General features: G+C 47.8%; 52 protein-coding genes, 1 tRNA gene and 1 other RNA gene (2 of these 54 running past the window's edge). 12 read left to right on the top strand and 42 right to left on the bottom strand.

Annotation, left to right across the window (positions count from 1 at the left end; genetic code table 11):
• The 19 genes from MET42_RS0107930 to ssrA form a co-directional block, all read right to left on the bottom strand.
• Positions 1-287, bottom strand: the 5' end (the start) of a protein-coding gene (locus MET42_RS0107930; RefSeq protein ID WP_019882354.1) for a hypothetical protein. Its footprint begins 532 nt before the window's first position; the window shows 287 of its 819 coding nt (coding positions 1-287); the start codon lies at positions 285-287; the stop codon falls past the left edge of the window.
• Between the two features lie 94 nt (positions 288-381).
• Positions 382-1,017, bottom strand: coding sequence for a hypothetical protein (locus MET42_RS0107925; protein WP_019882353.1), 636 nt, complete (start codon positions 1,015-1,017; stop codon positions 382-384).
• The gene (locus MET42_RS0107920; RefSeq protein WP_019882351.1) at positions 1,010-1,720 is read right to left on the bottom strand and encodes a hypothetical protein; all 711 of its coding nucleotides are present in this window, start codon (positions 1,718-1,720) and stop codon (positions 1,010-1,012) included. Before MET42_RS0107920 ends, MET42_RS0107925 begins: the two co-directional genes overlap by 8 nt.
• Before the next feature lie 25 nt (positions 1,721-1,745).
• On the bottom strand, positions 1,746-3,038 hold the full coding sequence (locus MET42_RS0107915; protein ID WP_029512370.1) for a Y-family DNA polymerase: 1,293 nt from the start codon (positions 3,036-3,038) through the stop codon (positions 1,746-1,748).
• On the bottom strand, positions 3,016-3,666 hold the full coding sequence (locus tag MET42_RS0107910) for a LexA family transcriptional regulator (RefSeq protein ID WP_019882349.1): 651 nt from the start codon (positions 3,664-3,666) through the stop codon (positions 3,016-3,018). Before MET42_RS0107910 ends, MET42_RS0107915 begins: the two co-directional genes overlap by 23 nt.
• A gap of 40 nt (positions 3,667-3,706) precedes the next feature.
• Positions 3,707-3,907 carry a hypothetical protein gene (locus MET42_RS0107905; RefSeq protein ID WP_019882348.1) on the bottom strand — a complete coding sequence of 67 codons (201 nt, stop codon included), beginning with the start codon at positions 3,905-3,907 and terminating at the stop codon, positions 3,707-3,709.
• Between the two features lie 18 nt (positions 3,908-3,925).
• Positions 3,926-4,387, bottom strand: coding sequence for a DUF4224 domain-containing protein (locus MET42_RS0107900; RefSeq protein ID WP_019882347.1), 462 nt, complete (start codon positions 4,385-4,387; stop codon positions 3,926-3,928).
• Between the two features lie 472 nt (positions 4,388-4,859).
• Entirely contained in the window at positions 4,860-7,664 is a 2,805-nt protein-coding gene (locus tag MET42_RS0107890) for a hypothetical protein (RefSeq protein WP_019882345.1), read from the bottom strand.
• Positions 7,664-8,494 (bottom strand): hypothetical protein, encoded by an 831-nt coding sequence (locus tag MET42_RS0107885; protein ID WP_019882344.1) that lies wholly within the window; start codon positions 8,492-8,494, stop codon positions 7,664-7,666. The genes MET42_RS0107890 and MET42_RS0107885 overlap by 1 nt, the downstream gene beginning before the upstream one ends.
• A complete protein-coding gene (locus tag MET42_RS0107880; protein WP_019882343.1) occupies positions 8,484-10,046 on the bottom strand; it encodes a hypothetical protein in 1,563 nt (520 codons plus the stop codon). Before MET42_RS0107880 ends, MET42_RS0107885 begins: the two co-directional genes overlap by 11 nt.
• Positions 10,047-10,501: 455 nt before the next feature.
• Positions 10,502-10,978, bottom strand: coding sequence for a hypothetical protein (locus MET42_RS0107870; RefSeq protein WP_019882340.1), 477 nt, complete (start codon positions 10,976-10,978; stop codon positions 10,502-10,504).
• A 5-nt stretch (positions 10,979-10,983) separates the two neighbouring features.
• Positions 10,984-11,286 carry a helix-turn-helix domain-containing protein gene (locus MET42_RS0107865; RefSeq protein ID WP_019882339.1) on the bottom strand — a complete coding sequence of 101 codons (303 nt, stop codon included), beginning with the start codon at positions 11,284-11,286 and terminating at the stop codon, positions 10,984-10,986.
• Positions 11,287-11,520: an excisionase family DNA-binding protein gene (locus MET42_RS15050; protein WP_019882337.1), complete on the bottom strand. Its 234-nt coding sequence runs from the start codon at positions 11,518-11,520 to the stop codon at positions 11,287-11,289. It abuts the gene before it with no gap.
• A 124-nt stretch (positions 11,521-11,644) separates the two neighbouring features.
• Entirely contained in the window at positions 11,645-12,505 is an 861-nt protein-coding gene (locus MET42_RS0107855) for a hypothetical protein (protein WP_019882336.1), read from the bottom strand.
• A 327-nt stretch (positions 12,506-12,832) separates the two neighbouring features.
• A complete protein-coding gene (locus tag MET42_RS0107850; RefSeq protein ID WP_019882335.1) occupies positions 12,833-13,027 on the bottom strand; it encodes a hypothetical protein in 195 nt (64 codons plus the stop codon).
• A 2-nt stretch (positions 13,028-13,029) separates the two neighbouring features.
• Positions 13,030-13,293, bottom strand: a complete 264-nt coding sequence (locus tag MET42_RS0107845) for a hypothetical protein (RefSeq protein ID WP_019882334.1) — start codon at positions 13,291-13,293, stop codon at positions 13,030-13,032.
• Positions 13,293-13,547, bottom strand: coding sequence for a hypothetical protein (locus MET42_RS0107840; RefSeq protein WP_019882333.1), 255 nt, complete (start codon positions 13,545-13,547; stop codon positions 13,293-13,295). Before MET42_RS0107840 ends, MET42_RS0107845 begins: the two co-directional genes overlap by 1 nt.
• 318 nt (positions 13,548-13,865) lie before the next feature.
• Positions 13,866-15,104 (bottom strand): integrase arm-type DNA-binding domain-containing protein, encoded by a 1,239-nt coding sequence (locus MET42_RS0107830; RefSeq protein WP_019882331.1) that lies wholly within the window; start codon positions 15,102-15,104, stop codon positions 13,866-13,868.
• Positions 15,105-15,270: 166 nt separating this feature from the next.
• Positions 15,271-15,635: a transfer-messenger RNA gene (gene ssrA, locus MET42_RS14595) on the bottom strand.
• An 81-nt stretch (positions 15,636-15,716) separates the two neighbouring features.
• Here ssrA and MET42_RS0107825 point away from each other — a divergent pair.
• The gene (locus MET42_RS0107825; protein WP_232411389.1) at positions 15,717-16,586 is read left to right on the top strand and encodes a prephenate dehydrogenase/arogenate dehydrogenase family protein; all 870 of its coding nucleotides are present in this window, start codon (positions 15,717-15,719) and stop codon (positions 16,584-16,586) included.
• Positions 16,587-16,598: 12 nt separating this feature from the next.
• A complete protein-coding gene (gene aroA / locus MET42_RS0107820) occupies positions 16,599-17,879 on the top strand; it encodes a 3-phosphoshikimate 1-carboxyvinyltransferase (protein WP_019882328.1) in 1,281 nt (426 codons plus the stop codon).
• Positions 17,880-17,884: 5 nt separating this feature from the next.
• Here aroA and MET42_RS0107815 read toward each other — a convergent pair whose 3' ends face one another.
• Positions 17,885-18,109, bottom strand: coding sequence for a DUF2061 domain-containing protein (locus MET42_RS0107815; RefSeq protein ID WP_019882327.1), 225 nt, complete (start codon positions 18,107-18,109; stop codon positions 17,885-17,887).
• A gap of 91 nt (positions 18,110-18,200) precedes the next feature.
• Between MET42_RS0107815 and cmk the strand changes: the two genes are divergently transcribed.
• From cmk to MET42_RS0107785, 6 genes are all read left to right on the top strand, one after another.
• Positions 18,201-18,878 (top strand): (d)CMP kinase, encoded by a 678-nt coding sequence (gene cmk / locus MET42_RS0107810; RefSeq protein ID WP_019882326.1) that lies wholly within the window; start codon positions 18,201-18,203, stop codon positions 18,876-18,878.
• Between the two features lie 177 nt (positions 18,879-19,055).
• On the top strand, positions 19,056-20,552 hold the full coding sequence (gene rpsA, locus MET42_RS0107805) for a 30S ribosomal protein S1 (protein WP_024931252.1): 1,497 nt from the start codon (positions 19,056-19,058) through the stop codon (positions 20,550-20,552).
• Positions 20,553-20,566: 14 nt separating this feature from the next.
• Positions 20,567-20,854, top strand: a complete 288-nt coding sequence (locus MET42_RS0107800; protein WP_018985241.1) for an integration host factor subunit beta — start codon at positions 20,567-20,569, stop codon at positions 20,852-20,854.
• Positions 20,855-20,984: 130 nt separating this feature from the next.
• A complete protein-coding gene (gene lapB, locus MET42_RS0107795; protein ID WP_019882323.1) occupies positions 20,985-22,214 on the top strand; it encodes a lipopolysaccharide assembly protein LapB in 1,230 nt (409 codons plus the stop codon).
• Between the two features lie 30 nt (positions 22,215-22,244).
• Positions 22,245-22,940 carry an orotidine-5'-phosphate decarboxylase gene (gene pyrF / locus MET42_RS0107790; RefSeq protein WP_019882321.1) on the top strand — a complete coding sequence of 232 codons (696 nt, stop codon included), beginning with the start codon at positions 22,245-22,247 and terminating at the stop codon, positions 22,938-22,940.
• A 109-nt stretch (positions 22,941-23,049) separates the two neighbouring features.
• Complete coding sequence (locus MET42_RS0107785; protein ID WP_019882320.1) at positions 23,050-23,349, top strand: ComEA family DNA-binding protein; 300 nt, start codon at positions 23,050-23,052, stop codon at positions 23,347-23,349.
• Positions 23,350-23,407: 58 nt separating this feature from the next.
• Here the strand turns inward: MET42_RS0107785 and MET42_RS0107780 are convergent.
• Positions 23,408-23,497: transfer RNA gene (locus MET42_RS0107780), tRNA-Ser, on the bottom strand.
• Between the two features lie 323 nt (positions 23,498-23,820).
• On the opposite strand from MET42_RS0107780, the gene MET42_RS0107775 reads away from it, so the two are divergent.
• Both MET42_RS0107775 and MET42_RS0107770 read left to right on the top strand, forming a co-directional pair.
• Positions 23,821-25,341, top strand: a complete 1,521-nt coding sequence (locus MET42_RS0107775) for an aldehyde dehydrogenase family protein (protein ID WP_019882319.1) — start codon at positions 23,821-23,823, stop codon at positions 25,339-25,341.
• Between the two features lie 108 nt (positions 25,342-25,449).
• Positions 25,450-25,830, top strand: a complete 381-nt coding sequence (locus MET42_RS0107770; protein ID WP_019882318.1) for a DUF779 domain-containing protein — start codon at positions 25,450-25,452, stop codon at positions 25,828-25,830.
• 51 nt (positions 25,831-25,881) lie between these two features.
• Here MET42_RS0107770 and cheZ read toward each other — a convergent pair whose 3' ends face one another.
• From cheZ to flhD, 21 genes are all read right to left on the bottom strand, one after another.
• Complete coding sequence (gene cheZ, locus MET42_RS0107765; protein ID WP_019882317.1) at positions 25,882-26,562, bottom strand: protein phosphatase CheZ; 681 nt, start codon at positions 26,560-26,562, stop codon at positions 25,882-25,884.
• A 2-nt stretch (positions 26,563-26,564) separates the two neighbouring features.
• Entirely contained in the window at positions 26,565-26,963 is a 399-nt protein-coding gene (gene cheY / locus MET42_RS0107760; RefSeq protein WP_019882316.1) for a chemotaxis response regulator CheY, read from the bottom strand.
• A gap of 111 nt (positions 26,964-27,074) precedes the next feature.
• Complete coding sequence (locus MET42_RS0107755) at positions 27,075-28,145, bottom strand: chemotaxis response regulator protein-glutamate methylesterase (protein WP_019882315.1); 1,071 nt, start codon at positions 28,143-28,145, stop codon at positions 27,075-27,077.
• A 25-nt stretch (positions 28,146-28,170) separates the two neighbouring features.
• The gene (gene cheD / locus MET42_RS0107750; protein ID WP_019882314.1) at positions 28,171-28,779 is read right to left on the bottom strand and encodes a chemoreceptor glutamine deamidase CheD; all 609 of its coding nucleotides are present in this window, start codon (positions 28,777-28,779) and stop codon (positions 28,171-28,173) included.
• Positions 28,776-29,675, bottom strand: coding sequence for a CheR family methyltransferase (locus MET42_RS0107745; RefSeq protein WP_019882313.1), 900 nt, complete (start codon positions 29,673-29,675; stop codon positions 28,776-28,778). The genes cheD and MET42_RS0107745 overlap by 4 nt, the downstream gene beginning before the upstream one ends.
• 44 nt (positions 29,676-29,719) lie before the next feature.
• Positions 29,720-30,427 (bottom strand): formaldehyde-activating enzyme, encoded by a 708-nt coding sequence (gene fae, locus MET42_RS0107740; protein ID WP_019882312.1) that lies wholly within the window; start codon positions 30,425-30,427, stop codon positions 29,720-29,722.
• Between the two features lie 53 nt (positions 30,428-30,480).
• Positions 30,481-33,048, bottom strand: a complete 2,568-nt coding sequence (locus MET42_RS0107735) for a methyl-accepting chemotaxis protein (protein ID WP_019882311.1) — start codon at positions 33,046-33,048, stop codon at positions 30,481-30,483.
• Positions 33,049-33,380: 332 nt separating this feature from the next.
• Positions 33,381-36,077 (bottom strand): methyl-accepting chemotaxis protein, encoded by a 2,697-nt coding sequence (locus tag MET42_RS0107730; RefSeq protein ID WP_029512369.1) that lies wholly within the window; start codon positions 36,075-36,077, stop codon positions 33,381-33,383.
• Between the two features lie 212 nt (positions 36,078-36,289).
• The gene (locus MET42_RS0107725) at positions 36,290-36,514 is read right to left on the bottom strand and encodes a hypothetical protein (protein ID WP_019882307.1); all 225 of its coding nucleotides are present in this window, start codon (positions 36,512-36,514) and stop codon (positions 36,290-36,292) included.
• A gap of 168 nt (positions 36,515-36,682) precedes the next feature.
• The gene (locus MET42_RS0107720) at positions 36,683-39,715 is read right to left on the bottom strand and encodes a methyl-accepting chemotaxis protein (protein ID WP_019882306.1); all 3,033 of its coding nucleotides are present in this window, start codon (positions 39,713-39,715) and stop codon (positions 36,683-36,685) included.
• A gap of 183 nt (positions 39,716-39,898) precedes the next feature.
• Positions 39,899-42,988: a methyl-accepting chemotaxis protein gene (locus MET42_RS0107715; RefSeq protein ID WP_019882305.1), complete on the bottom strand. Its 3,090-nt coding sequence runs from the start codon at positions 42,986-42,988 to the stop codon at positions 39,899-39,901.
• A 606-nt stretch (positions 42,989-43,594) separates the two neighbouring features.
• Positions 43,595-46,213, bottom strand: coding sequence for a methyl-accepting chemotaxis protein (locus tag MET42_RS0107700; protein ID WP_019882303.1), 2,619 nt, complete (start codon positions 46,211-46,213; stop codon positions 43,595-43,597).
• Between the two features lie 80 nt (positions 46,214-46,293).
• A complete protein-coding gene (locus MET42_RS0107695) occupies positions 46,294-46,809 on the bottom strand; it encodes a chemotaxis protein CheW (protein ID WP_019882302.1) in 516 nt (171 codons plus the stop codon).
• A gap of 12 nt (positions 46,810-46,821) precedes the next feature.
• Positions 46,822-49,218 (bottom strand): chemotaxis protein CheW, encoded by a 2,397-nt coding sequence (locus MET42_RS0107690; protein ID WP_019882301.1) that lies wholly within the window; start codon positions 49,216-49,218, stop codon positions 46,822-46,824.
• A 30-nt stretch (positions 49,219-49,248) separates the two neighbouring features.
• A complete protein-coding gene (locus MET42_RS0107685) occupies positions 49,249-49,617 on the bottom strand; it encodes a response regulator (RefSeq protein ID WP_019882300.1) in 369 nt (122 codons plus the stop codon).
• Positions 49,618-49,660: 43 nt separating this feature from the next.
• Positions 49,661-50,203: a hypothetical protein gene (locus MET42_RS0107680; protein WP_019882299.1), complete on the bottom strand. Its 543-nt coding sequence runs from the start codon at positions 50,201-50,203 to the stop codon at positions 49,661-49,663.
• A gap of 118 nt (positions 50,204-50,321) precedes the next feature.
• Positions 50,322-51,266, bottom strand: a complete 945-nt coding sequence (gene motB / locus MET42_RS0107675) for a flagellar motor protein MotB (protein ID WP_019882298.1) — start codon at positions 51,264-51,266, stop codon at positions 50,322-50,324.
• Positions 51,267-51,296: 30 nt separating this feature from the next.
• Positions 51,297-52,157: a flagellar motor stator protein MotA gene (gene motA / locus MET42_RS0107670; protein ID WP_019882297.1), complete on the bottom strand. Its 861-nt coding sequence runs from the start codon at positions 52,155-52,157 to the stop codon at positions 51,297-51,299.
• Positions 52,158-52,350: 193 nt separating this feature from the next.
• Complete coding sequence (locus MET42_RS0107665; RefSeq protein ID WP_232411386.1) at positions 52,351-53,202, bottom strand: class I SAM-dependent methyltransferase; 852 nt, start codon at positions 53,200-53,202, stop codon at positions 52,351-52,353.
• A 49-nt stretch (positions 53,203-53,251) separates the two neighbouring features.
• A complete protein-coding gene (gene flhC, locus MET42_RS0107660) occupies positions 53,252-53,818 on the bottom strand; it encodes a flagellar transcriptional regulator FlhC (protein ID WP_019882295.1) in 567 nt (188 codons plus the stop codon).
• Between the two features lie 49 nt (positions 53,819-53,867).
• Positions 53,868-54,188, bottom strand: a complete 321-nt coding sequence (flhD, locus tag MET42_RS0107655; RefSeq protein WP_019882294.1) for a flagellar transcriptional regulator FlhD — start codon at positions 54,186-54,188, stop codon at positions 53,868-53,870.
• A gap of 612 nt (positions 54,189-54,800) precedes the next feature.
• On the opposite strand from flhD, the gene flhB reads away from it, so the two are divergent.
• Positions 54,801-55,973, top strand: coding sequence for a flagellar biosynthesis protein FlhB (flhB, locus tag MET42_RS0107650; RefSeq protein ID WP_019882293.1), 1,173 nt, complete (start codon positions 54,801-54,803; stop codon positions 55,971-55,973).
• Positions 55,974-55,994: 21 nt separating this feature from the next.
• On the top strand, positions 55,995-57,671 hold the 5' portion of the coding sequence (gene flhA / locus MET42_RS0107645) for a flagellar biosynthesis protein FlhA (protein ID WP_029512368.1). It continues 411 nt past the right edge of the window; only the first 1,677 of its 2,088 coding nucleotides appear in the window; the start codon lies at positions 55,995-55,997; the stop codon falls past the right edge of the window.

Below are 57,671 nucleotides of genomic sequence, written 5' to 3'. Positions count from 1 at the left end.
TAAGGCTCTCTATGTATTAAATTGGTTAATAGTGGAACAAGAGCTAGATAGGTATTTTGACCGACTAGAGTGCTTCCAGCAAAAGCATACCCATATGAATGATTAGAACAAATTTCACTAAAAAACCCTTCGGGGCCGGGTACCCGACAAGTCACTGGCAGCATAAATAGTTTTGCAGCATCTCCAATCAATGGCGCTGGTCCTCTAGAAACTAAGCTGTCAGCGACTGCCCACAAGGTCGGGTGGTCAGGATTTTCTGTATTTCGCCATATAGCGATCGCGGTCATAATTACACCCTAAATTTAGACGTCAGCTTATATTAACTGCAGTGGTAGTCGCGAATGGACTCGAACCAACGATCAATCAAACTCCCTTATACGTTTAACTGCTATGCCGATTTCTTTCGTCAAGCCAATCCCTACAAAACTCAATCACAAGGCCGGTTATATGTGTAATTGCGTTCACTGCTTGAACTCGAAACTCTTCCGGTATGTGGCTTTGTGTTGGCCCAATTATGATCTCAACTTGGTTCTCCTGTTTTTGATTCCCAAACATTCCGAAAATGTGTTTCTCGGATAAATGAATAAAACCAGATCCTGAGTCATAAACGGGCACAATCCATGGTGCAAGCGCAGAATATTTACCCACCAAATATGCGTCTGTCATCTTAAAACCATCACGATCTTTTATCTTTCGGATTGATTCGCCGTTAAGAATCCTCTTTGCCAATTCACTACGGTCATTAACCAGAGTAGTGGCAAATAACCGCAACAAGCTATCAAGTTGCATACGAACAAATGGAATAGCAGCAAAGTAATTATTGAGCTCGATGAGTGTAATGAAACCGTGAATGTTTAACTTAGACCTGTTTAACGCTGCAAAGATTAAAAAGTCCAGGGTGTACATGTTGCCGCCATCGGATTTCATAATCGCCATGGCTAATTTGGTCACCTCCTCGTCTACTAGGTTTAACTCAGCCATGCTGCTGATAAACGTTTTTTCATTTGGTTTAGACATCTTTAGCCTTCCTGCCTCTACCAGTTCTCGGCAGGAAAAATTCTCCGTCCTTTGTCACGACTGGATAGAGAAGATCGAAGTATCTATCAGCCAAAATTTTCACAGCTGCATTATTGTTCTTAACTTTTTCGCCCCACTCTCTTTGAGCCAACCAATATTGATCTTCAAGATGGTCAGCAAATTTTGCATCGTGCCTACTTAAAAGCGAGTAGGTGGACAACATATCGAGATCTTTGTCGGTATACCTTTGAGCATGTACATGTGCCCCCCTGGTTCGGTTAATTCCACTCAGGGGACTAAGAATATGTTCATTTACAATCGGCAGAATTTGGGGCTTTCTGTATAGCCTGCTCATACGCTTAGCATACGTATCTAAGCGTTGACCCAATATATACATCTCTTGAAAATATGCACCAACAAGAAACTTGAAATACTCGTCCGGCAAGATTGCTTTCGACCGTGGAGGTGCTACCCGAATCAATGTTTGGCAAAGCTTTAATGCATCAATCGTGCTCACTATCTCGGTGAATCCATAAAAAACGGTTGAGAACAGTGCATCGGTCGGACTTGCTGGAAGTTCGGTCTTATTCTTCCTCGCTTGCCATGCTGGCTCAAGGTACTCAGTTGAGAAATCCAGTATGGTTTCTTGATATCGTTGGAATCCCTTCGAGTCTTGCTTTGCTTGCTCCTGAGGCTTCGTCATTAGCCATACTCCCCTAGTTATTTATTCACTTTACCTTCAACAAATCAGCCCAGTCACCGGTGTAGTTTGGACTCTTAAAGCTTCGCCGCATCTGCCATGGCTTCTCCCCGCCTTCAGCTGCAGTCGTGATGGTGCCCTTCGCATACTTTTGATTAATTTTATCCATGACGGCCATTAATGCCTGAGACTTAGGGTCATTATCGGAAAAGCCGAACATATCATTTTGAAGCAGGCCGCCAGGGAGGGTATCTAGCAGCATCACGCCGCATTTCTGGTAGTAAATGCCGGGTCTGTAAATCTTCTTCAAAAGCCATAAGGCTGTCTGTGTGATCTTTGGTGTTGAATTAGTGGGCGCCGGAAAGCCTACCGAGATTTGACCAGGATAAAACTCTGCCTGGTCATGCGGACTATTTTGCGCAAATACATAGACGCCATTGGCAAATAGTCCTTTGCTTCTCATTCGTTCAGCTGCAATCCCAGCATGAAAGGCAACAGCCTGAGTAAGATCTTCTATCGTACTGGCACGAACGCCAAACGAACGAGAACTCATAACTTGTTTGGCTTCTGGCAACTCATCTTCCATCTCAATCCAGACTTCACCGTTAAGCTCTCTGACTGTGCGCTCAAGGAGCACGCCAAATTCATCACGAATTCGCTTTGGATCAGCATTCTTGAGCCTTAGCACTGTATGCACGCCAAGTTTATTTAATCGCGCCTCCAGTCTGCGCCCTACCCCCCAAACTTTCGATACTGGCAATTCAGCCATGATTGCATCAAGTTCAGGATCACTCAGGCTAGTCAGGTCACAAACACCATTCCAGTGAGTCTGTTTTTTGGCGCAGTGATTGGCCAGCTTTGCCAAAGTCTTGCTATAACCAAAGCCCACGCAAATAGGCAAGCCGGTGGAGTCTTTAACTGTCTGTTTGATTGTCTGACCGTATTTAGAAAATTTGACTTTGATGCCGGTCATTTCCAGAAAGGTTTCATCAATGGAGTACTTCTCCATACGCGGTGAGAACCTGGAAAGAATCGATGCAAACCGATTGCTCATATTTGCGTATAGCTCGTAGTTTGATGAAAAAACCACTGTCCCAAGCTTGCGTGCAGCGTCCTCTATTTCAAACCAGGGGCGAGCCATGAAAATATCTAAGCTCTCTTTGGCAAGCTTATTTTGTGCGATCACACACCCGTCATTATTGGATAAAACGACAACGGGCTTTCCTGCAATGTCTGGCCGGAATACCTCTTCGCATGATGCATACATGGAGTTGACGTCTGCAAGCGCAAAGCAACGTCTAGGAGAATGAGTTGATGCCATGCTGTACAACGCCCCAAATTACGAGCTCCTGGCCATCAGAAAATTCTATTGGTGGGTATGCCTTCGCTTTATTCTCGGAAAGCAGTCTAACTATGCTCCCGCGCTTGTACAGGCGCTTGATCATGTATTCCCCATTAACTATGGCTAAAACTATGTCTTTTGATTTGGCTTTAGGTGCCAGCGCCTTGTTCACAATGACCCAAGAGCCGGGCAATATCCCTGCATCGATCATAGAATCAGCATCTCGATCTAGCTGGACAATGAATGTTGCCGGTGGATCAGTAACGAGAAACTCATTAAGGTCCAAGTCTTTCATCTCGTAATCTTGGGCAGCAGACGCAAAGCGCGATTGCCCTGCGTTCACCTTTCCCTCAAAGATAGGAATGCGTGTGAGTGATGGATTTAAACTGATTGGAGTTGCAATAAAAGGCTGGGTAGTTGCCTCATTAGTGTCTGACTGGCCGAGGCGCTTTCTGTCTGCATAGGCAGCTATGAAGTCAACAATCAATGGCTTTTGACTGACAGGTACCCTTATGACAGTGGTTTCTTCCGAGTGCTGGCCAAATCCTGACTTTCGGCCTGCGCCAACTCGTTTACCACCATGTTTTTTTGTGACTTCATCATTCATCTTGAAATTGTAACACAATCAAAATAATGAATTTCAACAGCTAATTCTTATTAGAACTTAGGTCACCAACTACCCAATCGTTATAGCGCTCTTTGTTGAAATGAATGCGCCCATCAGGTGCTTTGATATAGTGGTAACCATATGCAAAGTTACCCCTGGCAATCTTCTCACGCAGTGCCTTTTCGGAATAACCGGTTTCATCAGCAAGCTTTTTTAAAGTGATCCAATTGATATCCGTCATAGCTTAAGAAAGCTTAAATTAACTATCTTTATTTTCTAGAAATTTATAAATTTCAGCGGCTGATACAAAGTTAATCGCGTTTAGTTTGATCTTTCCTTCCAAAATGTATTTTTTGAGGGTTGGATAAGATATTCCAAGCTTTTTAGCTGCATCTGTTAGGTTGTAATGCGGTGGTTGAGGTTGTGTATTTTGTACAAGCTTAATAATTTCATCGTAATCCAACCCTTGATCCTCTTGTTCGACTTTCTTCTTTGTCTTGGGTGGTATAAGTTGCGGCCGTGGTTCGGCGACTTTTTCATCCTTGGCAGTCAATACACCATATCTTTTGGCAACGATGGCATTGAAAACATCATGTGTAATGATTACACCAAGTGAGTCATACACTGCATCGACATCAAAATGACTTTTAAACCAGTCAGCCTGTGTTTTAGGCGTTTTCTTACCAGTGATATTTATCAACTCTTCAAGTGATATTCTCATGACCAACTTTCAGACGTTTTTTGCCATTTTAGACCCTTATATATAAAACGCGTGCGCGCGCGTATACACACACGCACAATTGAGCCTTTTTCGACGTTTTGTATTTACGTATTTGTTTAAAATTGTTGATGAGATATATTTACAGAATGAGCTCTAAGAAAATCAAAGCAACAATTGGATTTGCAGTATTTGCAGTGCTGCTGACTTTTGGTCACGTCAGCTTTCTATTGAATCCTTATGTGTTCGCGTCTCTGTATTTCATTTACTTCATAAGCTCGGAATCAGGCTTAAATGAGACAGACACAAAGTTCTATTTGAAAACCATAGTTATCTTTTTGTGCCTGCAGCTCATTTATTCAGCTTATGAATTGAGTCGAACCAAGCAAAGTATTGAAAGCTCTTGTGACCTCTACGAACGCCAGGATTCGAAAGCTGGTACCTTGTGTGCTGAGATTAGAGGCCACATCGGCATTTAAAATCCAATCTTCTCCTTGTAAGCATTTAATGCAGCGTCTTCAATGGAGATAACCTGCTCACCATTACTGAATGCGTCTTTTTGATCGCTCATTAATTCAAGCAACGCATCATGCCTAGCATCACTAAACGCCCTCCGGATGTACAAAGACTTCTCACCATCAGCGCCATCTGAAAGGCTGCTGTAGTCGCGGGAGTTCATCAAGTTACTAACGTATCGTTTTGCCAGTCTGCCTGATCGGACTTTGTAATCGTGATATAGCCAGCCTGTGGGGTCCAATAAATTCAAATCCACGCTTTGAGCCGTGCGTTTATTCAAAGGCACAGACACAATTGCACTAGGCTTGTTGACGTTAACCTGGTTGTTAAACACCTCTTCCGCTTCTTTATCCTCTTTCTGGCTGCTGATTGATACCGGTGAAAATGCGCCTGCCTCAGCAATGACTGGTTCTCCCCAAATATCGGTTTTTGGAGGTATCTCCATTGAAAGACCGGGCGTGCGGTTCTTCATCAGATCGATTGTCATTGCTAATGGATCAGTGCTCTTATTGGGCTGCCTAATCGTTTCATCTTGAGCTTGCCGCAGGAAGTTAAGCCAACCAGGCTCAAAACTAGCAGCCTGCCCTGACAACCATGCAGTAGCTTTCTTTTCGTTATCCGTATCACCAAGGACATCAAGCAGGCTTGCTAATGACTGCATGTAGGTTTTGCTAAGCATGTTATTCGCAAATCCCAATGCCACTGCAGCCGCCACATGCTCTGTCTCACTGTCTCCATCTGAGTATTTCAATATGTCGACAGCATCAGCAGCGCTACCAATCATTGAGCCGACTGGATCTAGCCGGTTATAAGCGTAGTATTTACCGTCAAGTAATATGCTGTAAGGCTGCCAGCCAGTAGCCTTCAGCACCTCTCTTGATTTTGGGTCTGATGGACCGCCGCCAGTAATTCGACCACTAGACGATTCAGCAGCTACAAGCGCGGAAACTGTACCGCCTAGCCCCATCTTAGCGATTGCCAAATCACGCTTTGCTCCACCAACTGCAATATCATCTCTAACGTTTTTCATGGTCAAAGCCAGTGGAGTTCGCTCCAAGGTGTATTCAGCAATCTTGGAAGGGGTGCGAATGAAGGGTAAAACAAACTTGCCTAGAGGGATATTTGATAGCTTTTGGCCTGCTTGGCCAACCGACTGAACCCAGTTTTCCCCGCGTAAGCTATCACTGAAAGTCACATATCTAGCATTGGTCTCCGCAGCATTGTGCATTTCCATGGTGGGCTCATTCACAAGATCGGCCATACGTTGATCGGCAGCCTCTCCCGTTAAGCCTTCTCTTTTAACTTGCCGGTAAGCCTGGGCTTGCAACTCTTGGCGATACCCAATGGCTTTGAATAACTCATCCTCTGCCAGCAGCATTCGCCCTGGTAAGCGTACGTAGTGCTCGCCTAGCAGGTCTAAAGCTTTGCCTGTTGGGCTAGATTCATCAATCCCGAAATTACTTGATGTAAACGCTTTCCTATTGCCTGTCTCAAGCTTTGTCATCATGTCAGTTGGTTCGCCAGTGCGTGCTGTCTGCGCAAAGGCTTTTAGACCGTCTCGCATACCCGCAAGCATTCCATAAACTTGTGCCCCGGCTTCCCCTAGTTCCACTCCTTCCCCACCAACCGCTGAGCGGATTAGACCTGCTGTAAGTCTTTCGGGTACCTGCATGAGACTGGTTAACGCATTGCTGGTGACATTGACAACATGGGTTTTAGGATTGGATAGCAACCCATTGATCCATACTTCGGTGACCGCATCTGTTGTACGTGCAAACAGTCCTTTACGGGTTACTCTTGCAAGTTTGAGTGGATCACCGCCAGCATCTAACACCATCTCTGCAAGCTTACGGGTAGCATCATCACCACCAAGCGAATCAAGTGATTCAAGCATTTGCTGACTGCGCAATCTGCCAGTCGGTGCCGATACGGTTTTCATAATGTTTAATGCGCGCCCCGCTTCTGCAACAGCCCCTTGCAATTGATTCTGAACAGCAGAGTGTTGAGCAAGCATTTGCCTAAACTGCAACATGTCCTCAACACTTGGATTACCATTCTTGATGTTATCGGCGGATTTAGAAATGCGAGAGCCCAGTTCAAGCAATATGTCGCGGCCGGCAGTTAGTTGAGCAGCGTTCCATGCCTCACTTGGTTTTCTGCCGATTAGCTCGTCCACACCGTATTTTTCAGACTCTGTCTTTGTTTGTTCATGGCTAACGACCCCGCGCCTGGACTCAATAAATCCTTTACTCTCATTGGCCACATCGTCAATCAGGCGAGTTACATCGTCAGAAGTTTGCAGCTTATCCATTCTGAAGTTACGCAAAGCCGTTCTACCTGCTTCAATCTCAGTACTCTCATCCGACATGGCCTTGAGGGTTTTGATAGCGGACTCCTGACTGTCAGCGGGTACTGATCGCTCGATAACCCCGTGCTTAATCTCTTGGGTAGTTTTTGCTTTTTTAGGTGCAAGCGTCTGTGTTTCAGGGGTCTCAGGTGGTAATGCATTACTGGCTGCCTTTGCGGGCTTCCTAGCCTTACTGATTGTTTCAGTTAAACCCTTAGCAAAGCCTTTCACCAAATTACCCAGCCCGGCAACCTGGACGGTATCTGCTTGGTTGAAAGTCGTTTGCTCACCAGTTTGTGTGATTTCAGGGTTTACAGTATCCAACTCTTCATTCAGCTTTGGTGGGTCATTGAGCACTTTCATAACATCCAAAAATGGATCAGCTTCTGTTTGGTTTGTGTTTGGGATTTGAGCCATTACTTCTCTCCTGAATTTGTTTGATTTGATTGCATCAGCATTGCTGCTCCGGCAGTCCCCTTAGCGAGCCTGCTTAGCTTGGCGCCGAGCGTTGCAAATGGAAGGATGTTTGCAAGATCGACCGACTCTGGCTTTAATGTGGTTTGGAGTCCTGATCCAGTTGTAGGGCTAAACCCATAACTCATATCCTCCACAACACTGCCGGCATCACCGAATAGGAATTTAAGCAACGGATTGTCCTCAGAGACATTCTGCAAAAGCGCTCCTGCGTCACCCAGCAATGTTTCAAGCTCATTCCTTGGGATATTGCCGATGGTGGGAACGTCTGTCTTTGTGCCTGTATTGAGTTCGGCCAATTTGACATGATCATCGCGGCCAACACTCTCCATCCAGCTTTGAATACTATTTCTCTCCTGCGGGCTCAACTCATCCCAGTCTATTTGTTGAGCATTGGCAAACACGTCCCCATTTTCTGTAGTGGCCTGGTTAGTGATTTTTCGCATGTTTGAGATATCGACACCGCCCAGGGTGACCGCGCCATTCTTGAAATATCGAGGTGGAAGCGGTAACCGTCCCTGACTATCAGCCTTTGGATAGACCCCATCGCGCAGCATTGAGGCGTAGTCGAACGATTTAGGGCTGGGAATGGCATCACCCATCCCGAGTGATTTAATCCAGCCATAGGCCTCATTTTCAAACTTTTCGTCACTTTCGATCTTCTGGCGCTGATCTTCCTGCTCCTGGTACTGCGAAAAGTCAGAACTAGCGTCACGCATTTGTTGGAAAGCTTGCGTAAAATCATTCGTAGAATCATCGTAATCAATTGTCATATTCACGCTCCAATCGCATAATTTCATCAAACTGTTTGTTGTACTTTTCCTTGCTTCCAGGCTTGCTGTCCGCCTTCATGCTCTTTAGGACGTTACGTTTTGCAGCATCAAAGTCTGGCTTTCCAGATGCCCCCATGGGAACGAATGAAGGCATTCTCTTTGTTTGCTTGAAAAGGTCCTGACGGTTCTTTTTGAAGTTGTCCCACCACTTCGTGGGGTCATCCTTGTGGCGTAATAAATCTTCGCGCAGTTGGAGCTCAGTTTTGGAGGCGTCTCTTTGTGCATCAGGGCCGATTCGAGAGTCTTTGTAGTCACTGATTACGCGGGTTAACAACTGCTCGACATCGCGATACTCACTTGCTGAGCGGCGCTTTTCTTCATTGCCGAGCAAGCGGACATCAGCATCGTTTTGCCGGCGTTCCGTACGCAATTCACGCTGATATCTTTCAATATCGTCCTTGAGTCTCATGCCTGTGTCTCTCGACAGCTTCGGCGGGCCATAAACACCAGTCTTAGGGTCATAACCAGTAGTGAGATCCACGACCCTTCCGCGTAATTTTTCCAGCTGCCCGGGGTTTCTGCTATTTATGAGCATGTCCCGTTCCAGCTGCTGCACCCAGTTTTCTTGATCTGATTCATTGATATCGCCTTGCAGGGAGTGGATTTGCGGCAAAGCAAGCAACCGCCGGTATTCAGTTGCTGGAATCTTGTGCTCAAACTGCTTAACCTTTTCAACGGTGAGCGTGCCATCTCTATAGTCAGAATCTAGTTGCTTAATGACGTTTTCTTGCTCAGTGTGCGCAGTTCTATCTGCCTCTTTATCGATGGAATCGATGCGATTTTGGGTTAGGCGCATCAAGGATTCATTGTCAGTTTTTGATAGCTTAGGGTTGTAAACGCCCAGCTTCCCCCTAATTTCAAACAATTGATCCTTGGTTTGAGCAGCATTGATGTTTGTGAACATGTTTCCATATTCAATGCTCGATTCAGCCTGTCCCTTCAATTCATAAGCTTTCTCTGTATTGATGGCACCGATTTGGACCATCACACCCAGTGTGTTTTCAACGCCGGGGAGATTTGCGGCTTGCATCTCTTTTTTGTAGTTATCAAATAGGCTGGTGTAATTCCAGTCTTTCTTCTGCTTGATGAAATGCTCGCCAAGGCTTTCGCGATCACTTTCAATAGTTTTTGCAAGCTGCTTGGCCACCATATTTCTGGCTAGACTCGATTTGGCTTCCCCAGTGTATTTCCTGAGAATCTTTGCTGAATCTGACTCAAACTCAGTCATGCCATTTTCGAATATGGGTTTGCCCTTTGAGTCCACTGCAGTTGTTTTGTATTTAGTGAGCAGGTCAGTCAGTTCGCGCCTGGCTCCGTAAAACGTAGTTGTTGCCTCGGTGAGCGCTGATTGCTCATTCAAATCAGCAGCAATCTGCATCATTTTGTTTCCAAACTGGACTAGCCCCTCGGTGCTATTTGATGGGGTCAACCGTGCAGCAGGCGAGCCCTGCGCAACATTGTTCCCAAAATTACCTACTGGAATCTTTGCCATACTATTTACCTATCCTTTCTAACAAGCTGATGAGGTCAGGGACCTTGCTTAAATCAACAGTTACGCCCTTACGACTACGAACGAAATCGACAGCATTACTAGGGATGAACCAGACCCTGATATCAAGCACTGGTCGAGATTGGAAATTTGTCGTCATGACTCTTACCTCAGCCACATCGTTTTTTGGAATTACTCCGATTAATTTGTCCATTCAGCACACCTTTCATTGGCTAAAATGCGCACTACAAAAACAACTAAAAAAAACAGGTTTGGGTCTCCAGAAAAACAGGTACAGATGGTTAATCTAGATAGGTGACCCGTGGGGGGACAATGAAATTATCAAAACAGCGGGGTTTGTTCCTTGAGGGGACAAAGTAGCCAATTTCAGGAATTTCAAATTTAGAGTTCGTCCCCCAAAGGTACAAAGTGCAGTGGCTTCTACGCATTTCGTCCCTTTATGGGTCATCTGAATTTAATTTTCTTGGCTGTCTCCATTTAGCTGGGCGGTCCGGTGTTGGAGGTGCTGCCAGTTTCACATTCGGCCCCATGAAGTCTGTTTGTTTGTATGTCTCTGAAGACACATCCAGTTTCTTCATATCGCAACTGAGTGGATAAAGAGTTATGGCAAAAAGACTGCAATCTAGGCGACTGCCTTGCCTTGTTTTTTCGATGAGGCCATAAGTCAAAAGCTCGTTCATTGCAGCATTTAGGCTGCTTCTGCTTGACCATCCTCGGATCGCCATTAGCTTTGGAGCTATGGAAATATCCCCATTTCTGTGTGAGTTGGGTCCTAGCGTAGCCAGCATGTCGATCAACAGCTTTAGTGCCAGTGGTGATAGCTCTGCACATGCCCTCGACTTCAGAAAGTCTGTGGGGAAAGGTTGATACGTACCAAGGCAAGCAACCCCATGTTTTTTCTTGGGTTTGGCCATACATGTCAAACCCCTTCTAGTGCTTGACGCTGCAGTACATAACAGCCAACACGGTGTTTATTGCCGTTTTCGTCTTCTATTATTTCCCAGGCGGTATCAATATGGTTACCTTGCCTGCGAAGCTGCATCATTCGAGCCGGGGGATGGTAAATGCTCAATCCCCTACTGGCTTCGTAAGTGTTTAAATTAAAAAGATTCAGCGCGGCTAATAATCGCAGGCATTGTTGTTTGGCTGCATTGCCCTTATACTTTTCACAGATATCTTTGAAAGCCGCCTCTTTATGGGGCGGTATTTTTTTATCTTTCATTTAGCCACCCACTTTCCCGGCCATGAAATCGCGTAGAGCGCCAACGCGAACCGAAGTCGTTCTTGAGGTGAACTTGTGAGTGGGTAGTTTTTTATCTTTTACGAGGCGCCAGAACGTACCCTCCGATACGCCAAGTAATTTGGCGCACTCTTTAGGACGTATGTAAGCATCATCTGATAAACGATCAAATCCTAGAATAGATGGATTTGAAACTAGGTCTGTCTTAATCCGCATGTTAGTTCCTTGCACTTGTTTGAATCAGGTGCAATCATCAGGGACTAACAATTTGAGAGATAGACTGTTTGCGTGTTGACGTTATACGTCTACTTTGCAAACGTATAACACTTGCTTGCAAACATTATATTTTTTTCGGAAGGCCCATTTCTTTCAGCCATTTAGCAATCGTGAGCGGGGCGTTGTCCTTACTAAAATACATATTTAACTCTTTGCTTTTTGCAACTATTGCAGGTGCAATGCTCATTGCAGCATTCCTTCTACTTGGATAGTTTTTTACAGTGACTAACTCTCTTACGAGTTCTTTTAGTGGATCATATGTCTTGGCTTTTCCAGCAGCGCCAGGTTTCCCGACAGGATTTTTTAAAGTAAAAAATAAATTCAATATTGATGCTCTCTCCTGCCATACAGTTGCTTTGAAAACATCATTAGAGTTCAGATATACAATTGCCTCATCAACTGACCACAAGCTGACTAGTGCATAAATGTCCAACCAAGAACTAGGCTTTTTATCTGCCCAATCAGTGCTATCCATCCAATCATCAGGTGCATATTCAAGGGGGAAAATTGGATCCGAATTGTTCATCCATGTTCTAAAAGACTTAGGGCCTTTATTTCCAGCTTGCGATCCAGTGTAAAAATCATCCTCTGTCTCATTTTCTTCTAGATAATAGTTAGTAAACTCCGTCCAATAATCCCATAGATAAGTTCTTATAACCGTTAAGCCATTGCGAATTTGATCTGGCCCCCATTTTTTTTCAGTTAGGTGTCTAAATGCGGATTGGTTTAACTCTTCTAACCTGCCCCGCATTAAATAATCAGGGTTTAACAGTTGTGGATTGGTTATTTCATCCGGGATTAATTCGCCAGCCTGATTAGTAGCGGTCTTTAAAACCTCAGTTATAAAGAGTCCAGTGATCGAAAGATGCTTATCGTCTACTTTATAATCGATTACCAACTTCCGATTAAATGGAAAATAATTCACAGCACGCCCCTTGCGTTTGCCCTATTGGGGAAACCACACCAGCCGGACTAGGGTTGCCCAGTTTTCGCATCAGTTAATTAGGCTGATGCTAGGTGTGGTTAAACGGTTAAATCACATTTAATTAATTAAAAAATAAAAGCAATTCTCACAAACGATTAGAAATAAATCAACGTCGCTAAAGCTGTCACGGACCTGTCACGCACTTGTCACAGCAACGAACGAAACACGATTCGTGCACCATAACGTGTGGCTGATAATGCATTTACCATGCGAACGCATTGCGCTCGCACTGACTTCGTATCATATTGAAGCTGGAAAACAGAGCAATTACGAGGTTTCAACTTCACGCCAGGCTTCCCTAGTTTCGTTGGCAAAGTCTGAGAGAGTTATTAGAAAGTTATGTTGCAACTCCCGGTTCATAGTTTCAAACGAATCAAACCCTTCACCAGTGATGGATATTAACAATGCTTGCATTTTGGCAAGGTTCATCGATATCTTATCTTTCTGATCAATGACATTCATGGTTAGCCCCTCGCCTTATTAGTTTGAGATTGCTTGAAATCATATTCATCAACCGCTGCAGCCATGTTTTCCAGATTACTTTGCACAATCCGCAATACACGGATTACAGGGTTGTTTGCATCTTCATCAATTTCGAAAGCTAAAGCCTTAGCTGCGTTTGCAAGTGCGGCAGTTTGGTATAGTTGATATTGGAGTCCTAATGTGAAGCCAGATAAATCAAGCCCAGGTTCCGAAGTGGTTACTACTGTTGAGTCATTCAAATTCATTATTTGACCTCCATCAACAGAGATTGAGCCTCATCAATTTGGCGCAGTGCCAAATCGAGCGATGAAGATAACGAACCTGCACCCAAACCTAATTCCATGCCTTTTTCAATATCTTGGCAGGCTAACGCATAAAGGCAATCCAATATGGCAGCCACATGCGCAAGCTTCATGTGGACTTTATCTGTGAAACTCTCTGATTGAATATCTAATATCTGATTTGTTTCAGACGTGGTGCTAGAATTGGCAGTAGCCATGATGTAATACTCCTAGTTAGTGTTACGTTTGGTTAGGCTGTTCTGGTGGTCCGCCAAGATAACCAGTTCAGCCGCTTTTCCCATGATCCGCATGAGTGACGGTTTTATACTATATATATGTATATGTTAATTGCCGGTATTATTATCTCTCTAATTGCTTATTATCTCGCTTTAAAATGGGGTGAACGATTGCTGGAAAACCACGACATCCAGCTACCAAGATTTACCCGATGGCTGGTGCTTAATACCTTCGCTTTTATCATTGCCAGTATTGTCGCCCTGCCTTTCCCCTCAATCATTTAACAAACCCCTCCGCTGTTAAGCCTGCTTAAATGGTAGGACTTTGGCCCCAGTTTTCAACTCGTCAAGATAATCAGCCCATGTTTGCATCATTTCTTTACGTTGATCTAAGAACTTCGTGCGGTTGTAGGCTTTCCCTAAAGCATCTGGTACTTTGTGCGCCAGCTGATGTTCAATAATTACAGGATCTATGCCCAGGCGTTCATGTAAAAGGGTTCGTGCCATTGCTCTAAAACCGTGACCGGTAATTTGTGTTTGCGTGTCGTATCCCATGCGCTGTAATGCTGCGTTAATTGCTGCCTCACTCATTGCTTTTTTAGGGTCATGGCCACCCATGAACACAAACTCGCCGTGACCGCTTAATGGATATAGCTGTTTGAGTATTTCAATTGCTTGTGTTGATAACGGTACGATGTGATCGGTCTTCGTTTTTGTTACGCGATAGGACCATTGCCCCGCATCTAGATCGATATCAACCCATTTTGCACGGCGCAGCTCGCTTGGGCGGGTAAATACTAAGGGAGCAAGGCGTAAGGCGCACTCAACGGTGAACGTTCCCTGAAAACCATCAATTGCACGTAATAATTCAGATACTTGCTGTGGCTCAACAAATGACGCCATGTGTTTAACTTCAGGCGTAGGTAGTGCTCCACGTAGATCAGAAGTAACGTCTCGCTCAGCCTTACCATTCTGCACGGCGTAACGCATAACCTGCCCAACTGCTTGCAATGCTCTATGTGCAGTTTCTAATTTGTTTTGATTCTGTGGGCGCTTGATTACCTGCAGAACTTCAGGAGCAGTAATGTCTGCTGTCGGTTTGTTACCTAGCCAAGGGAAAACATAAATCTCAAGGCGTCTGATAGTTTTTTCTTTATGCGAGGCTGACTTATTTTTGAAGTAACTTTCAGCCCATTCACGGGAAACAGCTTCAAAAGTATTCTCATGCTTTGCCTGGATAGCCTGCTTTTGTGACTTCTTCACTTCGCCAGGATCTACTGGTGGCTTTTGTGCCAGCAGCTTTCTAGCATCGTCACGCCTTGCCCGGGCATCTGCAAGGCTAACTTCCGGATATGTTCCCAAAGCTAATAACTTCTCTTTACCAGCAAAACGATATTTGAACCGCCACCATTTACCGCCATTCGCTGAAACTAAAACGAATAAACCTAATTCGTCGTATAGCTTATAAGGTGCAGTGCGCACTTTACCGCTTTCATCTTTGTGCGTTTTCGCCTTCAGAGTAATGTCAGAAAGTGCCATATTTGGGGTATCTCAGGTTTGAGTTTGTGTTGTTACCCCATAAGTTACCCCAGTTTATTGTGGTATGTCAATGAATCACCTGATAGGACCTGATAGGAATAAAAAAGAAGAAACCCGCGTTTAAGCGGGTTTATGAGAGGTTCTGGTATTTCATTGAATTGGTAATTGGTGGAGCTGGGGGGAATCGAACCCCCGTCCGCAAGCCCTCCACAGACAGTTCTACATACTTAGCTGTGTTGTTTAATTTAACCGTACACTCACCAACGAGCAAGCAACTGTAAAGCGAGTCACCTTGGATTTAATGATGTATTAAGTAACCCAATACACCACGATCTTCTCTAAATGACGCTGCTGCCGGTTACCCAGCCCGACCGAGAAGCTCTTCGGTGCAGCGTTCAGCCGGGATTAAGCGGCTAAAGCGTAAGTTTCGTCGTTTGCGACTATACTTGTTCAGATGGATTTACGAGGGAACCTGAATCCTCGGTATGCCCTGCACTGCTTTGCAACCCACGTCGAAACCGGGTCAGCCCCAATGCAATCTTGGGATTATACGCTTGAAAAGCTGGTGAACCAAACTTCGAGCGCATTTATATGACATGGTACAATTCGTTTATGTTCAAAAAAATTGTGATTTTCGGGGTAGGTTTGATCGGGGGCTCAGTGGCACTTGCGCTGAAAAAACAGCCCCACTCACCACAAATCACCGGCGTCGGTCGTTCTGGCCAGAGTTTACAAGAGGCGCTTCAACTTGGCTTGATTGACACGGTAGAAACCGATATCGGCAAGGCGTTACAAGGTGCCGACCTGGTATTGCTTGCAACGCCAGTTGCACAAACACCGCTTATTTTGCGTGCCATTTATCCACATTTAAGTGATACCACTGTCATTACAGATGCAGGCAGTACAAAATCCGACGTCATGGCTTATGCGAAGGCTGAGTTAGGCGATAAAGTCGGCCAGTTTGTCGGCGGCCACCCCATTGCCGGCGCTGAAAAGAGTGGCCCATCAGCCGCAATGGCAGATTTATATATCGGCAAAAACGTCATTCTGACACCCAATGCAGACACAGATGCTGACGCGCTCGCCAAAGTGACCACGCTGTGGCAACAATGTGGCGCCATCGTTTCGAGCATGACTGCGCAGGAACACGATAGTGTGTTTGCCGCAGTCAGCCATTTGCCGCATTTATTGGCGTTCGCCTTGGTAGAGGATCTGGCCAAACGCGATAACGCCGAATTACTGTTTAAATTTGCTGCCAGTGGTTTCCGTGACTTTACACGCATTGCGGGCAGTCATCCTGAAATGTGGCGCGATATTGCACTGGCCAACAAAGACGCATTATTACGCGAACTGAACGCTTACCAGCAAGCACTTAGCGAGATGACCAGCTTGCTGGAGCAAGGTAACGGCAATGCGCTACAAGCCCTGTTTGATCATGCTAGCCGTGCGCGCAACGACTGGGCCAAGTCTAAAACTCAATAATTAGTCTACATTATGGAACAACTGCATTTACCCGCTGCACACCAGGCACAAGGCGCGATTACGCTGCCAGGCTCCAAAAGCATCTCTAACCGCACCTTATTGCTGGCAGCACTTGCTGATGGCGTGACTGTCATTCGCGATTTATTGGCCTCAGACGACACGGCCAGGATGCTGGAAGCCTTAACGGCTTTAGGCGTTAAACTGGAAAACATTGGCGAAAATGCCTGGCAAGTCACCGGTTGTGGCGGCAATTTCCCCAACAAACAGGCAGATCTATTTTTAGGTAATGCTGGCACGGCGTTCAGGCCACTCACGGCTGCGCTGGCTTTTTCTGGCGGCGACTATCACTTGCACGGCATTGCGCGCATGCACGAACGCCCGATCGGCGATCTGGTCGATGCATTAAAGCAAGCCGGTGCCCAAGTGGCCTACTTGGCAAACGAGGGCTACCCTCCCCTGCAGATTTCCCCTGCCAAGCTGGATGTCAGCCAGGCGATCAAAATCCGCGGCGATGTATCCAGCCAATTTCTAACCGCGTTACTGATGGCACTGCCATTAACTGGTCAAGCGGCCAGCATTGAGGTCGTCGGCGAGCTGATTTCAAAACCTTATATTGAAATCACGCTTAACCTGATGCAGCGTTTTGGTGTCACCGTGCAACGTGATGGCTGGGAGCGTTTTCATATTCCGGCAGCGGCGCGTTATCAATCTCCGGGCGAGATTTATGTTGAAGGCGATGCTTCAAGCGCCTCTTACTTTATTGCAGCAGGCATTTTGGCTGGCGATGTCACCGTTAACGGCGTTGGCGAGCAGAGTATCCAGGGCGACATCCGCTTTGCAGAAGCCGCTAACCTGATGGGCGGCCGTATCAGCTACGGCGAAAACCATGTGCGCGCCGAAAAAACACCCTCATTAAAAGCGATTGACCTCGATTGTAACCATATCCCGGATGCTGCCATGACATTGGGTGTAATGGCGATGTTTGCCCAAGGTACAACTACTTTACGCAATATCGCCAGCTGGCGCGTCAAGGAAACAGACCGTATTGCTGCCATGGCCACAGAATTACGCAAAGTAGGCGCCACTGTCGTGGAAGGCGCTGATTACATTCAAGTCACGCCACCGGCACAACTGACGCCGAATGCAGTGATCGATACCTACGATGATCACCGCATGGCTATGTGTTTTTCACTGATCAGTCTGGCTGGTGTGCCGATTACCATTAATGATCCAAAGTGCGTGGGCAAGACGTTTCCAGAATACTTTAAAGTATTTGCCAGTATTGCGCGTTAAGCTGCTCAAGCCGCATACGCCCACTCATGCTCATCCGGCTCTGCCGGTGTAACATCATGGCCATGCTGGTGACGCTGCCAGGCACGCTCGTGAAAATAAAACACGACGGTATTACAAGCTGGCTCCACCAGTGCCATGAGCCCTCCCACTAGCATGCTGCCAGTCAGCAGATAGGCAACGGTAAAGGCAACGCTGAAATGCAGCATGGCGAATGAGGCGGTTTTAATCATGGTAGGCTCCTTGAATACAATGGTTACATGTTACAAAAGCGTAAAATCAAAATCCAATTCATTGTTTAAAAGCATTTGATAAGTAAAATTTATGACGAATATCTCTCTTCCTCCAGTCATCGCTATTGATGGCCCCTCCGCTTCTGGTAAAGGCAGCGTCGCCGAGCGCGTGGCCAAGCATTTTGGCTTCCACTACCTGGATTCCGGGGCCATTTACCGGCTGCTGGCTTATGCGGCCTATCAACACAACGTCGCCTGGTCTGATGCCAGTAAGCTGGCGGCGATTGCTGGCAAGTTGGATATCAGGTTCGAGAACGGTGAAGCCTATTTGAATGGCGAACAAGTCAGCGCCCATATCCGCACCGAGCAAATGGGCAAAGGCGCGTCTGAAGTGGCCGTGCATCCAGACGTACGCACCGCCCTGCTGCAAACACAGCGTAACTTCAGGCAAGCGCCGGGGCTGGTAGGCGATGGCCGCGACATTGGCTCGGTGATTTTCCCGGATGCCGGGTTGAAAATTTTCCTGACCGCGGCCGTCGAAACGCGCGCCAAACGCCGTTATGAGCAATTACTGCAACGCGGTGAAACTGCCGACTACGCACTTATTCTGGAAGATTTGCAACAGCGCGACTTACGCGATAGCCAGCGCGCTGCCGCCCCGTTGAAACAATTGCCAGATGCCATTTTGCTTGATACAACAGACAAGAATATCGAACAAGCCGTGAACATCATTATCGAAGCCTTTAAAAAAGCCAGCCAAACAGCATAAAAAACCGCATAAGTCATTGAACTCAATAATTTTTTTGTGTATAGTTTTGGATTCGGATTGCTCAAGTCATGCTTGGGCAATATTTTTTAACCTTTTCCATTGTTTGCGCACCTGCGTGACAGTGGCTCGCTGAAGGATGTCTGTCGTTCATGCGAGTAAAAATTGGACAATTTTTTAATGGCTTCTATTTCTAATACATCCTCTTCCATGGAATCTTTTGCAGCCCTCTTCGAAGAAAGCCTGGCTCGCCAGGAAATGCGCGCAGGTGAAGTGATCACCGCCGAAGTAGTTTCTGTAGACAATGATTTCGTTATCGTTAACGCTGGCCTGAAATCCGAGAGCGTGATCAACGCTAGCGAATTTAAAAATGCTCAAGGCGAGCTGGAAGTTGCCGTTGGCGACTTCGTTAAAGTAGCGATCGAAAAGCTGGAAGATGGTTTTGGTTCTACACAACTGTCTCGCGAAAAAGCGAAGAAAATGCAAGCATGGCTGGATCTGGAAGAAGCCATGAACGAAGGCCGCGTGGTCAAAGGTTTTGTCAGCAGCCGTGTTAAAGGCGGTCTGCGTGTTTCTGTCAGCGGCATCATGGCATTCTTGCCAGGTTCACTGGTAGACATTCGTCCAGTAAAAGATACTACTCCTTACGAAAACAAAGAGTGGGACTTCAAAGTCATCAAACTGGACCGTAAGCGTAACAACATCGTGGTTTCCCGCCGCGCAGTGATGGAAGACACCCTGGGTGCCGACCGTGAAGCACTGTTGGGCAGCCTGACTGAAGGCGCAGTGATCAAAGGTATCGTTAAAAACATCACCGACTACGGCGCGTTCGTGGATCTGGGTGGTATCGATGGCCTGTTGCACATCACTGACCTGGCATGGCGCCGTGTGAAGCACCCATCTGAAGTGCTGACCGTTGGTGAAGAAGTTGAAGCCAAGATCCTGAAATTCGACCAAGAGAAAAACCGTGTTTCTCTGGGCATCAAACAATTGGGCGACGATCCATGGGTGGCATTGAGCCGCCGTTACCCAGTAGGCACACGCCTGTTCGGTAAAGTATCTAACCTGACCGACTACGGCGCGTTTGTTGAAGTGGAACCAGGCATCGAAGGTTTGGTACACGTGTCTGAGATGGACTGGACTAACAAGAACATCCACCCGGGCAAAATCGCTCAATTGGGCGACGAAGTTGAAGTCATGATCCTGGAAATCGACGAAGACCGTCGTCGTTTGTCACTGGGTATGAAACAGTGCAAACCAAACCCATGGGATGATTTCGCTGCAACGCACGCTAAAGGCGACAAAGTATCTGGCCAAATCAAGTCTATTACTGACTTTGGCGTATTTATCGGTCTGCCAGGCGGCATCGATGGCTTGGTTCACTTGTCTGACCTGTCCTGGACACAGTCCGGTGAAGAAGCGATCCGCAACTTCAAAAAGGGTGACGAGCTGCAAGCAGTTATCCTGGGCATTGACGTTGAGAAAGAGCGTATCTCTCTGGGCGTGAAACAATTGACCGAAGATCCTAGCGGCAACAGCGCTCCGATTGGTGACGACAAATCTGGCAAACCAAAAGCCAAGAAAGCAAAAGCTGACGATGTAATGATCGACGAAGCTTCTGCTGGCACAACCAACTTGGGTGCTTTGTTGAAAGCCAAGCTGGACAGCAAAAAGTAAGAAGGTTTTAGATCATGACAAGATCTGAACTGATAGACTTGCTTGCCCAGCGCTTTCCGCAATTAGTGCTTAAAGATGCCGAGTTATCCGTCAAAACCATCCTCGATGCGATGACGGAAAACCTGGCGACGGGTGAGCGTATCGAAATACGCGGTTTTGGCAGCTTTAGCCTCAACTACCGCCCGCCTCGTCTGGGACGTAACCCGAAAACTGGTACAAAAGTACAAGTTCCGGCCAAGTACGTGCCGCACTTTAAAGCGGGTAAAGAGCTGCGTGACCGCGTAGACGCTATCGAATCTTAATTTTTTGATTAAGTAGTAAGCAAAAAACGGTATCTTCGGATACCGTTTTTTTTACCTGTGATCAACGCTATTCATAGCGCATCGACCACTGCTTGGGTAAAATAAAGCCTGACCTGAAAAGAGACTTCCTATGCTGGTTGAATTTGAATATTGGTGGCTATTGATTCTGCCGCTGTTTTTTACGCTGGGCTGGATTGCCGCCCGTGTCGATATCAAGCAATTGATTGCTGAGTCCACCTCACTGCCAGCCACCTATTTTAAAGGCCTCAATCTGTTGATTGCAGACCAGTATCACAAAGCGGTAGATGCGTTTAGTGAAGCGCTCTATCTCAACAAAGACTCCCTCGAACTGCACTTTGTGCTTGGTAGCCTGTTCCGCCGCACCGGTGAAACCGACCGCGCTATTCACCTGCATATGAATTTGCTCGAAAATTATGAGCTGACCGAGCAGCAATCGACCTCAATCAAGGTCGAGCTCGCACAGGATTACTTTAAAGCCGGTTTGTATGACCGCGCTGAAGAGATTTTCAAAACCTTGCGTCATACTCGCTATGAACAAGCCGCCTTGCGCCATTTGCTTGAAATCTATGTCAAAGAGCGCGAGTGGTCACAAGCCATTGCCATTGCTATAGAGTTGGAACGCTCTTCTGGCATTTCTTACCGCAAAGAGGTCGCACAATATTACTGTGAACTGGCTGCCAATGCCATGATTCGCCAGGATTGGGCACATGCCAAAACACAGCTGGAACAAGCGCTGGACGCTAATAAAAACTGTGTACGCGCCAATGTGTTGCTAGGTGACATCGCCGCGCAGCAAGGCCACCATACAGACGCCATCGCGCTCTGGAAGCGCATTGAAATGCAGGCACCGGAACACTTGGGCCTTGTGGCGCAAAAAATGCTCAAAAGCTACTCACTGCTTTATGGCGAAAGTGACGCTGAATCCAACAAGATAAGCAAAGGTCTCAGCGAAGGCCTGAACCAATTACATCAATACCTGGAAACCTATCAAATCAGCAGCATGATGTCCGTACTCTATGAAGCGACCCTGCAAGCAGAAGGCGCTGACAAAGCCGCCAAACTGGCGCGTAATGAGTTGATTCGCAAACCCAGCCTGAAATCACTGGACCAGCTATTGCAAGCGCGTGCCATGCTGGAGGACGAACAGCACGACTTGCAACTGATGCAACAGACCGTGCGCAATGCTATTGGTGACCGCGCCGCATACTATTGCGACCAGTGCGGTTTCCGCGCCAAGCAATATCACTGGCAATGCCCGGCCTGTAACGCCTGGGAATCACTGCCACCAGAGCCGACTGAGGCGACCATCAGAGATATCAAACTGCTCAAACGCAAGTAGCTTTCATTAACCGGAACACATTCACCACCTATGACTGATAGCAAAATTATTGTCGCCCTGGACTACGCAGATGCTGCGTCTGCCACCGCCCTCGTCGACCGCCTGGACCCAACACTCTGCAAACTCAAAGTCGGCAAAGAGTTATTTACGGCCGCCGGTCCGGCGTTTGTGGAGTCACTGGTCAAACGCGAATACGATGTTTTTCTGGATTTAAAATTCCACGATATTCCCAATACTGTCGCCAAAGCCTGTCAGGCAGCGGCCAACCTTGGCGTCTGGATGTTAAATGTCCATGCCAGTGGCGGCTTACCCATGATGCAAGCGGCACGTGAAGGCATAGACAAAGCCTTTGGCGGCAATGCTCCCCTGTTAATTGCCGTCACTGTATTAACCAGCATGGATGAAGCCACCTTGCATAGCCTGGGCATACAACGTTCTTTAAATGAACATGTGCTAGCACTGGCCACCATGACACAACAAGCGGGTTTGAATGGCGTGGTCTGCTCGGCACAAGAGGCGCAGATGCTTAAAGAGGCTTTAGGTGCTGCTTTCTGCCTCGTGACGCCTGGCATTCGCCCACGCGACGCAAGCCAGGATGATCAAACCAGAATCGTCACACCAGAACACGCATTAACACTAGGCGCACACTACCTGGTGATTGGTCGCCCCATTACACAAGCGCCTGACCCGCTTGTTGCGCTAAACACGATAATTAAAAATATTTAATACAAATTAACAATATTGAGCCGCGCGTGCATTTGTATCTATAGCGAGTCAGTACAATAAAAAACAGGCCATTGAGCCTGTTTTTTATTTTTGACCCTACGGAGGATATATGAAGCAAACCATACTGGCTTATTTAATGTATTTCATTCTGTTACCAGCCGCTTATGCCGTTGTCGATATCAATACCGCCAGCCAGGCCGAATTAGAAAGCCTGAATGGCATCGGCCCCGCAAAAGCACAAGCCATCATTGAATATCGCAAAAAGAGCGGCGGTTTTAAATCTGTAGATGAATTGGATCAGGTCCCAGGCATTGGCCAGGCAACATTAGCTAACCTGAAAAAAGATGTCAGCATTAGCGGCAAAAAGACACTCCCCACGGAAACGCTTAAAAGCGATAAAAAGAAATAGCACTGCGAGATAATACCTCTGAAAACAAAAAAGCACCCCGAGGGGTGCTTTTTATATTTGGCGGAGAGAGAGGGATTCGAACCCTCGATAGAGTTGCCCCTATGCCACCTTTCCAGGGTGGTGACTTAAACCGCTCATCCATCTCTCCGAAAGAAGGCGCGATTATAGCCCATAAAACTCGTCGCCGCCAAACAATTTAATCGATTATTTTCATGTGAATACCCACACAAACTGGCCATGAAACAGTGTGTGATAACCGCACTCTTCTATCTTATAAATCATAAAAAAGTTATCTGAAAAGGCTTGCTTTTGTCACTATGAAGGTTTAATGTTTAGCACACAAACAGACGCCTAAGCCTTGTAAAATAAGGTGTTAACGGATGTTTATCGCGATATCTAGTTGCGATTTGATGTAAGCGGTTTGGAGAGCAGTTCTGCTACGACACTAATACAAAAAGTACAGGAGTAACTATGAGTTTGGACCTTTTAAAAGCGATGGGTGTAAAAGTCCCATACAAAGCCAAGTATGACAACTTTATCGGTGGCAAATGGGTAGCACCGGTTAAAGGTGAGTATTTTGATGCGATTTCACCAATTACCGGCAAGCCATATACCCAAGCTGCACGCTCCAGTGCTGAAGATGTGGAACTGGCGCTGGATGCTGCACACGCAGCGGCGGACAAATGGGGCAAAACCTCAGTGGTTGAACGTTCTAACTTATTGTTGAAAATTGCCGACCGCATTGAGCAGAACCTTGAGCTGATTGCGACTGCAGAAACTGTAGATAACGGCAAACCTATCCGCGAAACACTGAATGCCGACATTCCATTGGCCGCAGACCACTTCCGCTACTTTGCCGGTGCTTTGCGCGCACAAGAAGGCAGCATCAGTGAGCTGGATGAAAATACCGTGGCTTACCACTTCCACGAGCCACTGGGCGTTGTCGGTCAAATTATTCCTTGGAACTTCCCTATCTTGATGGCCGCCTGGAAACTGGCACCAGCCGTTGCAGCGGGTAACGTGGTGGTCATGAAACCGGCAGAGTTCACGCCTATCAGCTTGCTGATCTTGATGGAAGTCATTGCAGATTTGCTGCCACCTGGGGTGATCAACGTCGTCAACGGTTTTGGCCGCGAAGTGGGCGCACCATTGTCTACCAGCAAGCGTATCGCCAAAATCGCCTTTACTGGCTCTACGGCCACTGGCCGCTACATTGCACAAGCCGCGGCGAGCAACCTTATCCCGGCAACCCTGGAATTGGGCGGTAAATCGCCTAACGTATTCTTTGAAGACATCATGGCAGCTGACGATGACTTCCTGGATAAAGCCGTTGAAGGCCTGGTGTTGTTTGCCTTTAACCAGGGCGAAGTCTGTACTTGCCCTTCCCGTGCATTGATTCAAGAATCCATTTACGACAAGTTTATGGAACGTGTATTGCCACGCGTAGCGGCCATCAAGCAAGGTAACCCGCTGGATCCAAACACCATGATCGGCGCACAAGCCTCCCAGGATCAAGTGAACAAGATCTTGTCTTACATGGACATTGGTCGCCAGGAAGGCGCGCAACTACTGTGTGGCGGTGAGCGTAATGTGTTGGGAGGCGATTTGGCAGAAGGCTACTATGTCAAGCCAACACTGTTCAAAGGCCACAATAAAATGCGTATCTTCCAGGAAGAAATTTTTGGGCCGGTATTGGCAGTGACGACATTTAAAGACGAAGCAGAAGCCTTGAGCATTGCTAACGACACCATCTTTGGCCTGGGTTCAGGGGTATGGACGCGTGATGGCAGCCGTGCTTACCGCATGGGTCGTGGTATTAAGGCTGGCCGTGTATGGACCAACTGTTACCATGCGTATCCAGCGCATGCGGCATTTGGTGGCTACAAAGAGTCTGGCATCGGCCGTGAAACGCACAAAATGATGTTGGATCACTACCAGCAAACTAAAAACATGCTGGTCAGCTACAGCCCGAAAAAATTAGGATTCTTCTAATTGCCGGGTGAGTGGCTGACGCATATCAAGGCCTAGAAAAAGGAGCGAATTTTTCGCTCCTTTTTTTATCTATAATCACATCATGTAAACATTAAAGGGGGAAGAGTAATGACAGAGCGTGTTTCTGCAACACCGTCCGCAGTGGCGCTGATTGAGCAACTCACCGCACAACATGGCCCTATCGTGTTTTTTCAGTCTGGTGGCTGCTGTGAAGGTAGCGGGCCTATGTGCCTACCAGCCGCAGAGTTCCGGCCTAGTCCGGCAGACGTCAAGCTGGGTGAGTTACCAGGCGGCGCTATTTTTTACATGAGCGATAGCCATTTCAGCTTCATGCACAGCACGCATACCATTCTGGATGCCATGCCGGGTTCCAGTGGTTCTTTTTCGCTCGATTGTGGTAGCGGTATGGCTTTTATTACGCGCGGCCGCTTGTATTCCGATGACGAATTAGCCGCACTTCAGCCAGAGCAGCGCATTGGATTTCAATAAATAAAAAAGGCATCGTGAGATGCCTTTTTTGTAGTCCATCGTCTGTAGCACTTAAAAGCCAAGGCTGTCCAATAGGTCATCCACCTGCTCCTGGTTAGCCACGACGTCGACGGTATTATGCGGATCGATTTGCGGGCCATTCAGCAATGAATCATCATCTTTTTTGACTGGCGGTGCAAAGTCCACCAGCACTTGCACCAATTGTCTTTCCAGGTCTTGTGCCAGGGTAGTGACCTTTTTAATCACCTGGCCGGTCAGATCCTGGAAGTCCTGCGCCATCATAATATCCATCAACAACGATTTAGTCGTGGTGGTATGCTCGTTAGCCAGTGATAAATAAGCGAATGTTTCTTGCACCACGGCATCATATTCTGATTTCAGCGATGCGCGTTGCATTACCTCTTCCCAGCGCTGTTTTAACGCCGTCGCACGGTCTGCCAATTCAGACTGCAGCGGTGTCGCCTGGTCTGTGGCATTCAACACACGCTCTGCGGCCTGCTCTGTCATTTTTGCGACATAACTCAGGCGGTCACGCGCATCAGGAATTTCCTGAGCCACCTGCTCCAGCACCTTGTCGTAGCCCAATCCGCTCAAATTGTCATGCAATGAGCGTGTCATGTGGCCAATACGGCTGATCATTTCTTCTTGTTGATTTCCGTTCAGCTCTTGCATCATGGTGGAAGCAATGTCCACGACAAGATTGTCCTGATTCGGATTGACAGCTTCGGTCATGGTTACACCTCGCCTTTTTCCAATTTTTCAAAGATTTTGGATAATTTCTCTTCCAGGGTAGCGGCCGTAAATGGTTTCACCACATAACCATTGGCTTTCGCTTGTGCCGCCGCAATAATGTTTTCTTTCTTCGCTTCGGCCGTGACCATCAATACCGGCAGCTTGGATAATTTGTTGTCTGCACGAATATTCTGCAACATGGTTAAACCATCCATGTTCGGCATATTCCAGTCAGAAACCACAAACTCAAAATCACCATTACGCAATTTGTTCAATGCATCCGCGCCATCTTCGGCCTCTTCCACATTGTTATAACCCAACTCCTTGAGCAGGTTACGTACGATTCTACGCATGGTGGAAAAGTCGTCCACTACCAGAAATTTTGTATTAGGGTTGCCCATTTGTTACTCCACTATCATTAGTTACCTATCCCGTAGCATTGATTATCTGATATGTGACGCACAATGCTATTGTCGATAAAACCGGGAATTGTCTGTTTGTTCACCACTACGTTAAACACGCAGGGCACGTTCACTATTAGTAGCTAAATAATGTAGCACCATTCGTGGTAGGTCTTTCAAATGACCCACCTCATGGACGCCACCGTGCGCGACTGCCTCGCGCGGCATGCCATACACTACACAGCTTTCTTCATTTTGCGAGAAATTATAGGCGCCAGCATTTTTCATGCGCAGCATCCCTGCCGCCCCATCCTTGCCCATGCCGGTCAGGATAATCCCCACTGCGTTCTTACCCGCATTGGTCGCTGCAGAATCAAACAATACATCGACCGAAGGCTTATGTCTATTGACGGGCTCACTGTCTGACAGCTTGGTCACATAGTTCGCGCCGCTTCTGCCCAATAACAGATGCTTATCACCTGGTGCAATATAGGCATGGCCGGGCAGCACACGTTCACCATCTACCGCCTCTTTAACCGCAATTTTGCACAAGGTATTTAAGCGCTCGGCAAAAGACTTAGTAAACCCTGCCGGCATATGCTGGGTAATCAAAATACCCGGACAATCAGATGGCATTTGCATCAACACTGACTTAATCGCCTCTGTACCGCCGGTAGATGCGCCAATAATCAATAATTTTTCACTACTGATGAGTGGGTTACGGATCGCATTTTGCTGCACCTGTGTATTAGAGGCTTTGGCAATGCTTTGCAAGGTACTGACCTTCGCTCTGGAGGCCGTACGGATTTTGTCTGTAATTTCATCAGCATACTGTTGCATGCCTTGCGAAATCCCCATTTTAGGCTTGGTCACAAAATCTGTTGCACCCAGTTCCAACGCACGCAATGTGATCTCTGAGCCCTTTTCAGTCAGCGTAGAGACCATCAACACTGGCATCGGGCGCAAACGCATGAGCTTTTCCAGAAAATCCAGGCCGTCCATACGTGGCATTTCCACATCCAGCGTCAGCACGTCCGGATTCAGTTGCTTGATCATTTCTCGCGCAACCAGCGGATCCGGGGCAGTGCCCACCACTTCCAGATCCTTGGTGTCATTGATAATTTCGCTCAGCAGACTGCGTATTAACGCAGAGTCATCAATGACGAGTACTTTTGTTTTCATGGCATGTCCTCTTTTTTAATTATTATTAAAACAAATCGATATCCCCACCCACATCGTTTGTCTGCAACTTGCTTGAGTAAGCTTGTTCGCGTTTGACCAATGTGTAGTTGTTCAGTTGTTTCAGCTTTTTAACCAATACCTTGCCGGTTTTTGGAAAAAAATAGACCTTGCGTGGATAAATATCCAGCAAGTCTTCGCCGGTCACTTTAATGCCCTCTTCCTTGAGATATTTTTTCACGAAGGCCGCATTGCGGTCACCGACGTTATTGGTGGTAAAGCTGCGCAAGACATTGCCGCCGCCAAAAATTTTGGCTTCGAGATTTTCACGCTTGGCGCCATTACGCAATAGCTGGTTAATCAACACCTCCATGGCATAAGTGCCATAACGCATAGATTCTGATACCGGGCTGTCTTTATCCGCACTGCCGCCTTCCGGCAACATGAAGTGGTTCATACCGCCAATGCCGGTCCGGCTGTCACGGATACAGGCAGACACACACGAGCCAAGCACGGTGACGATCAGCATGTCTTTATCGGTGTAGTAATACTCCCCTGGTGATATTTTGGCGGCGTTGGTGTTAAACGTCCTGTCAAAATACAGGGTGTTTGAAATTTCTTCTTGCATGACACTCATGTCGATTTCCGATGCGTAAACAGGCTGGAACGTGCCGCGCCACTGGTTTTTAATTTATAGACGGTTTTTCCTAACAGTTGCAGGTGATCGGAAACATATAAAAAGTTTTCCGAATGTCCGGCCAGCAACAAGCTGTCTTCATGCATGAGGGTGACAAACTTATCAATAATTTTGCCTTGTGTCGGCTTGTCAAAATAAATCATGACATTGCGACAAAAGATGATGTCAAAACCATCGTTAAATGGCCATTGCGTATCCAGCAAATTGAGCTGATGGAAATGAATCAACTCACGCAGGCCCTTCTTCATACGCACCAGGCCATCGTGCTTGCCGGTGCCTCTTTCAAAAAACTTGCGTACTCTGGCATCATCCATTTTCTTGATGCGATCCAGAGGGTAAACCCCAGCCGCGGCAGTTGCCAGCACATTGGTGTCAATGTCAGTGGCAATAATTTCAACCGGTGGCTTGAGTGTATTGAACGCTTCGCATGCAGTGATGGCGATCGAATAGGGTTCCTCCCCGGTCGATGCGGCTGAACACCAGATGCGGATCGGTTTTGCCAGCTTGCGTGCGGCAAGCTTGGTCAAATGTTCTGCTAATATCGGAAAGTGATGCTCTTCCCGAAAAAATGAGGTCAGATTCGTGGTCAGTGCATTGGTAAATGCCTGCCACTCATCTGCATTGTTATGTTTTTCCAACGTGTCGAGATACTGTTTGAAGCTGAGCATATCCAATGCACGCAAACGCCGACCAATACGGCTGTACACCATATCGGTCTTTGCATCGGATAATGAAATGCCTGCATGGCGATAAATCAGGCTTTTAATTCTGACGAAATCATCGCGCGTAAACAAAAACTCGCGCTCTTCCTGTTCTTGTTTTTTCAATGCACTCACTTCGTTATCCTATGCAAATCCGTTGGGTTAACATTGGCCGGAAATTAAGCCTTTGTTGTATCGATACGATCTTTCATTTGTGCAATAGCCAATTCAACCTGCTTTTCTTCTTTGGCTTTTGCTTCAGCGCTAGTGCGTGCATATTTGCTGCGCTCTTGCATTTGAGAGATCGCCAATGCAGCAGACTGGTCATCAGCACGACGGTTTTGTGCTTCTGGTGTTTGCGCTGCAAATGGATGCAAGGCTTCTTTGTATTGTTTCACCACATCAGCGGCTTTAGGCTCACGGGCAACGGCGGCTTTAATCGCGATTTTGGTTGCGCGATAGTTCCAGTCCTGGATACGGTCATCCATGTCAGCTTTGCTGTCAATGAATACGCCAACGCAAATAAACACGTCATCTGCTTCTTCCAGTGGAATCGTGCCATCAGCAACGCAATCCATCACTGCCATCGCTACGCCACGTTGCGCCGGGCCAAACATTTGTGTTGCCTGACGGCCATCTTTGATGGTCACTTTGTTAAACATCACTGTGTTTGGTTTTACCATCATGTTTGGCGCTGCAATCGCCAATAAACCATTTACCCCTTGTTTTTGGTCGGTGAGCGTACGACAAAATGCGTCTTCTGCAGCGCTACCGCGTGGGCCCATAATTAAGTCAATGTGCGCCACATTTTTCAAATCCAGGCCACCCTCTGGGCGATCCTCGATAACCAAACCTTCACCAATTAACACTCGATCAATCACAGCCATTTTTTTAACTCCTGATAAAAAGTACTACTTATTAAAGGACGATAGCAACCGCCCTAACCGTTGCTGACCTGGCGATATGATTCGCCCCAGCCCGCATTTCCAACTTGATGGCCGGACACTTTTGCGTGTCCATCCACAATAAATACACCGACAGCCGTTGCCAGCTCATTCGAATGATCCATGAGCGATTCAGCCGCTGCGGCAGCTTGTTCTACCAACGCAGTATTCTGCTGGGTCACATCATCCATACGGATCACGGCATCGTTTACCAGGGCAATGCCTGCACTTTGCTCGTTAGACGCCGAAGCGATCTCACCGATAATGACGCTGACGCGTTTCACAGAATCCACAATTTCATGCATGGTGTTGCCAGCTTCTTCTACCTGGCGACTACCCTCTGCCGTTTTGTTAACGGAATCGTTAATCAACTCTTTAATTTCACGTGCGGCGACTGATGAAAGCTGGGCCAAATTACCCACCTCGTTGGCTACCACCGCAAAGCCACGTCCTTGCTCACCGGCACGCGCTGCTTCCACGGCCGCATTCAGCGCCAGGATATTGGTCTGGAAAGCAATGCTGTCGATGACAGAAATAATGTCTTCAATCTTGCGTGCGCTTTCGTTGATATCACTCATGGTGCTTACCACCGCATTGACCACTTCGCCACCCTTCACCGCCACTTCTGAGGCTTGTGCAGCCAGATGATTGGCCTGTTTAGCGTTATCAGCATTCTGTTTCACGGTTGAAGCCAGCTCATCCATGCTGGAAGCTGTTTTCTCCAGGTTAGCGGCCTGGTCTTCAGTACGACGGCTGAGATCGGCATTGCCTTGTGCAATTTCTTTGGCAGCAATATTGATAGACTCGGCAGCCGCTTTCACGGTCAGCACCGGCTCAACGATCATATCCAGTGTCTGGTTCATGCCCTCAACAATTTTGCGATAATCGCCAGGGTGTTTCGCGGCATTGGCGCGCACAGTCACACGGCCTTCACGGGCAGCTTCTGCCAGCATTTGCGCATCGGCATTCAATGCTTTCAAATTACTGCGTACTTGTTCAATGGTTTGATTAATTTGGGCTTTTTGGCCAGGAAAGCGCTCTAATGGCGCGTCAAAGTCGCCATCGCCAAACGCCTGCACACAGGCCATGGCTTTTTGGTTCAATTCAATGTGTCCGGCCACAATCTGGTTGATGCTGGCTGCGAGCACTGAGAACTGGCCTTTAAACATATCTGCACGCAAGGTCATGTCAATATTGCCTTTTTCATGCTCGGCATTGACCCAGTTAACAGAGTCGACAATGCCTTTCAGGTTGCCGCGGATGCGGTCTACGCTCTTGTTCATGGCGGCTTTCTGGCCAGGCATGGCTTCCAGTTGTACTGTCAGGTCGCCACGGCCAATATTGTCCATCACCGCAATAAACTTCTCTGTATCGCGGACATAGGCCGTCACCATGTGGTTCACGCCTTCTGCCACTGCTTTAAAGTCGCCATCAAACTGGCTGATATCCAGCAAGGCATCAATCTCACCCTGGGCATGGGCCGCAGAAACCTGCGCCATATCTGAAATCAGTGTTTTAACGTTATTCTTCAAGCTGTCAAAGCTGACATTCAAGGCATTTAAATCGCCTGGTAGCAACTCCAGCTGGGCGCCAAAATTACCTTGCCCCAGCAAGTGCATGGACTGGCTGGTTTTGTGCAGAATATCGGCATGCATAGTCAGCATGCGATTAATATCCTGCGCCATATTGCAATATTCACCGCTAAACTTGTCAACATCAATCACTGCCTTGATGTTGCCTTTGGCATGCTCAGCCACGACATAAGTCATTTGCTGATCCAATGTGCGCAAGGTCGCTTTTGCCTGGTTTAAAGCGTGAATCACATTATCATCGCTGTTCGCGTGCAACTCTGAACTGCTACTAAAGTCGCCATTGGCAATGCCTTTGGCCGCCTCTAACGCTTCGTAGGTTTCACCACCCACATTGCGTCTGATAGACCCTATCAATAACGAACCCACCGCCACAGTGAACAGAATCAGGCCGATATTCAGGCCATAATTAACCCACTCATTGTGGTTAATCAATACCGGCGTTTGTTGCTCTATACGTAACGCACCATCACTTGCCTGTTTGACTACATCGTCAACTGCCAGTCTATGCTTTTGATACGCAGCCTGCAATCTTTCCAGTGCCTGATCAATTTGCTTTTTGTCACCACTGCGGATAGCAGGAATCACTTCGTTATCGCGCACGTTGAAAAATTGATTGCCACTCTCAAATAAAGGGCCAATCACACTGCTTTTCAAAGTGGATTCCGGCAGTTGGGTTTGCCAATAAGTGTGGCGCTCTTCAAAGGATTTTTTCAGTGTGTTGCCTTTATCCACCAGCGCTTGCAAAGGCTGATTGTTTAAAGACACCATTTCAAGCACGGTGAGCCAGGACTCAATCAGATATTCAGGCGGGGGCAATACATCGGCGATCAAGTCTTTATGATTAATGATTTGCTGATAATGCGCGCCATGAATCGCTAATTCGCGATCGCCTAAATTATCCAGGTAACTGGTCGTGACAATGCCTGAACCAAGGACAGCCAGCATCAAGCCCAGCTGTGACTTTAGTTTCATGTGAGAAAATTTTCCCGCCAATGTACTCAACGTCAATCCATTTAACGATGGTGAGGACATGCTTGCCACTCCTTAATTGATTCCAAATCCCGGTTACTGGCCTGTTTGTTTTGTTTCTTGGCCTATGTTGGTGATTATTCAACATTCAAGCCCGAATTGAATTGCCTGTAAAAAGGGGAATCTCGGCTCTTTTGCTGTAATTGCAACCCTAAAGAAATTCAAATGTGCGTAATGGCCAGAGTGGCGTGTTACAAGGGCTGGAAGCAGGATGCCTGGAAGCAGGTGTAAAAAAACCGGCTGAATAAGCAGCCGGTTTTTTATGTTGAAGCTAGTTAAAACTCTTCCCAATCACTATCATCGGTACCGGTTTTGGCAGAGATCTTAGGCGCTGGCGTCGCATGCGGTTTGGGGGCCGCCACGGGTCGCCCGGACGATCCGCCGCCGAAGCTACTGGACACTGGCGGTGGTGCCGCATGGGTATGGGTGCTGGCTTTAAACCCGCCCGATTGACTGCTGTGGCCAAAACCACCGCCGACACGGCCTTCGAGTTTAAACTGGCTAATCGCATCGGCCAATTGGTTGGCCTGATCCACCAGGGATTCAGCTGCCGCAGCTGCTTCCTCCACCAAGGCCGCATTCTGCTGCGTGGTTTCATCCATGCTGGTCACAGCCTGGTTCACTTGATCAATACCTGTCGTTTGCTCGGTAGATGCCGCGGAGATCTCGCTGATGATGTCGGCCACACGTTGTACTGAAGATACTACTTCATCCATGGTGTTACCTGCATTCTCTACCAGCTTGGTCCCTTCTGTGGTTTTATTCACAGAGTCTGTGATCAGCTCTTTAATCTCTTTCGCTGCACTCGCTGAGCGTTGGGCAAGGTTACGTACTTCACCCGCTACTACCGCAAAGCCTCTACCCTGCTCACCCGCTCTTGCTGCTTCTACCGCTGCGTTCAACGCCAGGATGTTGGTCTGGAACGCGATACCGTCAATCACCGAGATGATGTCCTCGATCTTTTTAGCACTTTCGTTGATCGCACTCATGGTGGCGACCACTTCGTTCACTACTTCACCGCCTTTGACAGCAACACCTGAAGCAGTCAGTGCCAGCTGGTTCGCCTGTTTGGCGTTCTCAGCATTTTGTTTCACGGTAGAGGCTAACTCTTCCATGCTCGCCGCCGTTTGCTCCAGGCTGGATGCCTGTTGCTCGGTACGCGCTGACAAGTCAGAGTTACCACTGGAGATTTCATTCGCTGCGGTGGTAATTGTTTCAACCGCTTCTGATACCGCAATAATCGGTTCTACGATCATATCCAGGGTGTTGTTCACACCTTCGATAATCTTGCGGAAATCACCGTTGTGTTTATCAACATCAGCTCGCACCGTAATGCGGCCTTCTTTAGACGCTTCTGCCAGCATGCTGGTGTCGGCCACCAACGCGTTCACCGCTTCAATGCTGGTGTTCAAGTTGGTAATGATCTGGCTGTAATCGCCTGGATAATGTTCAGAAATTGTCGCTGGAATATGGCCTTTAGCGATATTGTCCAGGTACTCTGAAGTCACTGTCAGTGGTTTGACCACTGCATCCAGTGTGCTATTCAGGCCTTCAATCACTTTACGGAAGTCACCATTATGCTGATGGGTATCAGCGCGGGTAGACAGCTGACCGTCTTGCGCGGCTTGTGCCAGTTTATTGGCATCGGCCACCAAGGCGTTCACTGCACCAATACACGTATTGAGGTTGTTAATGATCAGGCTGTAATCACCCTGATATTGCTCTTGAATACGCGCTGGAATCACGCCTTTGGCAATGTTGTCCAGGTAACTTGAAGTCACATTCAACGGTTTCACCACCGCATCTAATGTGCTGTTCATGCCTTCGACAATCGCACGGAAATCACCTTGATGCTTGCTCGCATCAGCGCGGGCAGACAAATTACCTTCAACCGCGGCATGTGCCAGTTCGTCGGCATCGCTCACCAGGCGCTTGATATTGCTACGTACCTGCTCAATCGCCTCATTCACAAAGGCTTTCTTGCCTGGGAACTGCTCCAGCGGCACATCCAGATTACCCTCACCAAATGCTTTTACCACTTCAATGGCACTACGGTTCATCGCAATGTGGCCAGCCACCATTTTATTGATGCCTGCGGCCATTTCAGAATAACCACCTTTAAAGCGTGTTTGATCAACATTGCAATCAATATCGCCTTCATCATGCTGCTGGCTCACGTAATTCAAGGATTGCACCAGGCCATCCAGTGTGCGTTGCAGCACACGGATAGAATAAGCCACGCTGGACTTGTCATCTTCAGGCAGGGTGATTTTCTGGTTCAAATTACCTTCAACAAAGTTGCGGGCAATCACGGTTAACTCAGAGGGTTCCATGCCCAATTGCTTGAACATATTACGCTTGATGTAAATCCCAATGGAAACCACTACGGCTAAGGCAGCGACAGCAATGGCAATCAACATAAAGATTGCACTTTGTTTGACGGCTGCCGCTTGCTTGGCGCTGTCTTTGGCTTGTGTATTATTAAACAGTCTATGTTCGCGAATGGCCTTTTGTACGCCTTCGATCACAGCCTGATTTGCCAGCAAAGCATCTCTCGCCTCAGTTTTCTTGTTAGAAAGAGACAAGGTCAAAGTATTGCTACCTAATACATCGTACGCTTTGATCGCGTCATAGTCTTTTTTCAGAAACTGTTTGTCCTGCTCATCGCTGACAAAATTGTCATAGCGCTTTAATGCTGCCATCAGTTTGCCATGAGTTTCAGCCACTTCTTTTTCGATGACCTGCATTCTGGCATTGTCTGTATTCAGCATGTGCTGCCAAATCAGGCTATTCAATTTTTCAAACTCGCCCAATGTATCGTCTAGTATTTCGATACTCGGTGCAGCCACTTCATTGGCGTAATTAGTGTATTTAAACACCTTGTCTGTTTGGAAATAACTCACTCCCGCCAGCAGGAACAACCCCAAAGCTGCGACGGCAATCAGAATGTACATTCTCTTAGCAACACTCATAATTTAGACTCCTAAATCCATTTTTAAACTTTATAACCTTTTCGGCTTTCTTATATTTTCGGTTATCAATCTGGCAAACTAAACATTAATAAAGAAGCTTTTCATCTCTCTGTTTTCGCTCAAGTTTTCACCTGTTCTGCCGAGTATCCAGTATGAAAAATCATAAAAAATCCCCCTACGTTCAGGGGGATTCGCTGACTGAAAAAAGTCGATTATTTCTTCGCTTTTGAAGCGTCTGCAACTTCTACTTTTTTCTTGGCAGCACCGGCCTCTGCAACTGCGTCGCCTTTCATATGTGAAGAAGTCAGTTCAGCACTGCCCTCTTCATAACAAACGCGACCCATCATCGAAACGGTACATACTTCAGCGGCAAAAATCGGCGCCGAAAAAGCGGATAACGCAACGATAGTCAGGGCTGTGTTCAAAGTTTTTTTCATAAAGTCTCCATACAATTTAACAGGGAATAACAGTGGTTATTGTTTACCACTTAGTTACTTTTACGACGCTTCCAGCCGTTTCTTTAGCGACAAACAGGCGTTTTAACAGTTTAGTTACAATAAAAAAGCCGACTGATTTACAGTCGGCTTTTTTTCATTCAATCCACGCTAAAACTCTTCCCAATCACCATCATCGGTACCCGTTTTCTTAAAGGTACTGGCCATGGTATGCCTGGCCGCTGGCGGGGCGTTACCGCCACCTCCGGAGAGGACTCTGGACAAGCTTTCAATTGCAGTATGTGTGTCTTTCGACCGCCTGGAGAAATCACCGCCTAACAAGAACTTGGCCTTATCCATATTTTTCGCTGCGACCGACGCTACAATGTCACCGACACTCTGGTGAAAGTGCGCGTGCGCGTCTTTCAAATCCCGATATTCCTTGCGGTGGCTGTGTTGCTTGCCTTCGCCATATATCCATTTACCCAGGTCGCATTTATGATCACTGGCCGCATCGGCATGGTTAATAGGCTCTTTTTGTCGCCCATTCATATAGTCTATCAGCCGTGTTTTCCATTGTGCATGCGCCTTATTGGCGTCATCCAAAGAGAACTTTTTTGCGACGGCTCCTCCATGGGCACCGGGAAAACTTGTGACTGATTTTGCTGGTGCATGATAATGCTGGGCTGCACCTCTTGAATGGCTACTTGCACCACGTCCTTCCAGTTTAAACTGGCTAATGGCTGCCGTGAGCTGGTTGGCCTGATCGACCAGGGATTCAGCTGCAGCTGCGGCCTCTTCTACCAAGGCCGCATTCTGCTGCGTGGTTTCATCCATGCTGGTCACAGCCTGGTTCACTTGATCAATACCTGTCGTTTGCTCGGTAGATGCTGCAGAGATCTCGCTGATGATGTCGGCCACACGTTGTACTGAAGATACTACTTCATCCATGGTGTTACCTGCATTCTCTACCAGCTTGGTCCCTTCTGTGGTTTTATTCACAGAGTCTGTGATCAGCTCTTTAATCTCTTTCGCTGCACTCGCTGAGCGTTGGGCAAGGTTACGTACTTCACCCGCTACTACCGCAAAGCCACGGCCCTGCTCACCCGCTCTTGCTGCTTCTACCGCTGCGTTCAGTGCCAGGATGTTGGTCTGGAACGCGATACCGTCAATCACCGAGATGATGTCCTCGATCTTTTTAGCACTTTCGTTGATCGCACTCATGGTGGCGACCACTTCGTTCACTACTTCACCGCCTTTGACAGCAACACCTGAAGCAGTCAGTGCCAGCTGGTTCGCCTGTTTGGCGTTCTCAGCATTTTGTTTCACGGTAGAGGCTAACTCTTCCATGCTCGCCGCCGTTTGCTCCAGGCTGGATGCCTGTTGCTCGGTACGCGCTGACAAGTCAGAGTTACCACTGGAGATTTCATTCGCTGCGGTGGTAATTGTTTCAACCGCTTCTGATACCGCAATAATCGGTTCTACGATCATATCCAGGGTGTTGTTCACACCTTCGATAATCTTGCGGAAATCACCGTTGTGTTTATCAACATCAGCTCGCACCGTAATGCGGCCTTCTTTGGCAGCCTCAGTCAGTTGATCAGCGTCAGCAACCAACATATTGACGGCGTCGATACAAGTGTTGAGGTTGTTTTTAATTTCATTGAAATCACCACTGTAGTGCTGGCTAATGCGCTCTGGAATATCGCCTTTAGAGATACGGTCAACATAATTTGCCGCCACATTCAGAGGACCAATCACAGAGTCCAGGGTGTTATTCACGCCTTCAACAATTTTGCGGAAATCGCCATTGTGTTTGGCGGCATCAGCACGCGTAGACAGCTGGCCATCCACAGCTGCTTTTGACAGCATGTTGGCATCGGTCACCAGTGCATTGACCGCATCAATACAATGATTCAAATTGTCTTTAATCGTATTAAATTCGCCTTTGTATTCATCTGTAATCTTGGCTGGAATACGCCCCTGTGAAATATCTGCCACATATTTAGCGGCAACACTTAAAGGATTAATAACGGCGTCCAGTGTGTCATTCACACCTTGCACAATCTTACGGAAATCACCCTGATGCTGGCCAGCATCCGCACGTGTAGACAAGTGACCTTGAACGGCTGCATGTGCCAGTGCGTCAGTATCACTCACCAGACGCTTGATGTTGCTACGCACTTGCTCAATCGCTTCATTCACAAACGCTTTTTTGCCTGGGAATTTCTGTAGTGGTACGTCCAGATTACCTTCACCAAACGCTTTTACCACTTCAATGGCACTACGGTTCATCGCAATGTGGCCAGCCACCATTTTATTGATGCCTGCGGCCATTTCAGAATAACCACCTTTAAAGCGTGTTTGATCAACATTGCAATCAATATCACCTTCATCATGCTGTTGACTGACGTAATTCAAGGATTGCACCAGGCCGTCCAGTGTGCGTTGCAGACCAACAATAGAATAGGCAACACTGGACTTATCGTTTTCTGCCAGCTTGATTTTCTGGTTCAAGTTCCCTTCGACCAGATTGTGGGCAATCTGACTTAACTCACCCGGCTCTACGCCAAGTTGTGCACGCAGGCGTTTAGTAATCAGCATGCCAAATGCCACAATCGCAGCCAAACATAATAAAGCGATCGCTGAGGATTGCCACACAGCACTCTGCTTGATGCTGGCTGCATGCGCAGCCAGCTCCAAGCTGGTTTTCTGGTTGTAAACCATATGCTCGTCTAGTTTATCGGCGACTTCAATCGCCAATTTATCAGCCTGTTTTAAGGCCTCTGGTGCTTCAGGGGCACTCACTTCTGACAAACGCAATACCGCTGTCATTTGTACAAAGTAGCGGTTCAGCATCTCTTTTTCAGCGGAGAGCAATGCCTGGTCTTGGTCGCTAGACACCAGGTCCTGGTAATGCGTCAGGGATTCCTCGACAATCTTTTTACGGTCCTGAATTTGCGCGGCCAGTTTGTCTTTCTCGGCAGGCGTGGTCACGCTCACGTGGCGCAACACATTCAGGCGCAATCTTTGATAGTAATTCTGCGCTTTGGACAGTTCAAGAATACTGGGGATGGTATTGACGTTGGCCTGATTGGTCGTGTCATACACTTTAACAATTTCATTTAAAGTGACCCCGATAAGAACCACCATCGCTAACGCGCAAGTGGCAATCAAAAGATACATGCGTTTTGCAATTGTCATCATGGATTCCTAGATAAATACAGCTGGATAAATATAGATTTAAAAATTACTTTTTCACGCTCTGATTATGGCAAAAACGGTTCAAATGATATGTGGAAATAAAACAGGGAATTACTGTCTTATTCATGCTTACACCATAAAAAACCGGCTGAATAAGCAGCCGGTTTTTTATGTTGAAGCTAGTTAAAACTCTTCCCAATCACTATCATCGGTACCGGTTTTGGCAGAGATCTTAGGCGCTGGCGTCGCATGCGGTTTGGGGGCCGCCACGGGTCGCCCGGACGATCCGCCGCCGAAGCTACTGGACACTGGCGGTGGTGCCGCATGGGTATGGGTGCTGGCTTTAAACCCGCCCGATTGACTGCTGTGGCCAAAACCACCGCCGACACGGCCTTCGAGTTTAAACTGGCTAATCGCATCGGCCAATTGGTTGGCCTGATCCACCAGGGATTCAGCTGCCGCAGCTGCTTCCTCCACCAAGGCCGCATTCTGCTGCGTGGTTTCATCCATGCTGGTCACAGCCTGGTTCACTTGATCAATACCTGTCGTTTGCTCGGTAGATGCCGCGGAGATCTCGCTGATGATGTCGGCCACACGTTGTACTGAAGATACTACTTCATCCATGGTGTTACCTGCATTCTCTACCAGCTTGGTCCCTTCTGTGGTTTTATTCACAGAGTCTGTGATCAGCTCTTTAATCTCTTTCGCTGCACTCGCTGAGCGTTGGGCAAGGTTACGTACTTCACCCGCTACTACCGCAAAGCCTCTACCCTGCTCACCCGCTCTTGCTGCTTCTACCGCTGCGTTCAACGCCAGGATGTTGGTCTGGAACGCGATACCGTCAATCACCGAGATGATGTCCTCGATCTTTTTAGCACTTTCGTTGATCGCACTCATGGTGGCGACCACTTCGTTCACTACTTCACCGCCTTTGACAGCAACACCTGAAGCAGTCAGTGCCAGCTGGTTCGCCTGTTTGGCGTTCTCAGCATTTTGTTTCACGGTAGAGGCTAACTCTTCCATGCTCGCCGCCGTTTGCTCCAGGCTGGATGCCTGTTGCTCGGTACGCGCTGACAAGTCAGAGTTACCACTGGAGATTTCATTCGCTGCGGTGGTAATTGTTTCAACCGCTTCTGATACCGCAATAATCGGTTCTACGATCATATCCAGGGTGTTGTTCACACCTTCGATAATCTTGCGGAAATCACCGTTGTGTTTATCAACATCAGCTCGCACCGTAATGCGGCCTTGCTTGGCCGAACTGGCCAGCAGATCGGCATCAGCAACCAGCCTGTTCACGGCATCAACACAGGTATTGAGGTTATTCTTTAACTCATTGAAGTCACCTCGGTAATGTTCATTGATACGCGCGGGAATATCGCCTTTGGAGATACGATCAACATAGTTCGCCGCGACACTCAATGGGCCAATCACCGAATCCAGTGTATTGTTCACCCCTTCGACAATCTTGCGGAAGTCACCCTGATGCTTGCTGGTATCAGCACGCGTAGACAACTGGCCATCGACAGCTGCTTTTGACAGCATGTTGGCATCGGTCACCAGTGCATTGACCGCATCGATACACTGGTTGAGGTTATTTTTAATGGTATTGAAATCACCATTGTAATGATCACTTATTTTGGCCGGAATGTGGCCATGCGAAATATCTTCCACATACTTTGCAGCCACGTTCAATGGTCCAATCACCGCATCCAGGGTATCGTTGACCCCCTGCACGATCTTGCGGAAGTCGCCCTGATGCTTGCTGGCATCGGCCCGAGCGGATAAGCGCCCAGCCACCGCAGCCTGAGACAGCATACTGGCATCAGCAACCAAGGCCTGCACCGCATCAATACACTGGTTCAGGTTATTTTTAATCGTATTGAAATCACCTTTATAGGCATCCGTGATTTTGGCTGGTATTCTGCCTTTGGAGATGTCATCCACGTATTGTGCAGCCACATTCAAGGGGATAATGACGCCATCCAGAGTCTGGTTAATACTATCCACCAATACTCTGTATTCGCCATCAAACTTGCTGCTTTCACCGCGCGCACTCAAATTGCCGGCACTGGCTGAACTGGCCAACTGTTTGGATTCATTGACCAGTGTATGTATCGTATGATTTAGTTTACCGGCTGAAATAATAACCTCGTCCAGTTCGTCATGCGGAACGATCTCTTGCTGCACCGCCTGAATATTCCCCTGTACCAGGTCTTCCATCATTTGTTTGGCCAGCCTGGATTTAGCAATAATATCCCTGGAAACGGCATACACAATCCACAACACCAGGCACAGGCCCAACGCAGTCATCGCCAGTGTGGTATACAACTGATATTCTTGTTGAGTGATTCTTTTTTGCAGTGTGTGCTGCAGTTGATCCATCAACGCGTAATAGCTTTTATAGGCGATTTCAATTTGCGCACTCGCCTGATTGAAATATTGCTGCGAATCATAAGACAGAGATTCATTCTTTAAAATCGCAGTAAGCAGTAATTGCTTGAGATGCTGTGTGGCATCGAGCAAAGGCTGTATTTCTTGCGTATTCTTCTGGTCGTAGCGCGACAGCACATGCATATTGTGCATAAAACGGCCATCCGTCTGCTCCATGGCATTGACCAGCCCTTCCAGCTTCAAACGCTCATTTTCTGAAAGCGCCTGTTTAGCGAGCACACCAGCGCCGAGGCCACGCACTTGCGCCATGACTTCAATCAACGGCGGAACTTTTAACACCGCTGTATCCATCATGTAATAGGACTCTTCAAGCGGATCCAGCGTCAACCCACTGATATCTGCCTTAATTACCGTGGCTTCAATCAGAAAGTTAATAATTGCCGTATGTTTGACAAAACTTTCTTCACGACTGGCGGCCAGGCTGGCCAATGTCAGGGTTTTATAATTCGTGATCGCGGTTTGCCACTTATCTGAAAACTCAATCCAGTAAGGATCGTCATGGCTCACTACCTGAGAAGTCTCATGCATGAAACGAATCGTTTCAATGTCCTTGTCCAGCTTGGACTCCAACTCGGCAATTTTCGGTTGCAGTTCGCGCTTACCTGAAAGGTAGTTGGCCATCATCCCACGATGTTTCTGCACATCCTCAATCATGACCATTAACGGGCTGATTAAGGCGATGCCTTGAACTTCAGCATCGGTTGTCCTGATATCTGCTTTATTTTTAAGAATATTGACCGAGGCGAGATAAGTTAAGGGCAGCAAGATAATACATGCCATCAACGTAAGTTTTTTGGTGATAGAGAGCTTGTTAAGCATGACGCATCCTCTGTGTTAATAAATTCAATCGAACAACCATCAATCGATTAAACATCGAGAAAACGTAAAATATAAGCGTTCAGGCGTGAGGGATTATTACCGTGTGTCACGGGCGTCATGCATACGTCGTTGTATACATCTCAATCATGAAACGTCTGCATATTGTTCTCGCCGTTTGGCACCATGTACTGACTGTCCAGCCCAGACTGGAGTCAACACATCGTTTATCAATGGTGACTGCCTCGTTGCAATCAACCACAGCTGATAGATGGTTTTATCATGATAAAAGGACAGCAGCATTTTCAATTGAGGAAAAAAACAGGGGTTTATGTTTCAATCCATCACCAGCGATCTTTTCGAAAACTAGCGTTGTTTTTCTAGAGATAGCCTCTATACAGTTACGAATGAAACAGGCATAAAAAAACCGACTTTCGTCGGTTTTTAAAATTTATTTCATACAGTATGATTATTTATAAGGGATAACCAATCACCGCCGATGCCCACAACAAAAAACCTTCAACCAGGGCACTCACCACTTTCAGAAAGACATTTGTCATGGGCTTTTCCTCTCACAGAAACAAGCAGACTCATTGTTAAATCATTGCGTTAAAACTCTTCCCACTCAGTATCATCCGTACCGGTTTTAGTCGATTTGCCTGGTTGATAACTATTCGTATGTGCAGCCGGTTTAGGCTTGCTCACTGGCGCGGACACAGCGGGACGGCTGGCAACTGCAACACGTGGCGCTGCAGAGCGGGTGGCTTGTGTTGCACCGCCACGCACTTTGAATCTGTTCACGGTATCCATCAGGTTAGAAGCCTGCTCAACCAATGACTCAGCAGCGGCCGCAGCTTCTTCCACCAGGGCGGCGTTTTGCTGGGTCACTTCATCCATATGGTTAACGGCATCATTGACCTGGTTAATGCCTGAGCTCTGTTCAGCAGAGGCCGCTGTAATTTCGCTCATGATATCGGTCACACGCTGCACCGAGGTCACCACTTCATGCATGGTTTCACCAGCAGTTTCCACCAGTTTAGTCCCGTCAGCGGTTTTATTCACAGAATCAGTGATCAGCTCTTTAATTTCTTTCGCGGCACTAGCTGAACGTTGTGCCAGATTGCGCACTTCACCTGCCACCACCGCAAAGCCTCTACCCTGCTCACCTGCACGCGCAGCTTCTACCGCCGCGTTTAGTGCCAGAATATTGGTTTGGAAAGCAATGCCATCAATGACAGAAATAATATCTTCAATCTTACGGGCGCTTTCATTGATTGCACTCATGGTGGTCACCACGTTACCAACGACTTCACCACCACGAATCGCCACTTGTGACGCGGCTTCAGCCATTTGATTGGCCTGGCGTGCGTTTTCGGCGTTTTGTTTCACGGTAGAAGCCAGTTGCTCCATGCTGGAGGCAGTTTCTTCCAGGTTAGACGCCTGTTGCTCGGTACGGCTGGACAAATCGTTGTTGCCGCTGGAGATTTCATGTGCGGCTGTATTAATGGTTTCGCCTGCTTCTCGCACGTTCACCAGAATATCGTTCATGATATCCAGCAACTGGTTGATGGAGTTCATGGTCTCAACTGCAGCGCCTTTGGCAATCGAGCTGTCCAGTCGATAGGTCACGTCACCGTCAACGGCTAATTTCAGGGCCTCTTTGATCTGGTTTTCCACACGCTTGTCTTGCGTTTGGTCTACCCACTCAATCACAGTGCCCAGACGTTCGCCATCATTATCGAAAATCGGGTTCGCTGTCAGGCGGAAGAACATATCGCCGACACCAATTTCGGTTTGATGCTTGCCAGTCAGTCCACCTAGCAGGTTACGCTGATGCGCCGGATTTTTATGGAATACATCATAGCTTTGACCAATCAGTTTCTCTGCATCGAAGTGCGGAAATAACTGTTTGAATGTTTTGCTGGATTCGCGCATCAACTCCAGCGCAGCCGGGTTCATATAGGTAATAACGCCGTCTTTGTCAGCCATCATCAAACTATTCGATGAAGCCTCCAAAGCATTTTTGATCATGGTCGCTTCACGGGTTTTTACCTTCTGCGCCTGGTCAGCCAATACCGCTTTGGTAATATCGGTGGCATATTTAACCACTTTTACCGGCTTGCCATCCAGCCCGATAATCGGGTTGTAAGACGCCTGTAAATAAATGTCCTGGCCTTGTTTGCCATAGCGGTGATACACCCCCACATCGGCCTCGCCACGATTGAGCTTGGCCCAGAAATCTTTGTATTCCTGGCTGGCTTTATAGCGCTCGCTGACAAACATACTGTGGTGCTTGCCAACAATTTCATCCAGTTGATAGCCTGTCAGGCTCAGCACGTTATCATTGGCGGTTAAAATATTGCCACTCATGTCGAACTGAATCACCCCTTGTGAGTGATTCACAGCAAAGATCTGGCCTTCAAAGTCCAGTTGACGCTGTTTTTCCTGGGTAATGCAATAAGAGTAGACTTTGACTTTGAGGACAGTGCCATCTAACCCGACAATCGGCACATAGCTGGTGCTAAACCAGTATTCGTTGCCATTTTTGGCGACGCGACAGATTTCCAGCTTGGCATTTTCGCCTCTATTCAACTTCTCCCAAAGTTGCTTATATTCAGCACTTTGGGCTGTATTTGCTTTCAACAGTATCGAAACATGCTTACCAATCACTTCACTGTGTTGATAACCCAGCGGCTTCAGGAAGACCTCGTTGCATTCAAGAATATTGCCTTTCAGGTCACACTCCATCACCCCAAAAGACTGATTCAGGGCGTTTTCTTCTTCTTGCAGCGCCAGGCTGCGCTTTTTATCCGCAGTCACATCGGTCAGATAAGCCACCACTTTACGTAGTTGTGAGCCTTGCATCACAGGCGCGTAATAGCCCTGGAACCAAACCTCATGGCCCTCTTTGTTATTCAGTTTGAAGCTACCACCTTGAGACTTACCGCCCTGCAAAGCATTCCAGAACTGTTCGTAGTCTGGCTTGCCAGCGTCTTCACGCGTCAGTAAAGCACGGTGATGCTGGCCGACCAGCTCTTTTGCGCTGTAGCCTAGCGATTGGCACAAATTGTCATTGACCTGGCTGATATCCCCCTTGGCATTCAGCTCAACAATCGCTCTTGCTTTATTGATTTCAGACTTCAGCGCGCTGAATTCAGCCACCTGATCCAAAGTATTACGATAATCCCGAGTCCCTGCCGCCAGCTTATTCACGATGGTAGAAAACATAATTTTATCCTTGGAAAATATCTCTGTTTAGAGTAACCGCGCTTATGTTTTTGCTGTTGTGCACGTTTTTATAATGTTAGTTAATGTACAGCCGCTTCCATCAATTGCATCTCATCGCTGGTCATCAGTTTATCGATGTCCACCAGGATCAGCATTTCTTGCTCAATGGTCGCCAGGCCGACGATATATTTGGTGTCAATGCGGGTCACCAATGATGGCACTTCACGCAGGTGCTCTTCACGCAGTTCACGCACATCAGACACGCCATCGACCACAATGCCGACAATACGTCCGTTGAGGTTGAGAATAATCACCACGGTGAATTCGTTATATTCGACCTTGCCCAGGTTGAACTTGATGCGCAAATCGACGATAGGCACGATCTTGCCACGCAGGTTAATCACCCCTTTAATAAAGGATGGCATGTTGGCAATTTGGGTCACCGCGTCATAGCCGCGAATTTCCTGCACCTTAAGAATCTCGATGCCGTATTGCTCGCTGCCCAAGACAAAGGTCAGGTATTCACCCGCCGCTGTTTTCAAGCCATTGCCTGCGTTGCCGCTTAAGGAATTGCTCATTTCTGTGCTTGTACTCATTGCATATGCTCCTTATGCATTGATGGTATTTTGTGAAGTTAAATAATTCTGGTTGGAAAACGCCATGCCACCAGTCACGTAGTTTGTGGTTTGCCCCATTTGGATAATGGCTGGCACATCCAGAATCAATGCCACCGACCCGTCGCCCATAATGGTGGCGCCAGAGACACCAGGAATGCGCTTGAAGTTAGTTTCCAGGCTCTTGATTACCACTTGCTGCTGGCCGACCAAACGGTCGACAAACAAAGCGGATTTCTTACCATCAGCTTCCAGGATCAATAGCACACCGTCAGTCGGGGTGGTGATCTGGGTCGGATGGTTAAACAAGGCATGCAAGGCGATTATCGGTAAATATTCGCCACGCACATGCACCATCAATCCTTCGCCGGTCACTGTTTTCAGGTCTTCGGCACGTGGTTGCAGTGTTTCTACAATCAGGTTCAATGGCACCACATAAACGCTCTTGCCCAACGACACAGACATGCCGTCCAAAATCGCCAGGGTGAGTGGCAGTGAAATAGAAATCGTTGTGCCATAGCCTAATGCAGAGCGAATCTCGATATGACCGCCCATGGAGGTAATATTCCGTTTCACCACGTCCATGCCCACACCACGGCCAGACACATCAGTGACCACTTCAGCCGTAGAGAAGCCTGGTGCAAAGATCAGGCTAAACACTTCGTTATCGGTCATGCTTTCATTCACTGGCAAACCATTTGAGGCCGCTTTGGCCAGAATTCTGTCACGGTTCAAGCCACCGCCATCATCAGTCACTTCAATCACGATGCTGCCGCCTTTATGCGCAGCAGACAAGGTTAAAGTACCGCTTTCAGGCTTGCCCATTTCACGGCGGACTTCAGGCTTTTCAATGCCGTGGTCCACACTATTACGTACCAAATGGGTCAATGGATCGACAATACGCTCAATCAAACTCTTATCAAGCTCAGTGGTGGCACCACTGGTGACAAATTCCACTTTTTTGCCCAACTTGCCAGCCAGGTCACGTACCATACGTGGGAAGCGCGAGAACACAAAGTCCATCGGCATCATACGAATCGACATCACAGACTCTTGCAGGTCGCGGGTGTTACGGGTCAACTGACCAACGCTATTAATTAAGGCTTCGTTATCCACTGGGTCGAGGGCATTCACACGCTGCTCAATCATGGCTTGTGTAATGACCAGCTCGCCAACCAGGTTAATCAACTGGTCAACCTTCTCGATGCCAACACGAATCGAAGTGCTTTCTGCGCTTTGTGCGGCAGCAGGTTTATCAGTCTCACGACGCCCCTGTTGACGACGCTCTTCTTTCGGTGCGGCCTCGGCAGGCGTGGCAACAGCGGTTGCAGCAGCCTCTGCCTTGGCTTTTGCCATTGCAGCGGCTGCATTATCATCACCGATCATTTGTGCTTTAGGCGCATCCGGATGTGGTTTAAACGGTGCAAAGAAACCGTAGCCCTCTTCCTGCTGCTCTTCGCCATTGCTGGCGAACAGGCCATAGCCCATTTCTTCAGCGACTTGCACCCTGCCATCGTCAGCTTTTGTTTCAGTTTTGATAATCGGATCATTATCAAAGAAACCATAACCAGCCTCTGCCGCAGGGGCTGCCTCAACTGGCGCAGCCGCTGTTGCAGCTTCGGCTGGCGTAGCGGCTGGTTCACTGGCAGCATCGCCCGCTACCTGGATCACCAGGGCATCGGCGTCAACAATAAACGAACAGATAGACACAATGTCATCGGCACTGGAGTCCGTTTTAATCAGCACAGCATGTACATTCTCGCTGCGTTGATAAACCTCGACGTCACCCAACAAAGCCAGCTCATCTTTCAGGTTAGCCAGGTCTTTTTCAGTGACGGTTGGCAAACCAACGTCATACAGGGTCATACCCTTGGCTTTTTCTTCAGCAGTAATCGTCAATGCAGTTTTCGCCGTTTCGGCGGCAGCCGTAGCGGCTGGCGTTGCAGCAGGTGCAGCCTCAGCACTGGCAGCGGCCACCACAGGCTCAGCCGCGACGGCGGCTTTACCTTCTGAAAGTGATTTCAGCATCATGGCCACATCGCTCACTTGCTCAGCATTCACATCTGAACCATGACGATGACCATCGACTTGCATCTTGATCACATCCTTCGCAGCCAAAAACGCATCGACGTGTTCGGTGGTCAACGCCATCTCGTTTTTGCGAATTTTATCGAGCAGGTTTTCCAGCACATGCGTAATTTCTGTCATGTCCATAAAACCAAAGGTCGCAGCACCGCCTTTAATAGAGTGTGCCGCCCTGAAAATAGCGTTTAATTGCTCAACATCTGGCGATTCCACATCGATACCAAGCAACAGGTGCTCTGCTTCAGCCAACAACTCCTCGGCTTCGTCAAAGAACACCTCGTAAAACTGGCTCATATCCACTGTCATTGTTTACTCCAGTTCCTTTACCAGCGGCGCTTAGGCACCGATTACTTTTTGGACAACTTCAATCAGGCGCTTTGGATCAAAAGGCTTCACCAACCAGCCATTGGCACCTGCAGCTTTACCTTTTGCTTTCATTTCGTCAGAAGACTCTGTCGTCAACATCAGAATGGGCACTCTTTGATAAGAGGCAAGCGTACGCAAATTGGTAATCAGTGTCAGGCCATCCATCACTGGCATGTTTTGATCAGTCAGTACCAGATCCACCGTTTTCTCTTTGGCTTTATTGAGGCCGTCTTGACCATCTACAGCCTGCACGACATCATAGCCAGCAGCTTTCAGACTAAAAGCCACCATCTGACGCAATGATCCGGAGTCGTCTACTGTTAAAATTGTTTTCGCCATGTTTGATTCGCCTTTTTCACTAATTTCGTTAAACGCCGCTGTATTAAAATAAGTCTATGTCACCGGAAGCCAAGTCTTGCTGATTGACCGACTTGCGTAAATTGCCGGTCAGATGCTGGCTACCCTGATCAAAATTCTGGTTAAGCTGCATGATGAAGCGCCTGATTTCTTCATGCTCGTCATCCGCAGCCATCGGAAACTGATGACTGGACAGCTCATGTAACAAATCTTTTAAGCCATGCACGCGGTTGATGGTGCGCTGCAACAACTGGTTGGTCATGTCCTGAAACTGCATGCCAGTCACTACTTTGTTCACTTCCTGGCCAATATTGTCCTGAAACACCTGTAATTGCTGCATTTCTTCAGGCTGTAACTTACCGGCCTCAACCAGCAACTGCACCGCTGCCTGCTGCTCCATTAACTGGGCATATACTGTCATAAAACTGGCACTCAGCTTTTCAATCGCTTCATTCAGTAAAAAGGCGGTTTGCTGCAAATCGGTTTCGATTTCGAGCAGATGCCAGTCACCGTGACGCGAGACCGCGGCCAGTAATTCTCTTAACTCTTCTATGGGCAATGTTTTCATAGTGGTCCTATCTTGCCTGATTTCCCTGTTTTTCAATCAAGAAATAAACAATGTAAAAATGACTTATTTCTTGTACGCTTTAACCGCCAACCTCTTCACCCATTTTCCCTGTCCTTCTTCAGGGCGCAGGCTTTTCCGCTTTGTTCTGCAATGCTTCTACTTGCGTTTTATCATGCTCACTGACAGAAATCTGTTCGTTATCCTTGAGTAAATCCTCTTCGGTTTCCTTGTTCATCACAATTAAACTGATGCGGCGGTTAATCGGATTAAACGGATTCTCTTTATCCATCATGATGGCAGAGCCCAGGCCAACCACACGCATCAGCTTCGTTTCATCCATACCCCCCGCAATTAGCTCACGCCGTGAGGCATTGGCGCGGTCAGCAGACAACTCCCAGTTACTGTAACCATGATCACCATTGGCGTAACCCGCTGCATCGGTATGCCCGGATAAACTGATTTTGTTATCCACGCCATTCAGCGTTTTGCCAATCTCACGCAAAATCGTTTTGGCATAAGGCTGTAACTCGGCTTTGGCATTTTCAAACATGGGCCGGTTCTGTTCATCAATAATCTGTACCCTCAGGCCTTCACTGGTAATATCCAGCTTCAGCTGAGACTTAAATTGTTGCAGCGTCGGGTTGTCTTCGATGGCCTGCTCAATCTTGGCTTTTAATGCCTCCAGTTTGACTTTTTCGGCCTGTTTCAAGACTTCTTTAACATCTTCCAGTTTGACCGTCTTCAGCTTGCCTGGATCGCCTTCTACCGGCTTGACCTGACCCTGTTTCTTGGTGACATCTTTACCACCGGTATTTTTCAAGGCCGAATCACTCTGGCCGAGTGAAGGCCCCATCAACACCATATGCAAAGGCGTTTGAAAATACTCGGCAATGCCTTCTTTTTGCGCTTTGGAGGTTGAACCCAGCAACCACATCAACAGGAAAAACGCCATCATCGCTGTCACAAAGTCAGCATAGGCAATTTTCCAGGCACCACCGTGATGGCCACCGCCACCCTTTTTGATCTTTTTAACAATAATCGGGGCAATATGTTCTTCTGCCATGACGCTCTCCCGGCGGTCTTAATCTTGCACTTATTTGGATTTGGCCTGTTTGACGTGCTCTTCCAGCTCGGTAAAGCCAGGACGCTCGGTCGAATACAGGACTTTACGGCCGAACTCAACCGCAATCGGAGGTGCATAACCATTCAGGCTGGCCAGCAACACCACTTTGACGGTTTGAAAGCTCTTGCTGGATTCTTCCAGCTTTTGCTCCAGCAAACCTGAGAGCGGGCCAACAAAGCCATACGCCAGCAAAATACCGAGAAAAGTCCCCACCAGCGCGTGAGCAATCAGGATCCCCAGCTCAGCCGGTGGCAAAGCCACGTTTTCCATGGTGTGCACCACGCCCATCACCGCCGCCACAATACCAAACGCCGGCAAGCCGTCGCCCAGTTTGGCAATACAATGTGCAGGCACGTGGCCTTCCATATGGTGGGTTTCCAGCTCGTTATCCATCAGGTTCTCGACCTGGAAGGCATCCATATTGCCGGACACCATCAGGCGCAAGTAATCGCAGATAAATTCGACCAAGTGATGGTCGTGCACAATGGAGGGATACTTAGTGAATAAGGCACTGGACTCAGGGTCTTCAATGTCTTTTTCAATCGACATCAGGCCGTCTTTGCGGATTTTGGTGAGAATTTCAAACAACAAGGCCAGCAAGTCCATATACAACTGCTTGTTGTACTTAGACCCCTTAAACAAGGTGGGCACAGCTTTCATAGTAGCTTTAATGGCCTTGGTATCATTACCCACAATAAAGGCCCCAAATGCGCCGCCAAAAATCATCATGACTTCCAGTGGCTGCCATAAGGCGCCCAAATGGCCGCCAGCGAGTGCATAGCCCCCAAAGACCATGCCACAAACGACTACATACCCAATGATCACAAACATGCTTTGACTCCACTTTTAGCAGTTAACTGTGGAAAGCATAACAATGCACGCCCCGATTCATTTTTTTAAATAAAAGGCATTTAGCCAGTTAAATCACACTGGTGACAATGGAAGCGTCTGTCGTTTCAATGGGGTTAATAGCGAATAAGGCCATCAGCGATGGCCGTCGAGGCGAGGTGACAGCGTGATAACACTATTTTTTGAGGTAAACGTACAAGGCTGGCGAATTGGCACTGGGGAACACAATATGCTCGGCTTGAATGTCAGGCACCGGAAACTCCGAGGTGACAAACAGGCAGCCTGGTCGCATTTCCTGTTGCACTTTTTGCCAGACGTCTTGCATCACAGCTGGAGACAGATAGGCAAATATCACATCTAAACTGGCAAAATCAATGGCGCGGTAATCACCGAGGGTAAATTTGACGCTGGTGCCGGAAAACAAGGCGCGCACGGCGCTCACGGCCCAGGGTAACGGGGCAATCTCAATACCAGACACTTCATCGTGTATGCGCTGTTTGGCTAAAAACATCGCAATATCACCGATACCGCTACCGATATCGAGCACTTTCAAGGATTGGTCACCGGCATGTTGCTCGAGAATGCGTTGCAAGGCACGCCAGGTCGCAGGAAAAGAGGGGTAAAACGGGACGCGCGTATTGTACACAGACCAGTAAAGCGCCAATGTAATCACAAACCCGGCAAAATAAACACTGGCAGGTAACGCAACTTGCTGCATGAAAACAACGGCCACCGGGAAAGCCACATGTATCCAGCGCCACCAGACCGGCATGCGCGCGGCTCTCGCCAATACGCTGACGACGCACAGATGGGGCAATAACCAGAACCAGATGGAATCCAGCTGAATACCCAGACTACGCAATTCAAACGCAAATACACTGTTGATCACGCTAGGCGCGAGACCCGTCATCAACAGCATACTCACACACTGGATCAGCAATGCCTGACACCACAATCGTTTAGGCAAGAGACGCTGAACCCAAGGTTGGGATGGCAACGCCTCTGCCGGCAATTTTATCGAGTGCATGCTAAATCCTTCATTTCACAGGCAATATCAAACACCTGTTTGCAACCAGTTAAGCAGTCATTGAAACCAGTTTGTAGCTGAGTTCTTTGGCTTTTTTGGTTTTACCGGCACGTGAAGGAACGTGGCACAGGTTACATACATAATTCTGGTTCAAATCGTAGCTGTTGACGATGTATTGGCCACCGCAGCAATGACAGACTTTAGTTGTCAGCATTTTGCTTTCGATGAAACGCACCAGTGTCCAGGCACGAGTCAATGACAAGACTGGCTCATCTTGTTGTGCAGCATCCGGATTTTGAACTTGCTGCATGTAGAGCGTATAGGCTTTGATAATCGCCTGGATACCATCTACGCCAGCATAATCCACCATAAAGCGGTAGATATTATAGAAAATGGAAGAATGAATGTTTGGCTGCCAGGTCAAGAACCAGTCGGTAGAGAATGGCAACATGCCTTTAGGAGGAGAAACGCCTTTCATTTCCTTGTACAACTTGATCAAACGCTCGCGTGACAACGTCGTTTGGGATTCCAGCAATTGCAGGCGTGCACCCAATGAAATCATTTGCATTGCCAGTTGAATTTGTTCTGCTTCGTTTACTACACTCTTCTTTTGCATGATAACCCTCTTTTCTATTTCTTATCGACAGATGGAAACGTCTACACTGTTATACAGTGGAGTCCGCAGCTTGGGCAGACATCAGTACTGCAGTATGCAGATGTGCTTGCGCTGGGTCTTTGGAGTAGCTGGTCAACATGCCCAGGATTTCGCTGTCATCAAAACGGAAGCGAGTCAGCAACATATTGGTATTACAGAGTTTCAGCAATTGCAGGTTGGTCAGGTTTTCTAGCAGGTCTGCAATTTCCTTATTAATACCAAGGCGGAAAATCGCAGTGGCTTTGTCAGCGCGGATCAGTTGTTGGGCCAACATCAGATAGTTCAGGTTGGCATCTTTGATTTCAGCGAGTAAATCGTTTTGCATGTTCATGATCTTGTCTCCGTTTTTTTAGCGTTAATTTAAGTCCGCCTGAGCGTTAGGCGTACTTTGCGCGCAATCATGAAGAGCAACAATCAGGGTTTGTCGGTTTCTTTTGTAAGACAGACGAAAACAGCCACGTAGGTGTTTGTCTTACAAACCCCTACATGGCAATCACCACAACTATAAATATCAATAAGTTATGGCGTAATTTTAATGTTACACCGCAACAACTTTACGTCTATGTTCGCAGCATTGTTCTGATTCCAATTCAAAAAATAATTAAAGTTTTCCTGTTGTATTCCGTAAACAACTGTTTTTTGTCTGTTTAGTCTGCTTTTCAAGCTTTCATAAAAACTATTTGTGCTATCCCGGTTAACGACAGCACAAACTAAAACTTTAGGGTTGCACCTCAAAAAAACTCAACAAACCTCATAACATATTGTTTTAAAAAGAATAATAATTTTATTATTTGCACTCCTTAACATCCAGCAAGCCGTAACTGATAGAAAGCGGTCAATAAGCCCTTTTATTCCAGACATAAAAAAGCGTTTTTCTAGCCAATAATCACTCACAGGAAATACAACTTGTGTGTTGTATCTGTGAAACGAAAGAGTCGAGGACATGGCAGCTGAAGACAGCGATATGGAAAAAACCGAAGACGCGTCCCCCAAGCGATTGGAGAAAGCACGCGAAGACGGCGATATTCCCCGCTCTCGCGAACTGGCTGCGTGTGCGGTGCTGTTTACCACTGGCATGGCCATCATGATGTTGAGCCGTCCACTGGGTGAGGCCATGAAGAATGTGTTGAGACAAGGCTTGAGCATTGACCATGCCATGGCCTTTGAGCCGCAACTGTTGATCGTGCACATGATGAAAGTGGTTGAGCAAGCCTTGTGGGCATTTTTGCCACTGGCCGTGATTATTGTCTCAGTGGCCGTGGCTGCACCGATCCTGGTCGGTGGCTGGGTGATGTCACAAAAATCACTGGTGCCTAATTTTGGCAAGCTCAACCCAATTAAAGGCCTGGCTAATCTGTTTTCCAAAAATTCGCTGGTCGAGTTACTGAAATCGATTGCCAAAACAATTCTGGTGGCGTCTGTGGGCTACACCATCGTTAAAAAAGATTTGCAGCCTATGCTGAGCTTGTCACAGATGCCTCTTGCCGCCGGGATCAGCACTGTGAGTGACTATATGGTGACCGGCTTTCTGACCATTGCCTCTGCGCTGGTGTTGATTGCCGTGATTGATGTGCCCTACCAGCTCTATCAATATGCGCAGAAACACAAAATGACCAAACAAGAGCTGAAGGATGAAGCTAAAGAGTCAGAAGGTAGTCCTGAGATTAAAGGCCGTATCCGTCAGCAACAACGTGAGATGGCACGCAGAAGAATGATGAGCAATGTGCCGCAGGCAGATGTGGTGATTACCAACCCAACCCACTATGCCGTGGCGATTCGCTATAAAGAAGGTGAAAACGGCGCACCGATTGTGGTCGCTAAAGGTGCAGATGTGATTGCACAGAAGATCAAGGAAATTGCCGCTGAACATGAAGTCATGACGCTGGAATCGCCAAAACTGGCACGTGCCTTATATGCACATGCCGAGCTGGAGCGTGAGATTCCACAAACACTCTACGCAGCAGTGGCCGAGATTCTGGCCTATGTGTTCCAGCTGCGTGTATTTAAACAGCATGGTGGCGTGCGTCCTGCGATGCCAGCCAACGTGCCAGTACCAGACGCGCTGGATCCACATGCGCTAAATGCCGCGCCAGCAAGTGCGGCAGTGATTGAATAATTGCAGGCTGAGGAGTTTACGATGAACAATTGGCAACAATGGATGGGGAAAATGGACGGACGAGCAATCGCCGCGCCACTCATTATTGTATTGCTGCTGGCCATGATGATCCTGCCGTTACCGGCCATCATGCTCGATGTATTCTTCACCTTTAATATTGCACTGTCTATCCTGGTCTTGATGATAGGCCTGCAAACCACCAAGCCGCTGGACTTTATCGCCTTCCCTACCGTACTGCTGATGACCACCATGCTGCGCCTGGCGCTTAACGTGGCCTCTACCCGCGTCGTGCTGACTGAAGGCCATGCTGGCCCGGATGCGGCCGGTAAAGTGATTGAAGCGTTTGGCCACTTTTTGATTGGTGGTAACTACGCCGTCGGTATTGTGGTGTTTGTGATCCTGACCATTATTAACTTTACCGTGATCACCAAAGGTGCTGGCCGTATTGCTGAAGTCGGCGCCCGTTTCACCTTGGATGCGATGCCTGGTAAGCAAATGGCGATTGACGCTGACCTGAACGCAGGCCTGATTGGCGAAGACGAAGCCCGCCGCCGCCGTAAAGAAGTTGGCCAGGAATCAGAATTCTACGGCGCGATGGACGGTGCCAGTAAATATGTGCGTGGTGATGCCATTGCCGGTATTTTGATCATTATCATCAATATTGTTGGCGGCCTGATTGTCGGCATGGTGCAACATGACCTCGCCTTTGATGAAGCGGTTAAAAACTACACCATGCTGGCGATTGGCGATGGCCTGGTGGCACAGATCCCTTCACTGGTGATCTCAATCGCTGCCGGTGTGGTGGTTTCCCGCGTGGCCAATAATGAAGATATTGGTGGCCAGCTGATTAGCCAGCTGTTTGAAAACCCACGCGTGCTGACCGTGACCGCCGGCATTATCGGCGGTATCGGCCTGATTCCAGGCATGCCACACCTGGCTTTCCTCGGTCTGGGTGGTCTGTTGGGTGGCCTGGCTTATAACGTGAAGCAAAAACAGGAAAAAGCCAAACAACAAGCCGTGCTGGAACCACAGCCAGAAGACAAACTGGCGCCAGCCAGCGAAGCCGAAGAAGCGACATGGAACGATGTGCTGCCAGTTGACACCATCGGCCTGGAAGTCGGTTACAGACTGATTCCTCTGGTGGATAAAGGCCAGGGCGGCGAACTACTCAAGCGTATCAAAGGCATCCGCAAGAAATTTGCCCAGGAAATTGGCTTTTTGGCGCCAACGGTGCATATCCGCGACAACCTGACCCTGAAACCAAACGCCTATCGCATCACCATGAAAGGTGTAGAAATGGCCAGTGGTGAGTCTAACTTCAGCCAGATGCTGGCGATTGACCCAGGTGCTGTCACCGGCGATCTGGATGGTGCTAAAACAACCGACCCGGCATTTGGCCTGCCAGCGGTATGGATTGAGCCAGACCGTAAAGAGTATGCTCAAAGCCTGGGCTATACCGTGGTCGACGCAGGTACTGTGATTGCCACCCACCTCAACCATATTATTTCACTGAATGCAGGCGAACTGCTGGGCCGTCAGGAAGTACAACAGTTGCTGGACCATATGGGCAAAGACTCCAGCAAGCTGATTGAAGAAATCGTGCCAAAAATGATTACGCTGTCCAGCCTGCAAAAAGTATTGCAAAACCTGCTTAACGAAGGCGTGCATATCCGCGATATGCGCTCCATCCTTGAAACA

The organism is Methylophilus sp. 42 (genome assembly GCF_000384155.1).
Lineage (GTDB): Bacteria > Pseudomonadota > Gammaproteobacteria > Burkholderiales > Methylophilaceae > Methylophilus.
Note: the sequence above shows the minus strand (reverse complement) of the source record. Positions and strands in the feature narration are given on the sequence as shown.

Coding starts and splice junctions, on each gene's coding strand:
- MET42_RS0107700 (WP_019882303.1), bottom strand. CDS start 46,213: ATGTTTTCTACCATCGTGAATAAGCTGGCGGCAGGGACTCGGGATTAT.
- MET42_RS0107880 (WP_019882343.1), bottom strand. CDS start 10,046: ATGGCAAAGATTCCAGTAGGTAATTTTGGGAACAATGTTGCGCAGGGC.
- motA (WP_019882297.1), bottom strand. CDS start 52,157: ATGTTTGTGATCATTGGGTATGTAGTCGTTTGTGGCATGGTCTTTGGG.
- flhD (WP_019882294.1), bottom strand. CDS start 54,188: ATGAACATGCAAAACGATTTACTCGCTGAAATCAAAGATGCCAACCTG.
- MET42_RS0107815 (WP_019882327.1), bottom strand. CDS start 18,109: ATGATTAAAACCGCCTCATTCGCCATGCTGCATTTCAGCGTTGCCTTT.
- MET42_RS0107755 (WP_019882315.1), bottom strand. CDS start 28,145: ATGAAAACAAAAGTACTCGTCATTGATGACTCTGCGTTAATACGCAGT.
- MET42_RS0107915 (WP_029512370.1), bottom strand. CDS start 3,038: ATGGCATCAACTCATTCTCCTAGACGTTGCTTTGCGCTTGCAGACGTC.
- MET42_RS0107870 (WP_019882340.1), bottom strand. CDS start 10,978: ATGGCCAAACCCAAGAAAAAACATGGGGTTGCTTGCCTTGGTACGTAT.
- flhC (WP_019882295.1), bottom strand. CDS start 53,818: ATGCAAAAGAAGAGTGTAGTAAACGAAGCAGAACAAATTCAACTGGCA.
- MET42_RS0107850 (WP_019882335.1), bottom strand. CDS start 13,027: ATGAATGTCATTGATCAGAAAGATAAGATATCGATGAACCTTGCCAAA.
- rpsA (WP_024931252.1), top strand. CDS start 19,056: ATGGCTTCTATTTCTAATACATCCTCTTCCATGGAATCTTTTGCAGCC.
- MET42_RS0107830 (WP_019882331.1), bottom strand. CDS start 15,104: ATGGCACTTTCTGACATTACTCTGAAGGCGAAAACGCACAAAGATGAA.
- fae (WP_019882312.1), bottom strand. CDS start 30,427: ATGGCTGTGATTGATCGAGTGTTAATTGGTGAAGGTTTGGTTATCGAG.
- aroA (WP_019882328.1), top strand. CDS start 16,599: ATGGAACAACTGCATTTACCCGCTGCACACCAGGCACAAGGCGCGATT.
- cmk (WP_019882326.1), top strand. CDS start 18,201: ATGACGAATATCTCTCTTCCTCCAGTCATCGCTATTGATGGCCCCTCC.
- MET42_RS0107885 (WP_019882344.1), bottom strand. CDS start 8,494: ATGACAATTGATTACGATGATTCTACGAATGATTTTACGCAAGCTTTC.
- MET42_RS0107865 (WP_019882339.1), bottom strand. CDS start 11,286: ATGAAAGATAAAAAAATACCGCCCCATAAAGAGGCGGCTTTCAAAGAT.
- MET42_RS0107905 (WP_019882348.1), bottom strand. CDS start 3,907: ATGACGGATATCAATTGGATCACTTTAAAAAAGCTTGCTGATGAAACC.
- MET42_RS0107910 (WP_019882349.1), bottom strand. CDS start 3,666: ATGAATGATGAAGTCACAAAAAAACATGGTGGTAAACGAGTTGGCGCA.
- MET42_RS0107715 (WP_019882305.1), bottom strand. CDS start 42,988: ATGCTTAACAAGCTCTCTATCACCAAAAAACTTACGTTGATGGCATGT.
- MET42_RS0107685 (WP_019882300.1), bottom strand. CDS start 49,617: ATGGCGAAAACAATTTTAACAGTAGACGACTCCGGATCATTGCGTCAG.
- cheD (WP_019882314.1), bottom strand. CDS start 28,779: ATGAGTGTCATGCAAGAAGAAATTTCAAACACCCTGTATTTTGACAGG.
- MET42_RS0107900 (WP_019882347.1), bottom strand. CDS start 4,387: ATGAGAATATCACTTGAAGAGTTGATAAATATCACTGGTAAGAAAACG.
- MET42_RS0107770 (WP_019882318.1), top strand. CDS start 25,450: ATGACAGAGCGTGTTTCTGCAACACCGTCCGCAGTGGCGCTGATTGAG.
- MET42_RS0107800 (WP_018985241.1), top strand. CDS start 20,567: ATGACAAGATCTGAACTGATAGACTTGCTTGCCCAGCGCTTTCCGCAA.
- MET42_RS0107845 (WP_019882334.1), bottom strand. CDS start 13,293: ATGAATTTGAATGACTCAACAGTAGTAACCACTTCGGAACCTGGGCTT.
- MET42_RS0107925 (WP_019882353.1), bottom strand. CDS start 1,017: ATGTCTAAACCAAATGAAAAAACGTTTATCAGCAGCATGGCTGAGTTA.
- MET42_RS0107920 (WP_019882351.1), bottom strand. CDS start 1,720: ATGACGAAGCCTCAGGAGCAAGCAAAGCAAGACTCGAAGGGATTCCAA.
- MET42_RS0107775 (WP_019882319.1), top strand. CDS start 23,821: ATGAGTTTGGACCTTTTAAAAGCGATGGGTGTAAAAGTCCCATACAAA.
- MET42_RS0107720 (WP_019882306.1), bottom strand. CDS start 39,715: ATGACAATTGCAAAACGCATGTATCTTTTGATTGCCACTTGCGCGTTA.
- cheZ (WP_019882317.1), bottom strand. CDS start 26,562: ATGACCGAAGCTGTCAATCCGAATCAGGACAATCTTGTCGTGGACATT.
- MET42_RS0107725 (WP_019882307.1), bottom strand. CDS start 36,514: ATGAAAAAAACTTTGAACACAGCCCTGACTATCGTTGCGTTATCCGCT.
- MET42_RS0107825 (WP_232411389.1), top strand. CDS start 15,717: ATGTTCAAAAAAATTGTGATTTTCGGGGTAGGTTTGATCGGGGGCTCA.
- lapB (WP_019882323.1), top strand. CDS start 20,985: ATGCTGGTTGAATTTGAATATTGGTGGCTATTGATTCTGCCGCTGTTT.
- MET42_RS0107730 (WP_029512369.1), bottom strand. CDS start 36,077: ATGAGTGTTGCTAAGAGAATGTACATTCTGATTGCCGTCGCAGCTTTG.
- MET42_RS0107840 (WP_019882333.1), bottom strand. CDS start 13,547: ATGGCTACTGCCAATTCTAGCACCACGTCTGAAACAAATCAGATATTA.
- MET42_RS0107695 (WP_019882302.1), bottom strand. CDS start 46,809: ATGAGTACAAGCACAGAAATGAGCAATTCCTTAAGCGGCAACGCAGGC.
- flhB (WP_019882293.1), top strand. CDS start 54,801: ATGGCAGCTGAAGACAGCGATATGGAAAAAACCGAAGACGCGTCCCCC.
- pyrF (WP_019882321.1), top strand. CDS start 22,245: ATGACTGATAGCAAAATTATTGTCGCCCTGGACTACGCAGATGCTGCG.
- MET42_RS0107735 (WP_019882311.1), bottom strand. CDS start 33,048: ATGAAACTAAAGTCACAGCTGGGCTTGATGCTGGCTGTCCTTGGTTCA.
- motB (WP_019882298.1), bottom strand. CDS start 51,266: ATGGCAGAAGAACATATTGCCCCGATTATTGTTAAAAAGATCAAAAAG.
- MET42_RS0107785 (WP_019882320.1), top strand. CDS start 23,050: ATGAAGCAAACCATACTGGCTTATTTAATGTATTTCATTCTGTTACCA.
- MET42_RS0107680 (WP_019882299.1), bottom strand. CDS start 50,203: ATGAAAACATTGCCCATAGAAGAGTTAAGAGAATTACTGGCCGCGGTC.
- MET42_RS15050 (WP_019882337.1), bottom strand. CDS start 11,520: ATGCGGATTAAGACAGACCTAGTTTCAAATCCATCTATTCTAGGATTT.
- MET42_RS0107690 (WP_019882301.1), bottom strand. CDS start 49,218: ATGACAGTGGATATGAGCCAGTTTTACGAGGTGTTCTTTGACGAAGCC.
- MET42_RS0107890 (WP_019882345.1), bottom strand. CDS start 7,664: ATGGCTCAAATCCCAAACACAAACCAAACAGAAGCTGATCCATTTTTG.
- cheY (WP_019882316.1), bottom strand. CDS start 26,963: ATGGGCAACCCTAATACAAAATTTCTGGTAGTGGACGACTTTTCCACC.
- MET42_RS0107665 (WP_232411386.1), bottom strand. CDS start 53,202: ATGCACTCGATAAAATTGCCGGCAGAGGCGTTGCCATCCCAACCTTGG.